Here is a 57671-nt window from a genome sequence, read left to right as displayed (position 1 = left end):
TAATCTTAGTGATATTATTATCATTAAACCTGATGTTTTAAATATTTATAAAGCGATTGTGTTAACGAAGCAAACAAGAAGGGTTATTTGAACTAATTTTATGTGAGCATTTGGTTATAACCTTATTGCCTTACCAGTAGCAATGTTATCTGGTTGATTTTGAATATCAATTCCTAATTTTGAATTTGCAATTTTTGCAGCCGCGGCGATGGCATTTTCTGATATTACTGTTGTTTTAAATTCATTATATTTTCGTTGAAAAAAGATTAAATATTAGATTAATTAAGTATCATTTTTTATATTTCTTAATGTTTGATATAATTATTGAAAATAAGTAGGAGAGAATTAATGAAATCATTAAGTAAAAAATATGAGCATTTTGAAGTAGAAAATGGTAAGTATGATTATTGACTAGAAAAACGATTATTTAGTGCTGATAATATTAATAATAAACCTGTTTTTAGTATGATTTTGCCTCCACCTAATATTACTGGTAAATTACATTTGGGTCATGCTTGGAATAATACTTTACAAGATGTTATGGCGCGTTATAAAATTTTAACTGGTTATGGTGTTACTTGATTTCCAGGAATGGATCATGCGGGAATTGCTACCCAAGTAAAAGTTGCTGAATGAATATGAGATGAAGAGAAAAAACGGATTACTAGTTTTTCTCGTGATCAGTTTATTACTAAAGTTAATTCGTGAAAGGATGAATATGTTCAGATAATTCGTGAGCAATGAGCAAAATTAGGATTAGCATTAGATTATCGTTATGAGAAGTTTACTTTAGATAGTGATGTTAATCAATTAGTTAATGAAACATTTGTTAAATTATATAATGATGGTTTAATTTATCGTGGCAAAAAAATTATTAATTGAGACCCACAATTTAAAACAGCGTTATCAAATATGGAAGTAACTTATAAAGAAGTTCAAGGTAAAATGTATTATCTTAATTATCCCTTAGTAGATAGTGATGAAATGATTACAATTGCCACAACAAGACCAGAAACGATGTTTGCTGATCAAGCCTTAGTTTTTCATCCTAATGATGTTCGTTATCAAAAGTATCTTCATAAAGAAGTTATTAATCCGGTTAATAAACAAAGAATTCCGATAATTGCTGATGAATACATTGTAATGGAACTTGGAACAGGAATAATGAAATGTACGCCTGCTCATGATTTTAATGATTATCAAATTGCTAAAAGACATAATTTGGATTTAATTATTTGTATGGATTCTGGTGGCATAATGAATGCCACAGCTTTACAATATGAGGGATTAGACCGTTTTGTTTGTCGACAACAGTTAATAGGTGATTTAGAAAAACAAAATTTAGTTGTTAAAATTGCTGATTTTGTTCATCAAGTAGGATATTCAGAACGCAGTGATGCTATTATTGAACCATATTTATCAGAACAATGGTTTGTTAAAATGCAGCCATTAGTAAACAGAGCTTTAAAATTACAAAATAGTGCTGATGCGATTTTGTTTTATCCATCAAGATTTGCAAATATTTTAGATCAATGGTTGGAAAATATTCAGGATTGATGTATCTCCCGACAATTGTGATGGGGTCATCAATTGCCAGTATGATATCATCAAGATACTAAGGAAATTATTGTGGCCATAACGCCACCTAATAAAGAAGAATGAGTACAAGATAGTGATGTTTTAGATACTTGATTTTCTAGTGCTTTGTGACCTTTAATATTTGCGCAACAAAATAATGATAAATTATTTTTTGAAAAATATTTGCCAAATTCCTTGTTAGTTACTGGTTATGATATTATTTTCTTTTGAATTAGTCGGATGATTTTTGAATCATTATATTTAGTTAATAAAAAACCTTTCAAAGCGGTATTAATTCATGGTTTAATTCGTGATGAACAAGGAAGAAAAATGTCAAAATCTTTGGGTAATGGGATTGATCCAATGGATATTATTACTGAGTATGGTGCTGATAGTTTACGATTTTTTTTATTAACTAATAGTACTCCGGGGCAAGATTTACGATTTAGTATTACTAAAGTTCGTTCTTCGTGAAATTTTATTAATAAACTTTGAAATGCGAGCCGATATGTGCTTTTAAATTTAGCCGATGATTTTAAGCCAGTGAATAATATTTTGGATTTACAATTAGAAGCTGTTGATTATTGAATTTTAAATAATTTTAATTTTGTTCTTGAAAAAGTGCAAGCAAATATGGAGAAATATGAATTTGTTGTTAGCGGTAAATATCTTTTTAATTTTGTTTGAGATAATTTTTGCTCTTGATATATTGAGTTATCAAAAAGTAATTTACAAAATCCTAAAACTAAAGTGGCATCAATTCAAGTCTTATTTTATCTTTTAAAGCAAATTATTATTTTATTGCATCCTTTAATTCCTTTTGTAACTGAAGAAATTTATCAAAAGATGTTTAATAATGAAAAATCAATTATGGAAGAAAAATATCCGATAGTTTTAGAAAATATTGCTCCCGTAAATTATTTAGTTAATGTTATTAACATTACAACAGTTATTAGAGAATTACGGGCAACAAGAAATATTAAACATCACATTGCTTTGAATTTTAATTTAAATTCTGATAATCTTGATTATCAGAAGTATGCTCAGGAAATTAATGGTTTTTTGGAAAAGTTAACTAATAGTCAAATGACAACTATTAATAAGAAAATATCTCATTTAGGACAAACAATCGCGCTTCCTTTAATTGATGGAACAATTGATGTTTTTTTAGATATGACAATTAATAAAAAAGAACAAGAATTATTTATTCAAAAACAGTTACAAGATATTCATTATGAGTTAGAACGAAGTAAAACAATATTAAATAATGAACAGTTTTTAAATAAGGCACCAATTGCAAAAGTTAATGCTGAAAAGCATAAATATGAACAGTATGAAGAATTATATAAACAATTGCAAAAAAAATTACAAGACATTTTATCTTAGTTATTATTAGAGCGACGCATTATTAATGACATTGTGAATATTTTATTATCTTCTTTACCCATTGAAGTTCGGTGACCAACTTTAGAGAAATATTTACAGGATAGTAAATTAAATAAATATTATGAAATTATTTTGCAGTTAATATGAGTTTAAAAATATTTCCGACAATCATTTTGATTATTTGCTGGTTGTTGTTAATAACAAATATTAGTTATTATTCGTTGTTATTAACAGGCGTAGCATCATTAGGATTTGTGTTTTATAATATGAAATTTTATTGAAAATATTTCTTTTTTATTGTTATTTTCTTATTTATTGTCTTAATTTTTTTACTAGTAATTAAAACTGTTGTTTTTGAAAATAATAGTTCTGAGCAATGATTAACTGTTAAAGTTGTTCAAAAATATCGTAATTATTATGTTGTTGAATATCAAAAAAAATATTTAATGATAAAAAAATATTTTTTTAATATTAGCTGAATTATACTTGTAAGTGCAAGTAAATAAAATTGCAAAAGATTTCATATAAAAATTTCATGATGCTAAGTTTATTTTAGAAAAAGTAAATTTAAGGAGTTTTTATATGGGATACAAACATCTTGGCATAGATGAAAGAATTTATATTGAGAATCAATTGAAATTTAAAGTAAAAATTAGTGAAATAGCTAAAAATCTTAATCGAAGTATTAGTACTATTAATCGAGAAGTTAATAGAAATAAAGATAATAATCATTATTTTTCATTAATTGCACAAAATAAAGCAGAAAATAGAAAACAATTACATGTTTATTTTCATAAATTTAAAAATAGAGAATTAGTAAAATATGTACAACAAAAATTATTATTAGGTTGATCGCCTGAACAAATTTATGGCAGAATTAAAAATTTTCATCAAGAATGAATTATTAGTTTTAAAACAATTTACAATTGAATTTATTCTGGATTACTTGAAAAGGTTACTAGTAAAAATTTAAGAAGAAAAGGTAAGAAACGAAAATCTCAAGAAAATCGGGGTAAATTTAATGGTAAATCCATTAAAGAACGAAATGTTAATAATCGCATAACTCTTGGCCATTGAGAAGGTGATACTGTAGTATCATCACAAGGTAAAAGTAAATCATGTTTAATAACTTTAGTTGAAAGAACATCAAGATTACTGCCAAATTGTAAAGTTAAGTGCAACTAAATTATTTTTCTAACCAAATATTCGATTGGCGAAAGATAATTTAGTATTTTTCTTGGTCTTTGGTTTAAAGACAATATAAATTTATGAACTGCATTTTTAGTAGTGTTTGAAAAATTAAATTTTTTAGGAAATTTTTCTCTAATTAAACCATTAGTATTTTCATTAGTACCTCTTTGTCAAGGTGAATATGCATCAGCAAAATAAATTTTCACATTTAAATTTTTTTCAAGTTGTTGTCAATTAGCAAATTCTTTACCCCTATCAAATGTTATAGTCTTAACAAGATTATTTGGAAGAATTGATAAATAATGACTAATATTTTTGTTAATAACTTTAGTAGTTCTATTTTCAACTAATATTGCTAAAGTAAATCTTGATGTTCTTTCAACTAAAGTTATTAAACATGATTTACTTTTACCTTGTGATGATACTACAGTATCACCTTCTCAATGGCCAAGAGTTATGCGATTATTAATATTTCGTTCTTTAATGGATTTACCATTAAATTTACCCCGATTTTCTTGAGATTTTCGTTTCTTACCTTTTCTTCTTAAATTTTTACTAGTAACCTTTTCAAGTAATCCAGAATAAATTCAATTGTAAATTGTTTTAAAACTAATAATTCATTCTTGATGAAAATTTTTAATTCTGCCATAAATTTGTTCAGGCGATCAACCTAATAATAATTTTTGTTGTACATATTTTACTAATTCTCTATTTTTAAATTTATGAAAATAAACATGTAATTGTTTTCTATTTTCTGCTTTATTTTGTGCAATTAATGAAAAATAATGATTATTATCTTTATTTCTATTAACTTCTCGATTAATAGTACTAATACTTCGATTAAGATTTTTAGTTATTTCACTAATTTTTACTTTAAATTTCAATTGATTCTCAATATAAATTCTTTCATCTATGCCAAGATGTTTGTATCCCATATAAAAACTCCTTAAATTTACTTTTTCTAAAATAAACTTAGCATCATGAAATTTTTATATGAAATCTTTTGCAATTTTATTTACTTGCACTTACAAGTATAATTCAGCACTTTAGCAATATTAGTTGAAAATAGAACTACTAAAGTTATTAACAAAAATATTAGTCATTATTTATCAATTCTTCCAAATAATCTTGTTAAGACAATAACATTTGATAGGGGTAAAGAATTTGCTAATTGACAACAACTTGAAAAAAATTTAAATGTGAAAATTTATTTTGCTGATGCATATTCACCTTGACAAAGAGGTACTAATGAAAATACTAATGGTTTAATTAGAGAAAAATTGCCTAAAAAATTTAATTTTTCAAACACTACTAAAAATGCAGTTCATAAATTTATATTGTCTTTAAACCAAAGACCAAGAAAAATACTAAATTATCTTTCGCCAATCGAATATTTGGTTAGAAAAATAATTTAGTTGCACTTAACTTTACAATTTGGCATTAAAAGAAGCAGAATGTTTTATATAGTAGTATCTATAACCATGCAGCAAATTTATTACGAAAAGGTAGTTATTTGGAATTAATAAACTTTTTAAAAGTTAGTTCAACTTTTATAAGAACACAAGAACAAAAGCAAAAGTTGAAAGCTCTGGTAAAATATTTTAAAATAAAAAAACAAGGTATTATTAATTAAGGAGCAAGTTGAAATGTTGGGGTTAATGCTGAAGGGCAAGTATCGTACATTATTAAATGATTATTAAGTTATGGTGCTAAATCTTTTAATGTTAAAACTTTTTCTAATATGCTTAATTCGCATCTGGCAAAAATAAATAATATTGATATTATGCAAACATTACGAAATAAGAAAGAGTATGAATTAGTTCAAAAATATCAATATTTACGCTATAGTAATTGAATTTCTAATTAATTAATTAATCATTATTTTAGTTATTGTTAGAAAATTAATTTTAATTATGAATTATAAGTTGTGAAAATATTTTCACTTTATCGAAAAATAAAACATTTTAGTTTGAAAAAAATATTTTTATGTTATAATTAAACTAGTTAAGAAATAAGATAGTATATATTGTATTAGTATTTATAACGCCTAAAAATTTTAATCGTATTGAGTTAATCTCATTAATGACCTTGTATTAATTAGGTTATTTTTTTATGGTATAATTACTTTGTACTTGTGTATTAATTATAAGAACGACTTTGGAGGTGTAATAGATGAAAAACACACTTATAAAAGGTCAAAAAGTTTTAATTCATGCTTATAAACATAATGGTGAAATATATCGTTCTTGGGATCATGCTATTGTTTTAGAAGAAACTAAAAATTATTTAATTTTAGTAAATAAAGCCGTTATTGTTACTGAAGTTAATGGGCGTAAGTGGAAAACTCATGAACCAGCTATTTGGTTTTTTTCTAAGAACAGATGATATAATGTTATTTCAATGTTAAAAGATAATGGGATTCATTATTATTGTAATATTGCTAGTCCTTTTACTTATGATGGTAAGGCAATAAAGTTTATTGATTATGATATTGATATTAAAGTATTTCCTGATGGATATACAAAAATATTAGATTTAAAAGAGTTTAGTTGTAACAAGATAAATTGAAATTATCCTGAAAATTTGCAAAATATTATTTGGAATGAAATTGAAAGATTAAAAGTCCAAATTAAAGATAAAGATGATTTATTTCATGAAAAAATAGTATTAAATCATTGAAACAATTATCAAATTAATTTTAAATAATTATTAAACTTAATTTTTTGTAGCAGCTAATAATCTAGCTGTTTTTTTTTGATTTTTTAAAATATGTCAAGGGTATATGCAATAAAAGAATAGATTTTCATATTTAGAAAGTTATGACATTATAATGTTGCTTAAAAGAAGGGAGATAATAATAAATTAATGGAAACTTTAATTAAAAAAATGCGTTTAAGAAATGGTTTAACACAAACCCAATTGGTAAAAATGGTTGGGGTAAAACAGCCAACTATTAGTAGACTAGAGGCTGATGCTAGTCATATATCATGAGGTCTTATTTCTAAAGTTTTAATATATTTTAGTATTAAAAATGATGAAATTACTAGTCATTTAAAAATTAGTGAGGGTGATAATATGGAATCATTTGTTAAATTAATTTATCGCAATCCTAAATTAAGAACAATGATTAATTATGATCCAGTAAAAACTGCTAATGATTTAATTAAAATTGTTAATCGGGTTGATAGTTATGATTTAACTAATTTTATTTGAAATAATTAATAAGTTTTTTATTATTAAGTTGAATTAATTTTCAATAATTTAAATAAATCTTGCTAAATTTTTATAAAGAAAGTAAAATGAAAAAAGGAGTTTAAGATAAGAAATATAGAAATGAGAGGAAAAAACAAGTGATAAATAATTTAGGAAGGATTAAAGGACTGCGTTGATTATTGACAATGGTTTTGCCAGTTGTCTTTATTACTAGTTGTAGTAGTCGTTATAGTATGTCATCCTTTAAAATGATTGCTAATAATCCTTTAAAGGCTCAAGATGGTGGTTTTAATCAAGCGGCTTGAGAAGGAATGTTAAAAGTAGATTCTAATTTAAATGAAGCATTAGATGTCTTATACCCTGATACACAAGATGATCCTAATATGATTACGCCTGCAATTATAAAAACTATTGATGATGGTTATCTAGCTGTCGTGCTTCCGGGGTTTACATATGTTAAAACTGTTCTTCAACCTAATTTTTTTGATGTATACAATAACACATATTTTCTAACGGTTGATCTTACTGTTTATGAAATGATTAAATCATTAAATACTAAAGCGGTTGATAAATATTATGAAATTTCAGTTGATGAATCAAAACCAGGGTTTGCGGCGGCAATTGATGTAGCGGGACAAATTTTACAGCGGTTTAAAGTTGATAAAGATAATATGGGATTACCCGTTATTAAAAATGGTGATAATATTATTGTGAAAATGACTGGTATTGGAGGATTAAATATTCCAGCGATTAAAAACTATATGATTGGTTTTAATAAAGGTTTACGATGGTTTAGTGATAATATTTTGGCTAATGATATTGATGCTAAGGGTGACAAGTTACGATTTGAGTGATTTGCTGGAACTTTTAATGGTGGTTTTGGAACAAATGATGCGATTAAGGCTGCTCAAACTAATACTAATAATGCTATTAACAATAATGTTGGTGTTATTTTTAATATTTCTGTTCCTGAAGGAAATACAATTTTAAAACAAATAGCAGTGGCTAATGCTAATACTTGATTTGTTGGTGTTGATATTGACCAAGCGAATGATAAGAATTTGGCAGGATATAAACATTTAATTAAGTCATCAGCTTTAAAAGATGTGTCTTTTGCTGTTAAAACTGTATTGGATGCGATTAATTATCGTATTAAAAATAATAATGCTATTGATGATAAAAATGAGTATTCCACTCCGGGAACTAAATCATTTATTTGAGAAGAAACTAAGCAGGTTTCTTTAGTACCAATGAATGGTAAAGATTTTGACAATTTTTATGGTGAAAGAGTTGGCAATGATAAATTAGTTGCTTTAAAAAAAGCATTGGCCATTAGTATTGAAGATTTAAGGAAATGTAATGGAACAAATATGCTAGGAGATATTGCTAATGAAAGTGTTTGTGAAGAAACAAAGTGATAAGGTAGGATATATTAAATGATGCATAGTGAAATAAAGAGCAAAAAAGCTGTGGAATTAATTAAAGTTTCAAAGATTTATTCTAATGGTATTGTTGCTAACAAAAATATCAATTTAGATCTTAAGTATGGTGAAATTCATGCGATTTTAGGTGAAAATGGTGCTGGTAAGTCTACTTTGATGAAAACACTTTTTGGGTTGCATCAACCAACTTCTGGAGTTATTAAAATTGATGGTGAAGTAATGCAAATTACTTCCCCTAATATTGCTACTGATTTAGGTATTGGGATGGTACATCAACATTTTCAATTAATTAATAATTTTTCGGTTTTAGATAATATTATTCTTGGTTATGAGTTAAAAGATAAAGCAAAAATTAATCAATTAAATTATTTCTTTTCCATTTATATAAGTTATATTGATAAAATTGAATTAGCAAAAATTGCAAAAATTAAAGGTGATTTTTTTAATTATAAGAAACATAAATGTGAAGCAAAAATTTTCCATAAAGCTAAAAAAATAGATTTTAAAGTTGTAAAAAAAATAAAAAAAATTAATGATTGACATCATAAAGAACAAAATAAGAAACTTAATGCTCAGCAAGTTAAAGATTTAGAACATAAATATCAAGAACTTCTTGAAAAATTTAATTTATTTAATAAAACGATGGCTTATAAATTAGAAAAATTGGAATATAAATTAACTGATATTATTATTGCTTTAAAAAATAAATATAATAATCGTGTTGAAAATAATGCTGATACAGAAACAATTATCTGTAGTAAAATTAATCAACTTAAAAAAAGAATGAATTTTTATCGTAGCTTTTTACATCGGATGAAAAGAAAATGACAAACAAGATTTTGATTAAATTCTCGTGAAGCTAATAAAAGAATTGAACAAATTTGTGAGAAAATGAATTTTAAAATTAATTTAAAAGAAAAAGTTAATAATATTTCTATTTATGACCAACAAAAAGTAGAAATTTTAAAAGTGTTATATCGTGATGCCAAAATATTAATTTTAGATGAACCGACAGCAGTTTTAACACCTCAGGAAATAGATGATTTGATGAAAATGCTTTTAGAATTTAAATCGCAAGGTAAAGCGATTCTTATTATTACTCATAAATTAAATGAAATTAAAGCAATTGCTGATCGTTGTACAATAATTAGACAAGGTGAGTATATTGATACGGTTAATGTTAAAAAAACATCAGTTGATAAATTAGCTGAGAAAATGGTCGGAAGAAAAATAAGTTTTTCTTTAAAGAAAAAACCTCTTAAATTAGGCGAAAAGTTATTAGTTCTTAAAAATATTAATACTTTAAGTAAAGCTAAGGTTAATATATTAAAAAATTTTAGTTTAACAATTAATCGTGGTGAAATTTTGGGTATTGCTGGGATTGAAGGCAATGGTCAAGAAGATATTGTTAATATTATTTGTCGTCATTTAAATCCGGTTAGTGGTGAAGTAATGTTATTTGATGAATTAGATGTTGTTAATAAGGTTACTAATAAGTTAAAACAAATTAAAGAAAAAGAAGCAATATTAAAAGATAGTAATATTAAAGTTGGTCAGAAAATACCATGAGAGTATAATTTATTACGATTAGATACTAAAGATACATATAATTTAGGAATTCATCATATTCCTGCTGATCGTCAAAAGCAAGGTTTAGTTTTAGATATGAGTTTATGAGAAAATATTTCGTTGCGTGATCAATTTAATCGTAAATATACTAATTATGGATTATTAAATCTTCCTAAAATTAAAGAGAAAACGCAAGAAATAATTAATAACTTTGATGTTCGTGGCGCTAAAAGTGTTCAAAATACGGCTAAAGAGTTATCTGGTGGTAATCAACAAAAAGTAATTATTGGGCGAGAACTATCAGAAAGTCCGAAGTTAATTATTGCTGAACAACCAACACGAGGATTAGATGTGGGTGCTATTGAATATATTTATGAATCGTTATTAAAACAAAGAGATCAAGGTAATGCTGTGCTTTTAATTTCATATGAATTAGATGAAGTAATAAATTTATCTGATCGGATTATTACTATTAATAATGGTAAAAATATGGGTGAAGTTAAAGCGAATAATGTTACTAAAGAGAAATTAGGTTTAATGATGGCGGGGGTGAATTTTAAAGATGAGTAAATATAAAAAAATATTTTTTCCCATATTATCAATTGTAGTAGCTTTTATTATTGGATTATTTCTTTTATTAATTAGTAATGATCCATTAGCAAAATATAAAATTGGTGATTTACTATGAGGTAATTTTCGTAGTAAAAATGCATTTTTAGATTTTTTAGGATATTTTTCTGTTTATGGCTTAGTAGGAATTGCTGTTGCAATTGGATTTAGAGGTGGAATATTTAATATTGGTGTTTCAGGACAAATGATGTTTGCTGGGATGATGTCTTATATTGCTTTGAGTTGAGGGAATGCTGATGCTTTAAATCCTTTCTTTGTCTTTATAATTTGTATATTATCAGCAATGGCACTAGGATTACTTACGGCAGTATTAAAAGTTTATGCTAATATTCATGAAGTTGTTGCAACGATAATGCTAAATTGAGCGGCCTTATATTTTTATCAATTTGTTTTAGAAAGTGGGCCTGCTCTTGAAACTAATGGTGCATCAATTGGTTTTCCTAATCATTTATTAATAAATTTAAATTTAAAGGAAATTGTTACTTCGCCTTTTAATATAGGGATTTTTATTACAATAATTTTAATTGCTGGTTTTTGATTTATTTTTAAATTTACTAGTTTAGGATATAAAATTAAAATTAGTGGTAGTAAGCCTTTGGCTACAAAGTATGCTGGCGTTAAATATAATAAAATTGTAATTTATACAATGTTAATTTCTTCGTGTGTTGCTGGAATTGCTGGTTTTGTTTATTATTATGGGATGGTACGGTTTTTACCGGTACAATCTATTCCATTAAATATTGGTTTTGATGGTATTACTGTGGCATTATTAGCAAATAATAGTTTTATTGGTATTATTTTCTCAGCATTATTTGTTAGTGCTGTGTATGCTCAAAAAGTTGTTATGTCAGGTAATAAAGAAATTGTTGAGACGATTATTGCTATTGCCTTATTATCAATTGCTTTAGGAACATATTTTTTAGTTAAACCAAAATCAAAAATAACAAAGTGATATTTACAATTAATGGCTACAAGACAACTGAGATTGCCGTATAGTTATCATGGAATTAATAGGTGGTATTTAAAGTTTTTACGATTTAAAGATTTTATTCAACTTAAAATTTATTATCTTTTAAATAAAATTGATATTTATTATGAATATTTTGAAGCTCATACTAGAAATTGATTAAAACTTATTTTTATGAGAAATCATGCATTATATTTATCGCAAAAGTTATTAATTAATGTTAATAAAGAAATGAATATTATTGAATATTGAAAAGAATATGAAGAAATATCAGAACAAAAAATTAATTTTGCAAAGCAATTTTTTAAAGAAGACAAAATAAAAATTAAAAAGTTGAATAGTAAAGAAAATAAAATTATCGGTTTAACAAAAAAAATTATTTTAATTAAACAAAAACTAATTTTAAAATTGCATAATAATAATATGACATTAGTAATTGATGAATATGAAAACAGTTATGAAGCAAAAGAAAAAAAGATCTTAGACTTAAATAAAATAATTAATGATTCTAATCTTTCATTGTTTCAAAGATGATATTATAAATTACAATTGCAAAAACTGACAAAATCACAATTAAGAAATGCATCGCAATTTATTAGTAAGAAGACTTTAATTGAAGAAATAACGAAAGAGGTAAAGAAAGATGCTTAATTCAGTTTTTGGAACTTCTTTAATAAGTGGACTACCTTTAATTAGTATTTTTATGATTACTGCTATTGCTGCTTTAATTTCTGAGCGAGCAGGTGTAATTAATATTGGTTTGGAAGGACAGATGGTATTTGCTGGTTTTGGTTATTCATTAGTTACTTATCGTCATTATGATGTTAATAATTTAAATAATCATCATTTAGCAGTAATAGCAATTATTGTTGGCATTCTTTTTGGAATGATAATATCGTTGCTTCATTCACTAATGGTATTAAAATTTAAAATTAATCATATTATTTCTGGGACAGTTGTTAATGTTGCTGGCTCTGCCATTGCCGCGATGGGAGCAACATTATTAAATAATCGTGCTAATATTTCAAGTAATATTCAATATATTCCTTGAAAAATAGATAGTTTAATTTTTTATCCGTTTATTATTTTAATTATTGTAATTGCTATTATTTGTTTATTAGTTTTTAGTAAGTTTGGGTTGCGTTTAAAATCAGTTGGCGAAAATCCTTGAGCTAGTGAATCTGTTGGGATTAATGTTATTCGTTATAAATTTGTTGCGATTACAATTTCGGGAGCTTTAGCTGGATTAAGTGGTTTATTATATGTGATAACCCAAAATATTTTTATGCCAACAGCAGGGGGCTATGGTTTTATTGCTATTGCGATTATGATTCTGGCCCGCTGAAATGGATGGTTTATTATATTAAGTTCATTTATTTTAGGATATGTAATTCAGTTAACATATGAGGCTGCTGCTGTTCCTGATATTACTAAACATATTAATCCCCAATTGTTAAAATCATTAATTTACTTGTCACCATTAGTATCATTATTAATTTTTCGGTTTATTTATAATAAAAAAATTACGGGTGCACCAAGTGCTTTGGGAATAAATTATTCAGTGGGTAGTTGTTAGTCTTTGATAAGTTGTTAGTCTTTGATAAGTAATTATTAATATTAAAAAGTGGTATAATAACAATATTAAAATATAAAGAGGAGTAAAAGAATGACACCACATATTAGTGCTAAAAAAGAGGACATTGCCCCAATAGTTTTAATGCCCGGAGATCCAATTAGAGCAAAATATATTGCAACAAATTATTTGCAAGATGTGCAATTAGTAAATAGTGTTCGTAATATGTTAATGTATACAGGAATATATCAAGGGAAAAGAATAACTATTGCTGGTAGTGGTATGGGTTGTCCTTCAATTGGCATTTACTCATATGAATTATTTAAATTTTATGATGTAGATGTAATTATTAGAATTGGAAGTGCAGGTGCATATGACGAAAAGTTAAAACTGTATGATGTTATTAATGTAAGTTCGGTGTATGGTGAAAATAATTATGCTAAAATTGTTGGTGCAACAAATGGTGATATTATTGAAGCCAATCCTAATATTTATGAATTAATTAAAAAAACAGCAAGTGATAAAAATATTAACATCATATCTGGAAGGGTACATTGTTCTGATGTTTTTTATCGTAAAAATTTTGAAGAATATAAAAGATTTTTAAGTGAAAAACAAACTATTGCTGTAGAAATGGAAACTTTTGCGTTATTTGCTAATGCAAAAGTGTTAAATAAGCAAGCAGGATGTATTTTAACTGTATCTGATTCGTTAGTAACAAAAGAGGCTACTACGAGTGAAGAGCGCGAACAATCATTTGATAAGATGATGATGTTAGCTTTAAAAACAGCAGTTAATTTTTATAAACAAGATGTTTAAAGAAAAAGGGAAATTTTTATAAAGAGGGGTTTCTCAAACTAATGGATAAAAATAGTATTGATAGTTTTTTAATTTTAGTTAAAACCAATGTTTCTATTGATCAAGTTGTTAAGCCTTTTGTTAAAACAATAGATAAACAAACTTTGCATAAAATTAAATGACTTTATATTTCAGAACATAAAATTAATGATGAATCTTATTTAACTATTGCTTTAAATGAATTTACTTTTAATTTTATTAAAAAGTTAAAAAAGTGTGATTGAATTTTAGTTCATAAATATATTTTAAAAGATAAATTTCATAATGAAAATTATAAGGTTGTTAGTTGTGAAATGGGATTTTATAAATATAAATTAATTAATACGGTATATCATTGTCATCGTATTGATGAACAAACTTCAATTGATAGTAATTTATGAAAAGTATTAAGTGAAAAAAAGCAACAAATTTTGCTTGAATTTTTAATTGCTTTACGAAAAAAAAGAAAAATAGATTTTTTAATTTTAAATGATATTTTTAGTAGTACAACAGAAAAGGAAATTGCTAATCAAGTTTGTGAACAGGCTAATAGTTATAAGAAGCATTATCAGTTATTACGAATTGGGCAAGATATTATTGCTTGCTTAGGGCGATTAAAAAATATTATTGATTTTTATATTGAGGATGGTAGTATTAATTTTGCTTTGAAAGATAATGAAATTATTAATCAAAAAGTATTAAATGAATTAGAAATTGTTAAAAAAACAAAAACTAGCGCTAAAAATCTTACAAGTCTTTTTATAAATCATGATATGGAAGCGCTTTATCAAATAATGAAAAAGATTATTCGTGATAATCCGTGTTCGTTGTATGTAAGTTCAGGTTAATAGATGCCAAATTGTAAAGTTAAGTGCAACTAAATTATTTTTCTAACCAAATATTCGATTGGCGAAAGATAATTTAGTATTTTTCTTGGTCTTAGGTTTAAAGACAATATAAATTTATGAACTGCATTTTTAGTAGTGTTTGAAAAATTAAATTTTTTAGGAAATTTTTCTCTAATTAAACCATTAGTATTTTTATTAGTACCTCTTTGTCAAGGTGAATATGCATCAGCAAAATAAATTTTCACATTTAAATTTTTTTCAAGTTGTTGTCAATTAGCAAATTCTTTACTCCTATCAAATGTTATAGTCTTAACAAGATTATTTGGAAGAATTGATAAATAATGACTAATATTTTTGTTAATAACTTTAGTAGTTCTATTTTCAACTAATATTGCTAAAGTAAATTTTGATGTTCTTTCAACTAAAGTTATTAAACATGATTTACTTTTACCTCGTGATGATACTACAGTATCACCTTCTCAATGGCCAAGAGTTATGCGATGATTAATATTTCGTTCTTTAATGGATTTACCATTAAATTTACCCCGATTTTCTTGAGATTTTCGTTTCTTACCTTTTCTTCTTAAATTTTTACTAGTAACCTTTTCAAGTAATCCAGAATAAATTCAATTGTAAATTGTTTTAAAACTAATAATTCATTCTTGATGAAAATTTTTAATTCTGCCATAAATTTGTTCAGGCGATCAACCTAATAATAATTTTTGTTGTACATATTTTACTAATTCTCTATTTTTAAATTTATGAAAATAAACATGTAATTGTTTTCTATTTTCTGCTTTATTTTGTGCAATTAATGAAAAATAATGATTATTATCTTTATTTCTATTAACTTCTCGATTAATAGTACTAATACTTCGATTAAGATTTTTAGCTATTTCACTAATTTTTACTTTAAATTTCAATTGATTCTCAATATAAATTCTTTCATCTATGCCAAGATGTTTGTATCCCATATAAAAACTCCTTAAATTTACTTTTTCTAAAATAAACTTAGCATCATGAAATTTTTATTTTTTCTTTTTAGAAGTTTCTTTTAAGCGATTATTAATTATTTGTCAAGTTAATCTTGCAATCATCGCAGCATTATCAGTACAGTATTCATTATTAGGAATAATAACTGTGGTATTTTTTGTTGCTAAGTTTTCAACCTTAGTTCGTAAAACACTGTTAGCAGCAACGCCACCGACTACTGTTATCATTTTTGGATGATATTTTTTCATTGCCATTGTTAATTTTTTAATTAAAATATTAGTTGCTTGTTCTTGAAAAGAACAAGCAATATCTTCTTTTCTAAATTCTAATTGGCGAACATTTAATTTTTTAATTAAATTTGCTACTGCAGATTTTAAACCACTAAATGAAAAGTCAAAACTGTTATCATTTTTTCCTAATGGCAGTTCAAAAATATTTTGTCCTTTTTTTGCTATTTTATCAATTATTGGTCCACCTGGATATTCAAGTTCTAATAATCTTGCTACTTTATCATAAGCTTCACCGACAGCATCATCATAAGTTTCTCCTAAAATATGAAAATCAAGATGTTTTTTCATTAAAACTAATTGCGTGTGGCCACCGGATACTACTAAGGTTATTAAGGGAAACTTAAATTCATTATTAATGGCAGCGCTATAAATATGACCTTCAATATGATTACAAGCAATAAGTGGTTTTTTTAACATTAATGATATTGTTTGAGCGCAAACTTTACCGATATGAAGTGAACCACTTAATCCCGGATGGTCAGTATAACCGATGTAGTCAATATCATGATATTGGATTTGTGCTTGTTTAATGGCTTCTTTTAAAACATAACTAATTTTAGAAATATGAAGTCTTGAAGCAATTTCAGGAACAACCCCACCATATTGTTGATGATTAGCTATTTGTGAAAAAATAATATTGCTTTTAACTTTTTTATCTTTATATATTGCTATTGCTGTTTCATCACAACTTGTTTCAATAGCTAAGATGGTCATATTTTTCTCCTTAATTAATAACAATAATTGAGTTACCTATTTCGTTAATATTGGGTAATGATTTATTGTTTGTAATAAATATATCACATTCCTTTAAATTGGCGTATTTAATAAAACCAATTGTGTTAATACTATCATTTTCAGCAATAATAATTTTAGTATTAGAAGCACTTAATACTTTTTGTTTCAGTTGTGCTTCTTCTTCATTTTTAGCATATAAATCATAAGTATTAGAAATATTCTTAATATTAAGAATGCATTTACTGAATTTGACATTTTCTAAATTTGCTAAGCTATGGCTTCCTACTAAAACTTTACTTTCAGCTAAATAGCGACCACCAATTAAAATAGTATTTAAAATATTTTTATTATTGCTGAATTATACTTGTAAGTGCAAGTAAATAAAATTGCAAAAGATTTCATATAAAAATTTCATGATGCTAAGTTTATTTTAGAAAAAGTAAATTTAAGGAGTTTTTATATGGGATACAAACATCTAGGCATAGATGAAAGAATTTATATTGAGAATCAATTGAAATTTAAAGTAAAAATTAGTGAAATAGCTAAAAATCTTAATCGAAGTATTAGTACTATTAATCGAGAAGTTAATAGAAATAAAGATAATAATCATTATTTTTCATTAATTGCACAAAATAAAGCAGAAAATAGAAAATAATTACATGTTTATTTTCATAAATTTAAAAATAGAGAATTAGTAAAATATGTACAACAAAAATTATTATTAGGTTGATCGCCTGAACAAATTTATGGCAGAATTAAAAATTTTCATCAAGAATGAATTATTAGTTTTAAAACAATTTACAATTGAATTTATTCTGGATTACTTGAAAAGGGTACTAGTAAAAATTTAAGAAGAAAAGGTAAGAAACGAAAATCTCAAGAAAATCGGGGTAAATTTAATGGTAAATCCATTAAAGAACGAAATGTTAATAATCGCATAACTCTTGGCCATTGAGAAGGTGATACTGTAGTATCATCACGAGGTAAAAGTAAATCATGTTTAATAACTTTAGTTGAAAGAACATCAAGATTTACTTTAGCAATATTAGTTGAAAATAGAACTACTAAAGTTATTAACAAAAATATTAGTCATTATTTATCAATTCTTCCAAATAATCTTGTTAAGACTATAACATTTGATAGGGGTAAAGAATTTGCTAATTGACAACAACTTGAAAAAAATTTAAATGTGAAAATTTATTTTGCTGATGCATATTCACCTTGACAAAGAGGTACTAATGAAAATACTAATGGTTTAATTAGAGAAAAATTTCCTAAAAAATTTAATTTTTCAAACACTACTAAAAATGCAGTTCATAAATTTATATTGTCTTTAAACCAAAGACCAAGAAAAATACTAAATTATCTTTCGCCAATCGAATATTTGGTTAGAAAAATAATTTAGTTGCATTTAACTTTACAATTTGGCAATTTTTATTTACTTGCACTTACAAGTATAATTCAGCATTATATAAAATTATATGTGTTATAATTAAAAAAATCTTATTCATTTTGAAAAGAGGGAAAATATTAATGTTAATTAAAAAACTTTATGAAACATATAAAGCCATTGTTGGTCAAGAAATTACTTTAAAAGGTTGAGTACGAACTAATCGTGATTCTGGTAAAGTAGGTTTTATTAGTTTAAATGATGGTAGTTATTTGGATAGTATTCAAGTTATTTATAATCAAGAAATTAAAACTTTTAATGAAATTAAAAGTTTGCGAACAGGTTCTTCAATTGCAGTAACAGGAGTATTAGTTTTGCCAGATAAAGGTAAGGAATTGTTTGAAATTAAAGCAACAAATATAAAAATATATAATAATGCTGTGGAACAATATCCATTACAAAAAAAAGAACATTCTAATGAATATTTACGAGAAATTGCTCATTTACGAGCTCGAACTAATAAGTTTTGAGTTATTTTTAAGATTAGAAGTAGTGTTAGTTATGCGATTCATTGCTTTTTTCAAAGAAATGACTTTTTATATTTGCATTCACCAATTATTACTAGTAATGATGCTGAAGGTGCAGGTGAAGCATTTATTGTGACAACTCGTGAAGATAATAATTATCAACAAGATTTCTTTTCTAAAAAGGCTAAGTTAACTGTTTCTGGACAGTTAAATGCTGAAGCATATACACAAGCATTTAATCGTGTTTATACTTTTGGACCAACTTTTCGAGCCGAGAAGTCTCATACTTCTCGGCATGTAGCTGAATTTTGAATGGTAGAACCAGAGGTGGCATATAGTTCGTTAGAAGAAAATATTAAATTAGGAGAAGAAGTAATTAAATATATTATTAATTATATTTTAGAAAATAATAAAAAAGAATTAAAGTTTCTAAATGATAATGTTGATAATAATTTATTAGATAAACTAAAGACAGTAGTAACTGTTAAATTTGTAGTTATGACTTATGATGATGCGATTATGGAATTAATTAAAGTTAAAGACCGTTTTGAAAATCAAGATATTCATTGAGGAATGGATTTACAAACTGAACATGAAAGATATTTATGTGAACAATTAACTAATAAGCCAACATTTATTATTAATTATCCACAAATTATTAAAGCATTTTATATGAAAACTAATGAGGATAATAAAACTGTTCAAGCAATGGATTTATTAGTCCCTGGAATTGGCGAATTAATTGGTGGTAGTCAAAGGGAAGATAATTATGAAAAATTATTATCAAAAATGCAAATGGCTAATTTAGATATTAAGGATTTTCAATGATATTTAAATTTAAGACAGTATGGGTATGCTCCAAGTGGTGGTTTTGGTTTAGGATTAGAACGATTAATTATGTATTTGACAGGAGTGACAAATATTCGTGATGTTTTACCATTCCCACGAGTACCTAATAGTTTAGAATTTTAAAAAAAGATAAAGTTTTAACAAACTTTATCTTTTTAATTAGTAATTTCTTCATGTGTTTTAGCAAATAATAAAGTTTTACTTGTATAAAGGTCATAATCAGTTGTAATTGATTGTACATGCCCAGCATCTTTTATAATTAATAGTTCACTAATTTGTTTTTCTTCATCACGAATTTTATGATGATAAATATCATAAGCCATATATAATGGAACAAAATTATCTTTTTCACCATGAATAATTAGTAATGGGATAGTAGCACATTTTTTTAAATTATTTTTAGGAACTAATTTTTTAACTTTTAGTTCATTAACTAATCGTAATGATAATCGCATTACTGATATTGTTCAAAATCAATGTTTTTTAAAAATTGTCATACTCATCCATCGTAGTTGTTCAATAAAACTACTATAAGCACAATCACTAATTGCTCAAGATACTTTTAATTCTTTAATTTTTTCACTGTATTCTTTAATGAATTCAATAATAGTACTTCCACCCATTGAATTACCAATTAAACCAATTGATTGGACAATAAAGTTCTTATGTAAATATTTTATTACCATTGCTAGATCATGTTTTTCAAAAAAACCAAATCCAATAGTTTTAGTACTAGATTTACCGTGGTTGCGTGCATCAAATGATACAATATTGTATCCTTCATTATAAAAATGTCTTGTCATTCTTAAAGCTAAAAATTTGTTTTCTGTTCATCCGTGCATGGCAATAATTCATTTGTTATTTTTATTATTAGGATTAATTAAAATTAAACTGCTAAGAATAGTATTACCATTAATAATTTCATGTTCTTGAAATTTGAGATTATTTTTTTCTTTTGTGCTGAAAGCAATTAAAGAATTGTTTTTAATAATACTATCAGTAGTTAAAACAGCTAAACTATATTTTTCAATGCCATGATATAAGGGGTCATATTTACCAAATCGATGAAATGTATTGGTGAAACGAGGCATAACATAAAAATTTTTACAACATATATATAATAGATATCATATTAAAATAGGGAAAGTTAAAATAATGATAATTAAACTAAAAAATGATAGTCGTTTAAACTTTCTTGGTAGGGGATTTTTAATTTGCGTAATTTCCATAATTTTAACCTCATGTTTTAGTAATATATTTATTTTATCATTTTATTAATATTATATGATAATAAATTAATTAGGTAATATATAAAGGCAAATGGTATAATTACTATATTGAGGGAGTGGTAATGGTGACAATCAGTTTTATTTTAACTAGTTCTAATGATAATAATAAGTTAGAAGTAACATTAAATAGTATTTTAAAACAAAAGGGTAAAGATTATGAAATTATTATTGTGGATGATAAAGCAAAAGATGATACTCTAGAATATATTACTAAATTTTTTCAAGAACATAGTGATATTATTAAAGTTATTAGTAGCTGAAAGGAAATTGAAACCGCTAATGCTTGAAATTTAGCATTAAGTAATGCTAAAGGAAGTTATGTTTTATTTTTACAACCAGGATATAAATTAATAAATAATTTTATGGAAAATATTATCCAAGAAATTAATAATAATGATGAACCTGATTTAATTGAATTTATGGTTCAATATTCTAATGTTTATCATCATATTTCTTCACGAAGATTAAAAAATAATAATTTGTATCATCCTCTTTTAAATCGGGAAGTCTTTGCTTTAATTCATCATTCATTATTTAATAAGTTATTTAAAAAAAAGATTATTACTAGTCATAAAATTACTTTTCGGCGTTCTAATCGTTTTGATTTACTATTTATTTATAAAATATTACCGTGAATTGAAACTTTATATACGAGCACTAAAATATTAGTAGATATTGAAATTGAGCCATTCTTGAATTTTAATAGTTTTGATTTTTTAAAGCAATGAGTTCATATTTATAACTATTATAAGCAAATAAACTTAGCAAGAGAGTTAATTGAAGAATTAGAATATGCATTTGTTCGCTTTCATTACTATACATTTTTAAAAGTTATTGCTCCAACAGGAAATAAAGTATTAGTTAAAAAAGCTATTCAAGAAGTTACAAATAAAGTTACGAAAAGATTTCCTCACTGAGAAAAAAATCAATATCTCAATTTAGTACCAAACGATTTGTTCAATAAAGATGTTGCCAAAGATTGAAAAAAATATTTAAAGAATTTTGTTTAATGGATATTATGAAAATTAAAACTATTAGTAGTGATAATGACACTATAAGAAAAAAAACGCCATATTTTTTAGTAAAACTTTGAAAAGTAATTTTTGCTAGAGTGATTGATTATATAATTATCAGTATGATTATTTTTATTATTACTTGGGGAATTTATCAAAATCAATATCTTAATGACTGACAAAAAGCAATTATTAATCATTTTAGTGCATTTTCATTATTAATGTCTTATTTTGTTATGATGCCATATTTTTGTCAAGGTAGAACAATAGCAAAATTTATTTTTTGTTTTAAATTAATCAAAGAAGGTCAAAATAAGATTCGGATTTGAGATTTATTATATCGGGAATTGTTTATTACAATTATTCCGTGAGTAATTTTGATTATTAGTAATTTATTTGTTAGCTTAGTTTTTAAATATCCAATTTTTATTTTTAATTATCAAAACATTTTTGTAATTACTAAACCACAACATTCTTTACCGTTAGCTGTAACAATTACATTAAGATTAATGGGATTATTTTATTTATTATGATATGGTTCATTAATGTTACTTTATAAGTTTGATGTTAAAAATCAATTATTCTTTGATCGCTATTTACACATTTATATTGTTAATGTTCGGTATCATCAAGAGAAAAAGCAAAAAAAAGAAAAATTACAAGATAATAAAATTCATATTCATTTACAAGAGTCTTTACCGGGAACTATTGATAGTAAAGAATTAAAAGCAATTGAAGAGTTATAAAAGGAGTAGAAGATGAATATAAACCATTTAAATGAAGAACAAAAATTAGCAGTTTTAAGTAGTGAAGGTGCTAATAGAATTATAGCTGGTGCGGGAAGTGGCAAAACAAGAGTTATTTTTTATAAAATTGCTCATTTGATTCATAATTTGGCCATTAGTAGTAATCAAATTTTAGCCGTAACTTTTACTAATAAGGCAGCTAATGAAATGAAAAGTCGATTAAATGAATTGGTTGGTGATCAATCTAAATATACATGAGTTCATACATATCATGCCTTTTGTGTTCGAGTTTTAAGAAATGATATTGTGGTTTTGGGATATACAAAAGATTTTATTATTATTGATACTGTTGATAAAATTAATATTTTAAAAGATATTATTAAAAATAAGCAATATAATTTTGATAGTAATGAAATTAAGAAAGTTAGTAGTATGATTTCTTATTGAAAAAATCATCAATTATCATATAGTGATATTATTAATAGTGATTTTTATCATGAACATAAGCAACAATGATTAGAAATTTATAAGATTTATTTACAAAATTTGCCTAAGAATAATATGGTTGATTTTGATGATTTATTAACTTTAACTTTAGAATTATTTTCACATCATGCAGAAGTATTACAAAAGTGACAAAAACGATTTTCGTATGTTTTAGTTGATGAATTTCAAGATACTAATGAATTACAGTTTGAATTAATTAATTATTTAGTAAAAATCCATCAAAATATTACTGTTGTTGGTGATCCAGATCAAACAATTTATTCTTTTCGCGGGGCAAAAGCAAGATTAATTTTAGATTTTGATAATTATTTTCCTAATGGGAAGACTTTTATTCTTAATCAAAATTATCGTTCAACACAAAATATTTTAAATGTGGCAAATATTCTTATTAGTTATAATCATTCACGAATTGCTAAAGATTTATTTACGATGAATGACTATGGTAGTAAGACAAAATTATATCATGGCAATACTAGTATTCGTGAAACTAACTGGGTGGCAAAAGAAATTAAAAAGTTAGTTGAGAAAAAAATTTTATTAAATAATATTTTAATTCTTTATCGTGCTAATTATCTTTCTCGTGATTTAGAAGAAGCATTAATTAATAATCATATTAATTATCGTATTTATGGTGGTTTTAAGTTTTTTGAAAGAAAAGAAATTAAGGATGTTTTAGCTTACTTAAAAACTTTAGTTTATGGTGATCAATTATCAACAGTAAGAGTTTTGAATTTGATTAAAGGTGTGGGGATGACAACAATTAATAATTTAATTGAACAATCACAAAATAATCATCAATCGCTTTTAAAATATTTAATGGTAAATGTTGCTAGTTTAAAACCATTAATAATTGAATTAGTTACATATTTAAAAGTTTGAAAAGAGAAACTAAAATCATATGAAAAGATGACTTTATTCAGTCAAGATTTTTTAAATAACGGTAATTACTTACAGCAATTAGCAGATGGTTTTGAGGAAGAACGCTTAGAAAATGTTAAAGAATTATTTAATCATATGGAAAATTATGATTTGCAAAATGTGGATTCATTACAAGGAATGGAATTATTACAACATTATTTACAAGAAGTTAGTTTATATGTTGATCAAGATGAAAATTCTGCTAATCAAGATAGAGTTAGTTTGATGACGAGTCATAATGCTAAAGGTTTGGAATATGATTTTGTATTTATTATTGGTTTAAATGAAGGCATTTTTCCTAATACTTTAAGTATTGAAGAAGGAATTTCTGCTATTGAAGAAGAACGAAGAGTTTTATATGTTGCGATTACAAGAGCAAGAAAAGGATTATTTTTAAGTTATAGTGAAGGGTTTTCTTATGTAACTAATAATTACCGCTTACCTTCAAGATTTGTTATTGAAATTAATCCTAGTTTATTAGAACTTAAAAGCGATGAACAATTAGAAGATACTAAGCGGTCATTAAGTTGAACAATACCGAAAAATATTTCTTTAACACCAGCAAAAAAATCGCAATGAAAAACTGGTGATGTTATTCAACATTCTACTTTTGGTAAAGGGATTGTAACTAATATTTTAAATTCTAATGTTGAAGTTGCTTTTAATAGTGGGATTAAAGTTTTACGATCTAATCACCCGTTATTAAAGAAGGTTTTGAGTGAAGATTAAATATCTAGTTTTTAATTGCTGTTTATGTTAGTAGTAACTTACATTTATTAATTATTATTTATTGATGTAAAAAATTAAAGGAGAAATAAAAATGTCATCATTTAAAGCTAAAATTACTGATCCAATTGGAATGCATGCGCGACCGGCTGCGATTGTTGTTAAAGAGGCTTCAAAATATAGTTCTACTATTAAAATTAAAGTTAATGGTCGTGAAGGAAATTTAAAGTCAATTATGAATATTATGGCTTTAGGAGTTAAAACCGGAACAGAAGTAGAAATTGAAGCAATTGGTAAAGATGCTGATGTTGCAATTGTGGGCATTAAAAAAGCAATGAAGGATAATAAATTGGTTTAATATAAAATTTAAAAATACGAATAATTTCGTATTTTTATTTTGTTTTTTTTAAGATTGCAAGGGCGCATAAAGTTTTGTTAGGTAGGAAAATATTTGAATAAGTATTAAGACAGTCAGCAGTGATTGTCTTTTTATTTTATGAGGTGTTAAAATTTTGTTCTTTGAAAATTAAATACAAGTGAATTAATAATGTTGGTATGTATTAAAGCACGATAAATTGTGGGTGGTCGCCATAACCGAAAGAAGTTTACCAGTTGATAGATAACACCCTATTAGCTATAGCAATTTGTTTCATTTTGCAATAAAAAAATGAATGGGTGGATTTCCTAAAAATATACACGCTATTAAATTAGTTCCAAGGGTAGGATGCGGATATTAAAGTGTAGAAATTTCTATATAGGGGTATGCTAAGTTTAAAATTATTAAAATCTTTATCTAATTAAAAAACAAAATTTAATAACAAAGCTTGTTAAACACTTAAATCTGCGATATATAAGTGTTTAAAAAACTAAGTTAACTAACTTAGTTAATATAACTTAGTTTATCTATAAGAAAGGTAACTTACTATGAAAAACATTGAAAACATTTTCTTAAATACTAAGAAATATCTTTTAAAAGAAACACAAAACGCAATGCTTATTAAAGCACCAAAAATTCCATGATTTAATGAACAAATCGGCATTTGGTTTCCAAAGCGATTTGTTTATAAAGGAAAATACGAAAATTCAATTTGCATTGGAATAATAAAAGATAGTAAATATCAAGTAATTTCAATTAATCAATCAATTAATCAACAAGAACAAGAAACCAAGTTAATTAAAGGCCAAGAATTATTAAGTTTCTTCATTGCTGAAAAAGAAAATAATAAAAAAGATATGAATTATAACTATTTTAAAGGAGTTTAAAAATGAATATTGCAATTGGACTAATATTTATTATTATCAGCATAATGCTGTCGGCATATTTTGCTTATAAAATTTATGCCAAAATAAAAATTAGAATTAAATATAAAAATGCCATTAAAAATAATACTGGTAATTTCACAAAAGACGAGAAAGTGTTCATTGCTCGCTTTGAAGAATGAGTTAAAGCTCCTAATTCAAAAGAAAATAACGAGCACAAAAAATAATGTTTTGAGAAATTATTATGGAGTTCTTAAAACTGTTTGTTCCGATAGAAAAAATGCCTGCACAAGTTGCATTTATTGCCGGATTAATTATTATCATTACTTTTATTTTCGCCTTAATTTCAATTATGTATTTACCAATAAAAATGATTTTTGGGAAATAAAAAATGACAATAAACTTAAAAGAATTTAATTGAGAACAAATTAAACAAACTTTCTGAGATTTATTTATTCAAATCACAACTATCCCGGCTCATATTAGTGGTGGTAAAGAAATTGATTTAACCAAAGAAACACTTTGACTTTTAATAGCAAACATTGCTTTTTGATTCTTAACAGCAATTATGGTGTGATTTATTCTAATGCTACTTTGGAAAACCATATCAGTATTTAGATAGAAACAAAATTAATGTCAAGAAGTTACATTAAAGAAAGGGGGTGATTATATGTTTGGAACTTTCTTGGCCGATGCACCAGCAAAAATAACAGCTAGCGATGCGATGACTAAATTGTGAAATGCAATTATAACGGCGTTTACTAAAATGTGAGAAATTATTGCCGTTAATATGCCGCAAGTCGGTAACTTCTTTGCTGACTACTGAATCTTCATTTTTCCATTTATTTTGGCAATATTCTTTATTTGCTTTAAAATGTTTGAAAAATTACTTGGCGCAGTACGCTAACAAAAAATAAAGTGAGGTGCAAGATGAAATTTTGCAAATGAATAATAGAAAAAAATAACCATTTTATTGAATTAAATCGCACCTCATTTTTAATTTTATGACATTGAGGAGCAATTTGATACATTTACAACGGTTATTTTAAAAACATTGTGGGCTATTTATTTTTAGCAGGTTGTATTTTGATTTTCGTTTTTAAAATCAGCAATTTAACACAAATTAACAAAGTGATTAACTTCTTAAAAAATTCACCATTAAACATTGTTATTGGTTCGTTAGGGACTGGAAAAACTGCTTTTCTAGTATACGCAGCAAAATTATTAAAAAAGAAGAAATATCACATCGCATCAACATTTCCATTACTAGAAACCCAAAAATTAAGTTTAGGCCATATGGGATTGTTAGACTTTGATTATCCGGTATTACCAGACAAAACCTTACTGTTATGAGATGAAACGAACTTATTTTTAGAAGGAACGGATTGAGAAAAAAATAATACCAAAAACGAAGAAACCGGTATCCAAGAATATTTTGCTCTGGCACGCCATTTCGGTCATATTGTTCTCGCTAGTGGTCAAAGAGATAAACATATTTGAGTTAAAGTTCGTGATATTGCCAATAATGTGATTGTGGGAATTCGCAAAAAACCCGTTAATATTTTTCGCCCTTACTTAAAAGTCATCTATGGTACCTTTACTAGCATTGAAGAATATGAACGCTGACGAAACACCTTAATTGATGCGAAAAATAGCAAAAAAGGTCGCCGTATTAAATACCGTGATATCCCTGAACTTGATATTTATTTTTTTAAACTAAAAATTCCTCTACCCATACTTAACACTTACAATTCTTTTTACCTAGCATTTTTAAGAGATTACTTAAATTCAAAAGTAAATCCTGACTATGAAGACAAATACTATACTGACACAGCAATTGATTTAGAAGACTTAGAATACTTAAAAATGGATAAATTTAGCAAATTTTTAAGAAAAATGAAAGAAAAGGAACAATAAAAAATGGAAAATCTCGCAAAAATGGCCGACTTTCTGGCTCAAATGCTTTATAAGGTTTTTGATTTAATTTGAAGTCTTGAAGTACCAGGAACGAATATTCAATTAATATTTCCTTTATTCTTAACGCTGGCTGTAGAATTTCTTATGGCAATTATTCTTGGATTTGGTAGTCAACAAGTTAATTTAGAAAAACAACGCCAATATGCGGTTAAAAATAAAGGTCGATTAAGTGCGTGAGGAAAAGCTAAAAAACAAATAAAACCAATAAAAATAAAACAAGGTAACTAAAAATGTTTAAACTAATTATTATTTTTATCTTAATAACTGTTCTTGGACTTTTAGCTGGTAGTCATTTTGAAACTTTAACAAACTATATTAGCGAAGGACTTGCCAATTTCCAAAAGTTTATTACTAGCAATTTAACAATTTTAGAACTATTTAAACCAATGGCCCGGACATTTTCTCAACATCCAATCTTTACCATTCTTGGTATCACTTGTGTACTTATTGCTTTATTTATTGTGATTAAAGGACGATAAAAAATATGAAAGGAGAGTTAAAATGAAAAAACTTTTAGTAAAATTATTTAAAAAAGATAATTCAAAAGAAAAAAAGCCATTAAAATTAAGAATTAAAAATTCTTTTAAAAAGCAGTGGTTAAAAATAGTATTAAGTACCATTTTCATCTTTATAAGCTTATTAATTTGTGCATTAACAGTAAGCGATACTAAATGAATAACCGGAACAAGTAACGAATTTAATGATTTTATGAACAAAGAAATGGTTAAATTCTTTGGTAAATTCAATAATGGTATTATGCTAGCAGGAATATTTGTTTTTTGATGAGGCGGAGCAATATATTTTGCACTTAAATTTGAAAAATTAATCCGCTTGATTATTCAAAAAATTAAAGCAAAAAGAGCCTTGAAAAATGAAATCAAACAAACTCATTAATTCTTTAAAAAAATATTGATGAATAATACTTAATTACATTATATTCATATCTTTAAGTATAGTTTTATTATTACATACAGATATTGAAAATTTGCAACAATTTATTAAAAATTTTGGAACAATTGGTAAGTTAATGATTATAGGTTATTCCTTAGTATGAGTAACCATAACAGAAATAGTGAACTGTTTAATTCGTTTTATATTAAAAAAGATTAAAACCAAAAGAACAATGAAAAATAAAATATTTTAAAAAGGAGTGATAAAAATGTTTATGAAAATATTTACCGTGTTAATTATTAGTTTCAATAACATTTTTACCATTCCGCAAAACATTAACAATGACAAAATAACAACACAATCACTAATTAGAAATAAAAGACAAAGTGATAAAATTTATGATTTTGAAATTAGAAATCTAGAAAAAGTGAGGTTTTGAATTTCGAATTCAACAAATAATATTACACAAGTTCAAATAAATAAAATAGATAATAACAATCTAAATGAAAAATTACCAGAATTAAGAAATTTAGAAAACCTTAGTTTCTTATTTACACAAAAATTACAAAATAATCAGAGCAAACAAGATAAGATTAGACAACTAATAAATACAGGCGGCCAAGAAACCGCCATGCGAAATACATGAGTAATTAATAAAAAAATAACAATTAAAGCGCAAGGTACAAATTTAGATGACTGCAAATATGATAGTTTAGGAAATATTAGTCCTGCTTATGATGATAATAAAATAGATTACATATTAAGAAGTACAAATGATTTTGAAATTGAAATTGAAAAAGACAGTACCGACATTAATTTACCGATAACAACTACTAAATTTGATGGTAACCACAAATATAATGATATCATTGATAATCTTGATTATTTAATGATTCATCGTGGCGATTTTGATAAATTTAATTACTCTTATCTCTATTGAACGCCAGTATTCAATTTCATTGACACTTTAGAAAAAGGTTACTATAAAGAATTCACCATTAAAAATCATGGTTTTAAAAACGAAAGCTATTTTTATCACAAAACTTCTAGTAGTGAAGATGAAATTAATACAAATATTTTAAAAATTAAAGCTTTTAATAAAACCTTAATCGCAGGTAATGACTATTTACAATTATTACACGGTGAAAGTGAAATCTGAAAATATAACACCCAAAATACTAACGATTATTATCTAATTAAGTATCTTTTCGGAACATTAAATTATCTTGATGTTAAATTTAGTTTTCTACGCTATGACCCCGATTTACGAAATGATATTTACTTTTATTTTAAAAATAACATTCCTAGTATTAATAACAGCGATTACAAAAATATTTTTGATGAAATCTATGAAATACTTGGCAACTTCTTTGCTAGTTTATTTTATGCTACTTTTGATATGGACGAAAAAACTCATACCGAAATTGATTTTAAGGGTGTAGATAATTACAACAAAGATTACTTTATTCAAATCGGTTTCTTTTATCGTTCGTTAATTACCTTTTATCCCAAAAAATATTTAATCAATGTTACTGGTAATTCAGAATTATTATTAAGAAGTTATTTCTTTACTTTTGACAAAAAAATGCACCAAGAAAATTACAATGCTATTAACAACACCAATAACATTTATCAAATTGATTTTAATGTTCTTAAATCTTACGACAATAAACTGATTAAATTGTCAGCAAGCAACACTGCTAATAGTATTAATTATCTTAACACCGACATTGATATTCGATATGGTATTAATATTTTTACCTTAACTTTTCCACTTTATCATAATGGAAACAACTCTAACTACAATTTTAAAATCTATGACTTTAATGTATTAAATTCCACGGCCTTTATTCCTGACGGTTCAACAAATTCAGAATGAGACGACCTAATTCCACCAGCAAATTGTAAATATTCCGGACGATGAATACCTACTTTTAACGATATTGGCTGTGCCATTCAAAATGCTGGTATTAAAATGCTAAACTGAATGTTGACAGCCTCACAAATTATTACCATTTTACGACCATTAGCAATTATTGCAAAAGCAACAGTTAACTTTTCAACCGCCATTTTTCCGGTTTTTAAAACAGTACCTGCCTTTTACTACACCTTTCAATTTTTAATCGGTTTTGCCATTTTCCTAATGATTTTAAGGATTTTCATGTAAAATGCTATAATATATATATATATATATATATATTGAAAAATAAAGTAATAAAGGAATTAAAATAATGAAAATTTTAAATAAAATAGCTCTTTTGGGATTAACAATATTACCAACGATTGGATGTTCTAAAAAACCAAATGAATTAATAGAACAAAGAAATAAAGTTTATGATTTTGAAATCAAAAATCTAGAAAAAGTGAGGTTTTGAATTTCGAATTCAACAAATAATATTACACAAGTTCAAATAAATAAAATAGATAATAACAATCTAAATGAAAAATTACCAGAATTAAGAAATTTAGAAAACCTTAGTTTCTTATTTACACAAAAATTACAAAATAATCAGAGCAAACAAGATAAGATTAGACAACTAATAAATACAGGCGGCCAAGAAACCGCCATGCGAAATACATGAGTAATTAATAAAAAAATAACAATTAAAGCGCAAGGTACAAATTTAGATGACTGCAAATATGATAGTTTAGGAAATATTAGTCCTGCTTATGATGATAATAAAATAGATTACATATTAAGAAGTACAAATGATTTTGAAATTGAAATTGAAAATCATCCGTAATAACTAAATTTAAAAACCGTTAAAATCATCCGCTTAAAAGGTGGTTTTCTATGATGACAATACTCTTAAACAACTAAGTAAGCAACTTTTCATTTTTTCTATTTTGACAAAATAAAAACCAGTAATTTTTGTTGATTACTGGTTTGAATAGTTTGATTATTTTTCACAAACAATTAAACTATTGAAGTATTTATAATTAATTTTGGTTCTCCTTCTTGTGTCAAAGAAATTTTTGCTTCCCCATTAAAAGTTTAAACAATTATTTTTTACAAAATATTTAATTTATTACTCCCGTTATGGTTATGAAGCGATTGTTCCTAAAAAACTTAATATTTTATGATTTTTATTTTACTTCATGAAACTCAATATTACCATCAAATCCTTGTTTTAATGACCTATGCGCACTCCCATTAAAAGTTATACTATCATCATTATTTATGATAATTTCTTGTGGCAAAAGATTATATTCTTTTAATTTTTGCATAATTTCTTTAATTAAAATTTCAAATGATTTTTCTTCATTGCTTGTATTTGTTATTTGTGAAGTAATGTTACCATAAATATTTTGTGTTAATTTTAATGTTACTTGCGCTAAAACTTCATCTAATGAAGCAGTAACCTTAATCTTTTGATTTGGGTTAACTTCAATTTCTTGTGACGGTAATTCCACTTCTGAAACTTCTTTATATTCATTTGTTTTATTACTTGAAAAATCAAATGTATTACTTAAGGTTTTTGTTTCAGATGATGTTTTGGTTGATGAAGAGCTATAACTACCCCCGGTTCCGGCAGTAGCAGAAGCTTCTGCAAAAGGTCATACTGTTGCACTTGCACTTAATTCAATATTTCAATTATGTTCCATACTTGAAATATAACTTTGTTCTGTGTTTTTCTCTTCACCTTCAGTTCTGCTTAAACCTGTTGTAATTTGAGAATTTATGGTTGTTTCTTTTGTATATTTACAATTTGGCGTTTTCATTTTCTGTTTTTCAGCTAAATTATGAAATAATGTGGTTGTTCCAAAACAAATACTTTTGCTATTTTTATTATATATTGGTTCGATATTTTTTGTTGCTGTTACATTTGAATATATTAGATTATTTGTATTAATATTTTTAATTTCTTTTATAGTAATTCCTTGATTTTTATCTCTAAAACTTAAAAATATACCTTTTTTAATTAATTCATTTAAATTAATAATCTTATTTTGTTGATTATTTATTGTGTAGTAAATTTTCTTTTCACCAATATATTTGTTGCTATCTGTTCTTGCTTTTACTAAAAATGAATTATTTTCTTTTTCAGCTATTTCCAATTGCGAAATATCCAAGTTAGGATTTAAATAATTTAATTCATTTAAAATAGAAATATTATTAACATTATTAAGCTGGTTTATAAAATTTATTTTAATAAAATCATTTAATAAATGTTTTTCTGCTGTTCAGCTACCCATTTTTACTAAATATATTCCGTTGGTTGTTCCAAAATAAACATCCCCAACATTTCTACCATAACCAACTTTTTCAAATCGATAAATTGCTGTCACCGGATATGGTATATTATATTTTCATTTTCCTAAACCATTAACATAGTATACTTCTCCGTTAATAGTTCTAACAAATACTGCACCATTACCATTAATATGGTCAATTTCAGTAATGCCAATATTAATACCATTAATTTTTGACGGATTAATTCAATTGTTTTGTGCTGTTGATAAATATATTCCGTTGGTTGTTCCAAAATAAACATCTCCAGCACTTCTGCCAAAACCACCTTTTTCAAATCGATAAATTGCTGTCACCGGATATGGTATGTTATATCAACCAATTGTTCCATTAGCATCCATAAAACACGCTTTACCACTAATAGTTTTAATATGCACACTATTCTCATGCCCGCGATCTGTTTGAATAGATACTATTTCTTCATCAATACCATTAATTTTTGACGGATTAATTCAATTGTTTTGTGCTGTTGATAAATATATTCCGTTGGTTGTTCCAAAATAAACATCTCCAGCACTTCTGCCAAAACCACCTTTTTCAAATCGATAAATTGCTGTCACCGGATATGGTATGTTATATCAACCAATTGTTCCATTAGCATCCATAAAACACGCTTTACCACTAATAGTTTTAATATGCACACTATTCTCATGCCCGCGATCTGTTTGAATAGATACTATTTCTTCATCAATACCATTAATTTTTGACGGATTAATTCAATTGTTTTGTGCTGTTGATAAATATATTCCGTTGGTTGTTCCAAAATAAACATCCCCAGCACTTCTGCCAAAACCATCTTTTTCAAATCGATAAATTGCTGTCACCGGATATGGTATATTATATTTTCATTTTCTTAAACCATTAAGATAATACACTTCTCCGTTAGTGGTTCTAACAAATATTGCATCATTATTGTTAATGTGTTTTCATTCAGCTATTGAAAATTTTATATCATTAATATTAATTTCATTATTATTTTCTCTTTTATTTCTAATTAAACTTTCTAAATTATTTGTTTGTAAATAATGAATTTCACTACTTACTAATTTTGTTTTTTGTTCTTGTGCCAGATGTGGTTTGTTCGCAACAATGCCTGATATTCCGCTTCCGACTATTGTTACTGTTCCTAAAATTTCTAGTAATTTTTTCATTTATTAAACCCTTTTTATGAATTTTTGCTAATTAATAAAATTTATAGTACTTTTTCCCTTTCTCCAAAAAATTAATCTAGAGTCTCTTTGCCTTGGAATTTAATTATATAACATTAAATAATAATTTCTATAATTTTTTCAGGATATTGAATACTAGTTCTAAAAAACGCTGAATTATACTTGTAAGTGCAAGTAAATAAAATTGCAAAAGATTTCATATAAAAATTTCATGATGCTAAGTTTATTTTAGAAAAAGTAAATTTAAGGAGTTTTTATATGGGATACAAACATCTTGGCATAGATGAAAGAATTTATATTGAGAATCAATTGAAATTTAAAGTAAAAATTAGTGAAATAGCTAAAAATCTTAATCGAAGTATTAGTACTATTAATCGAGAAGTTAATAGAAATAAAGATAATAATCATTATTTTTCATTAATTGCACAAAATAAAGCAGAAAATAGAAAACAATTACATGTTTATTTTCATAAATTTAAAAATAGAGAATTAGTAAAATATGTACAACAAAAATTATTATTAGGTTGATCGCCTGAACAAATTTATGGCAGAATTAAAAATTTTCATCAAGAATGAATTATTAGTTTTAAAACAATTTACAATTGAATTTATTCTGGATTACTTGAAAAGGTTACTAGTAAAAATTTAAGAAGAAAAGGTAAGAAACGAAAATCTCAAGAAAATCGGGGTAAATTTAATGGTAAATCCATTAAAGAACGAAATGTTAATAATCGCATAACTCTTGGCCATTGAGAAGGTGATACTGTAGTATCATCACGAGGTAAAAGTAAATCATGTTTAATAACTTTAGTTGAAAGAACATCAAGATTTACTTTAGCAATATTAGTTGAAAATAGAACTACTAAAGTTATTAACAAAAATATTAGTCAGTATTTATCAATTCTTCCAAATAATCTTGTTAAGACTATAACATTTGATAGGGGTAAAGAATTTGCTAATTGACAACAACTTGAAAAAAATTTAAATGTGAAAATTTATTTTGCTGATGCATATTCACCTTGACAAAGAGGTACTAATGAAAATACTAATGGTTTAATTAGAGAAAAATTTCCTAAAAAATTTAATTTTTCAAACACTACTAAAAATGCAGTTCATAAATTTATATTGTCTTTAAACCAAAGACCAAGAAAAATACTAAATTATCTTTCGCCAATCGAATATTTGGTTAGAAAAATAATTTAGTTGCACTTAACTTTACAATTTGGCAAACATTTATCATTAAAGCAAAAAAATAAGCTAACTAAACTTTATTAAAGTTACTATCAAGAAAGGTAATTTATTATGTTAAAAATTAATAATAATGTAAAAAACCCAGAAAATAAACATTGATTCAGTTTATTTATAACCCATAAAAATATGTACACCAACAAATGCGAACAACTAGCTAATGAATACGAAAAATTAGATGAATACTTATATAAATATCATTATCGGTTAAAACAAGGTTATAAAGTAGTTCATTTTGCCTCAAGAACAATTATTACAATTTTTGGTGAAGTTATTTTTAAACGACGCCGATATAAATATTGAAATCAAAAATCAGGTAAATTTGAATATGTATGTTTACTAGATAAAGAAATTGGTTTATTGCCCAAACAACGCATTTATTTTGATGTCCAATTTAAAGTTTTAAGTCTTTTGGGTGATGGCAAACGCTATCGCGATATTTTAGATGCTCTAAATCATTGTTATATTTCAAAAGGTAGTATTTCAAATATTTTAAATAAATACGATATTGCCGAATATTTTCAACTCGCAGAAAAAGAAACTAAAACTAGAATTGATGTTAAAAATAAGGATTTATATATTCAACTAGATGAGACATTTTTAGCGACATTAGATCAGAAAGTTAAACAAGACCAAAGAATTCGTTTAGTTACTTTTCATACCGGGCATAAAGAAAAAAATTACAAAAATGCTCGTAGAGAATTAGAAAACAAACGAGGTCATTTTCTAATGTTAAAAGGTGGTAAACGAATAAATACTATGGATTATCGTGACTTATTAATTAGAGAATTACAAAAACATTATGTGAATATTAATTATGACAAAATAATTGTTTGTGGTGACGGTGCTACTTGAATTAGAGAAATTGCCAATAGTTTTGGTAATGTTAGATATATTTTAGATGGGTATCACGCTATTAAAAAATTAAAACAAACGGCATTTAATATTATTTTTGAAAATCGCAAAGTAACACTAAATAGTTGAATTGAATTATATAAAAATGGAAATCATCAAGAATTGATAAAAAACATTCGTAATGCCGCTAAAAATGAATTAAATAAAGATATTAAAACAAATTTAAGGAGGGCGAGTAATTATTTCAGTAATAATAAGCACGGCATTCATAATCAAAATTTAGAATGAAATATCGGTTGTAGCATCGAGAGTGATGTATCGCATTTAGTAAAACAACAATTAGGGTATGGGGCAAAAATATATAATCATAAGAATTTAAATAACTTATTACATTTAAGAATGGCAAATTTAAACAAATTAAATGTATTACATTATATTAATGAAAATATTAATTCAGAAATAGAAATCAGAAAAGAAATATATAAAAATTCATTATGAAATAAATATAATAATAAAAATGATGATAGTTGAATTAATTATAAAGGTAATGCTGTAACAAATAAATATAATAAATTTAAGTAAGTAAAAATATAAAATTAATATATATTAGTGAAAATTTAATAATATTAATAATTTTTATTGTGTAAAAATTCAATAATATGATAAAATAGTAATGAATAAAAATGACAATAACAAGAAAGGTATGGTTAGTTTAGTAATTAAATAATATAATTAGCTGATTGTTTTACTTCTTCAAAGCAATACCTAAGAAAACTAAACGCGACCAGATTGCAATTGTTATTGGAAAAACTGAACTTTTTTATATATAATTACTAGTAAACATATATAGAAACGAGGACATATTATGGAGTTGAAAGCTATTGGTGCTTCAAACGGAATTGCCATTGCTAAAGTATATAAGTTAATTGAACAACGAATTGAAGTTGAAAAAGAACAAGTTACTAATATTGAAGAGCAATTACGAAATTTAGAGCAAGCGTTGGATATATCGCTTACTGAAATTCGGAAATTATATACCGAAACTCTTAAAAAGCTTGGTGAAGATAAAGCTAAAATTTTTATGGCTCATGAGCAAATTATTAGTGATCCCACTATTATTGATGAAATAAAACAGATGATTACTAGTGAACAAGTTACTAGTTCGTATGCGAGTTTCGTTATTGCTAATAAATATATTGCGATGTTTAAAGCGATGGATGACGCTTATATGCGTGAAAGAGCAAGCGATATTGAAGATGTTACTAATCGTTTAATTAAGCATTTATTGGGAATAAAAATTCAAGATTTAGCAATTATTGATGAAGAAGTAATTATTGTTAGTTCTGATTTAACACCATCGCAAACAGCACAATTAAATCCGGAATTTGTGAAAGGATTTCTTTGTGATATTGGTGGTAGAACTTCGCATGCGGCGATTATGGCGCGTAGTTTAGAAATTCCAGCGATTGTAGGATTAAAAGATATTACTAGTAAAGTAGAAAATGATGAACTAATTATTATGGATGGAAAAACTGGTGTTGTCATAACTAATCCTAGTAGTGCTCAACAAGTTGAATGAAAAGAATTGCAAACGCAATGAAAAATTAAGCAACAACAATTGCAAAAATATAAGGATGAACCAACGATAACTTTAGATGGGCATAAAGTTACTTTAGAAGGAAATATTGGTTCTTTTCACGATGTTGATAGTGTTATTGATAATGGTGGCAACGGAGTGGGATTATTTCGTTCGGAATTTTTATATATGAATAGTAATCAATGGCCAACAGAGGAAGAACAATTCCAAGCATATAAAGCTGTCTTAGAGAAAATACCTAATGATATGGTTGTTATTCGGACACTTGATATTGGTGGTGATAAGCATTTATCGTATTATCAGTTTGAATCGGAAATGAATCCTTTTTTAGGTTATCGTGCAATTCGTTTGTGTTTAGATCAGATTGATGTTTTTAAAACGCAATTGCGAGCATTACTAAGAGCATCGGTTTATGGTAAATTAGCAATTATGTTTCCTATGATTGCTACTGTGAATGAGTTTAAAGAAGCTAAAGCCATAACTTTGCAATGTAAAGAAGAATTAAAGCAAGAAAATATTGCTGTTAGTGATGACATTCAAATTGGAATGATGGTTGAAATTCCTGTTGCTGCGGTAATGAGTGATATTTTTTCTCAATATGCTGATTTTGTTTCGATTGGAACTAATGATTTAATTCAATATGGAATTGCTGTTGATCGAATGTCACCGAAGGTATCATATTTATATCAACCTTATAATCCAGGAATATTAAGACTAATTAAAATGACAATTGATGGTGCTCATTTAAATAAGAAATGAGTTGGAATGTGTGGCGAAATGGCAGGAGAAATTTTGGCATTACCATTATTATTAGGAATGGGATTAGATTACTTTTCAATGTCATCAACATCAATATTAGAAGCAAGAAAAATTATTAATAGTTTAACTAAAAAAGAGACAGTTATTCTTGTGAATGAGGCTTTAAAATGTCATAATGAAAATGAAGTAATTACTCTTGTTACTAAATTTTTACAAGAAAAGAAATTAATTTAATGTTTTTAAATATGATATTGGCAACGACAACAATAAATAAGAATATGGGTATTGCTTTAACTGTTAGTTGTCTTATTTTGACAATTTTATGTTTTGTTATTCATTGACTGTTAGTAACAAAATATTTTTCAAAAGTTGTTTATAAGGATACATTGTGATTTTTTATTAAGAAAAATATTTTCTTTTTATGTGGATGTATGTTTATTCTTGGGTTTATCGCTTCCTTAATTTCTGTATTGAGAATATTTAGTTAAAATATATATGATAAGAAAGGATACATTATGATTTATTCACATCGTGCTTTAGAAAAAAAGTGACAAGAGTATTGAAAAAATCAGCAAATATTTAAGACGCCTAGTAATATGGCAACTAAAAAAACTTATATTCTTGATATGTTTCCATATCCATCTGGTGCTGGATTACATGTTGGTCATTTAAAAGGTTATATTGCTACTGATGTAATGGCACGATTTCGTAAGATGCAAGGTTATGCTGTTTTGCATCCTATTGGTTGAGATGCGTTTGGTTTACCAGCTGAACAGTATGCTTTAAAAACAAAAAATAATCCTGTAAGTTTTACTTTGGAAAATATTAATAATTTTCGTCATCAATTGCAACGCTTAGGTTTTTCTTATGATTATAATAAAGAAATAAATACTACTGACCCTAATTATTATCAATGAACACAATGAATATTTTCACAAATTTATAAAAAAGGTTTAGTTCAATTAAAATGAAGTGATGTTAATTGATGTGAAAAATTAGGAACAGTTTTAGCTAATGAAGAGGTTTTAGTTATTGAAGGAAAAATGGTTTCTGAAAGAGGTCATTATCCGGTTATTAAAAAACCAATGCAGCAATGAGTTTTAAAAATAACTAATTACGCTTCAAGACTATTAAAAGGATTAGATGATTTAGATTGACCTAATTCCGTTAAAGAATTACAAAGAAATTGAATTGGTGAACGATTAGGGGCATTAGTGGATTTTAAAATTCAAAATTCATTAGAAAAAATTTCAGTTTTTACTACAAGGTTGGATACGATTTTTGGTGTTAGTGCTATTATTTTAGCACCAGAGCATCCATTAGTAGTTTCGCTTACTATTAAGAATAATGAGCAACAAATGAATGAGTATTTATCAGAAGTTAAAATGAAAACTAATTTAGAACGCCAAGAGTTAAATAATGATAAACAAGGGGTATTTACGGGTAGTTATGCGTTGCATCCGTTAACAAATGAATTAGTTCCGATTTGAGTTGCTGATTATGTGTTATATCATTATGGAACAGGAGCAATAATGTGTGTTCCCGCACATAGTGCTGAAGATTATCATTTAGCATTAAAATATAATTTACCAATAAAGATTGTTATTGAAAATGATAATATGAAAATGCCAATAACTGGTGATGGTATTCATATTAATTCTCAGTTTTTGAATGGACTAAATAATGAACAAGCCATTAGTAAAATTATTAATGTTTTGGAAGCAAAAGCAATCGCTAAAAAACATACAACTTATAAATTACGCGATTGATTGTTTTCGCGCCAAAGATATTGAGGTGAACCGTTTCCAATTATTTTTTGAGATGATGGTACCACTGGTTTAGTTGATGAGTTAGATTTACCGGTAATATTACCATTAACAGATAATATTGTTTCAACAGTTAATGGTCAGTCGCCGTTGGCAAATATGGTTGATTTTGTTAATGTTACTAGAAATGATGGTGTTAAAGGCAAAAGAGATACAAATACAATGCCACAATGAGCAGGTAGTTGTTGATATTATTTAGCATATATTTTGAAACAAGATGATGGTAGTTTTATTCCCTTAAATAGTAAAACCGCGTTTAAATTATTGGAACAATGATTACCAGTTGATTTGTATGTTGGTGGTCAAGAACATGCGGTGTTGCATTTACTATATGCTCGATTTTGACATCAAGTATTGTATGATTTAAAAGTTGTTCCGACACCTGAACCTTTTATGAAACTTGTTAATCAAGGAATGATTTTAGGTGTTGATGGTGAAAAGATGTCAAAATCAAAAGATAATGGTGTCAATCCCGATGATATCATTATGACGCATGGTGCTGATGCTTTACGCGTTTATGAGATGTTTATGGGACCATTAACAGCATCAATGCCATGAAATATTCAAGGTATTGATGGTACAAGGAGATGATTAGATCGGATTTATCGTTTAGTAACTGAACATCTTGCTTGAATTATTAAAAATAATGATGGTCAAATGGATAAAATTTATCATCAAACAGTGTTTAAAGTAACTACTGATTTGGAAAATTTAGCTTTTAATACGGCGTTATCATCATTAATGGTTTTTGTTAATGCTTGTTATAAAACAAAGCAAATTTATTTACCTTATTTTTTAGGATTTATCAAAATGTTAAGTTTATTTGCTGTGCATTTAGCAGAAGAATTATGATTAATATTAGCCCAAGAAAGTAGTGTTGCTGTTCAAAAATGACCTGAATATGATGCTAAGTATTTAGTGAAAGATGAAGTTGTTGTTATTATTCAGGTTAATGGTAAATTACGAGGAAAATTAAATGTTGTGCCGAATTTATCACAAGAAGAAATTTTAAAAATTATTCAAAATGATGACTATTTACAAAAAATTTTATATCAATATGAAATTAAACAAACAATATTTGTAATGAATAAAATTATTAACTTTGTTACTAAAGTAGTGGATAAACACGATGATTAAGCGAGCGATTATTTTTGCGGCCGGAGTTGGCAGAAGATTAAAATTAAATCATCAACATAAATCATTATTAAATATTAATGGTGAAATTTTAATTGAAAAAATAATAACTAATTTATTAGTGGCTAAAGTTAATGAAATTATTGTTATTACTGGTTATCGTCATCAAGATTTTTTATATTTAGTTGATAAGTATGTGCAAGTTAAGCTTGTTCATAATGCGCAATATGAAAATGGTTCTAGTGCCTATGCTGGTTATTTAGTTAAAGATTACTTACAAGATAATACAATTATTATTAGTGGTGATATGGTAATGGGGCGAAATTTTTTTATGAATTTAACAGCAAAACCAATTATGTGTGCCGTTAAACGAGTAACTAAAAAGATTGATTGAGTGTATAATATAGGTAATAACAATAATATTATTGGTTATGAAAAAAGTAATAATATGCATAAGCTATTATTAGGTGAATGGTCATTGTTAGATGAACGATGAGCAAAGGCGATTAGAGAACAATTGCAAATTAAGTTTGCTAAAAATGAGATTTCTCAATATCAAATGGTGGATATTCTTATTGCTAGTGCTTTAAAAAATAAAATTGTTATTGCTCCTTATATATTAAGTGAAGATGACCAATGAGATATTGATACACCAGAAGATTTAGAAATTTCAGTTGCTAAAACGATAAAAATTTCATAGTTATTATTGATATATTTAGTTTAAAGAGATTGTAATAATTTCTTAAATTAACTAAATAATATTTAATTTAGTTATTAAAAATAGAGTGGAGGTTATTGCTTGAATTTTAAAATAAAAAAATTTTTAGAATTTATTTTTAAATTTGCTGAATTATACTTGTAAGTGCAAGTAAATAAAATTGCAAAAGATTTCATATAAAAATTTCATGATGCTAAGTTTATTTTAGAAAAAGTAAATTTAAGGAGTTTTTATATGGGATACAAAACTTTACAATTTGGCATTTAAATAGAAAAGGAACGGTTTATATGTCGTCAAAACTTGGATTTAAACAGTCTTTAGGCAGTTTTTGGAGTAACTTTAAAGAAAAAAGTCAAGGTGTTCTTCAAAAATTATCTAAAGCATTTATGTTGCCGATTGCGTTGTTACCAATTGCGGGATTATTTTTAGGAATTGGAGCAACAATTGAAACACTTGCTAAAAATGCTGATGCAGAAGCCTGAGAAACTTTTGGTACATTTTTAAAAATGATGGGTGATGTCCTATTTGCTAATTTACCAGTATTATTTGCAATTTCAGTTGCAATTGCTTTTACTAATGATGCGGGAGTTGCAGGTTTAACCGCATTAATTGGTTTTCTAATTTTTGTTGTTGTAATTGCTGTCTTTATGAATCAAGGGGTAATAAACTATAACTATGTTTTAGCATATGTTGATGATGCGGGTAAAGATCAGAAGATTGTAGTTTCATTAAAGGAATTATATACGGGAAAAGATTTAATACCAAAATTAACTGCTGAATTTAGTAAATTATTAGGAGGAACATTGGGCGGAAAACCAATTGAGGATACTTTTTATCAAGTAATATCATCAAGTGAAACGCCGATTAACTATAATTTATGATTTTGAAAAGGTGATTTAGCAGTTGATAATAAATTAACGACATCAATTTTAGGTATTGGACCAATACTAAATTCAGGAGTATTTGGAGGAATTATTATTGGGGCGTTAGTTGCTTTTCTTTACAATCGCTTTTATCTAACAGAATTACCTTCTTATATTAGTTTTTTTAGTGGCGTAAAATTTGTCCCAATTGTGGTATTCTTTGCTGTTATTCCCTTGGCGTTTATTTTTATTTTAATATGACCGCCAGTTGGGGCAGCATTTAATTGATTTGGGCGTTCATCGGGAACATTACCTGTGGGATTAGATTCATTATTTTTTGGATTAATTGAACGGTCATTAATTCCTTTTGGATTGCATCATGTGTTTTATGCACCATTGTGATGATCTGGTGCTGGTGGAGCGATTAGTGACTTTGCTAGTACTGGGGATGTAGCTAATCCATTAACTTTAACAGCTGTTGGTGACCAAACAGGATTTATGGCAGTTATTGCTGATGGAAAATTAACATTGCAAGATATGTGAGGTCGGGGATTACGACTAGGACGATTCCAAGCAGGTAAGTTTCCCTTTATGATGTTTGGATTGCCAGCAGCAGCAGCAGCAATGGCATTGACGGTACCTAAGGAAAATCGAAATACAGCATTAGGGGTATATGCTTCTGCGGGATTAACCAGTTTCTTAACAGGAATTACTGAACCGTTAGAATTTAGTTTCTTATTTGTGGCCCCGTGGTTATTTTATGGGATTCATGTGCCATTAGCGGGAATATCATTTATGTTAATGAATGTTTTACAAGTAAAAATTGGAATGACTTTCTCTGGTGGAGTATTAGACTGAATTATTTATGGAATTGTTCCAAGTTTTAGTGGTCAAACAACTAATTGATGAGTTGTACCAATTGTTGGTGCAGCCTATGCAGCGATTTATTTCTTCTTATTTTATTTCTTGATTTTACGATTTAATATTAAAATTCCGGGAAGAGAAGCTGTTGATGGGCAGATTCATTTATTTACAAAAAAAGATTATCAAGCAGCAAAAAGTCAATCTAAGAATATGTCGCCAATAGAAGATAATATTATTAATGATGAAAAAGAAAAACTTAAAGATAAGAAATCTGGAAAAGGAATTGTTACAGCAGAAAAAATATTAGCTGCTTTGGGCGGAGCAGAAAATATTGAAAATATTGATGCTTGTGCTTCAAGATTGCGAGTGCAAGTCGTTGATATGAATAAAGTTGATGCTGGCGAATTAGAAATTTTAAGTACTAAGCCTATTAAAAAGAGTGGTAAGAAGCAAGTGGCTGTAGTTTTTGGTGGTCAATCAGATATTTGAAAAAATAAAATTAAGGAAATTTTGTATCGCTCTTCTTCCGCAGAAAATAGTAAAAAGTAATAAATATTTAGTAGTAAATAGTAATTAATTAAGAGTGAATTTAAAAAAAATGCCAAATTGTAAAGTTAAGTGCAACTAAATTATTTTTCTAACCAAATATTCGATTGGCGAAAGATAATTTAGTATTTTTCTTGGTCTTTGGTTTAAAGACAATATAAATTTATGAACTGCATTTTTAGTAGTGTTTGAAAAATTAAATTTTTTAGGAAATTTTTCTCTAATTAAACCATTAGTATTTTCATTAGTACCTCTTTGTCAAGGTGAATATGCATCAGCAAAATAAATTTTCACATTTAAATTTTTTTCAAGTTGTTGTCAATTAGCAAATTCTTTACCCCTATCAAATGTTATAGTCTTAACAAGATTATTTGGAAGAATTGATAAATAATGACTAATATTTTTGTTAATAACTTTAGTAGTTCTATTTTCAACTAATATTGCTAAAGTAAATCTTGATGTTCTTTCAACTAAAGTTATTAAACATGATTTACTTTTACCTCGTGATGATACTACAGTATCATCTTCTCAATGGCCAAGAGTTATGCGATTATTAATATTTCGTTCTTTAATGGATTTACCATTAAATTTACCCCGATTTTCTTGAGATTTTCGTTTCTTACCTTTTCTTCTTAAATTTTTACTAGTAACCTTTTCAAGTAATCCAGAATAAATTCAATTGTAAATTGTTTTAAAACTAATAATTCATTCTTGATGAAAATTTTTAATTCTGCCATAAATTTGTTCAGGCGATCAACCTAATAATAATTTTTGTTGTACATATTTTACTAATTCTCTATTTTTAAATTTATGAAAATAAACATGTAATTGTTTTCTATTTTCTGCTTTATTTTGTGCAATTAATGAAAAATAATGATTATTATCTTTATTTCTATTAACTTCTCGATTAATAGTACTAATACTTCGATTAAGATTTTTAGCTATTTCACTAATTTTTACTTTAAATTTCAATTGATTCTCAATATAAATTCTTTCATCTATGCCAAGATGTTTGTATCCCATATAAAAACTCCTTAAATTTACTTTTTCTAAAATAAACTTAGCATCATGAAATTTTTATATGAAATCTTTTGCAATTTTATTTACTTGCACTTACAAGTATAATTCAGCAAATTAAATTCACTCTTTTTTCAGTTGAATTTAAAAATTAATATGTTTTAATAAGAGAAAGAAGCTGAAAGGATTGATTATTAAATGATGAATGATAAGTTAACTAAGTTATTAATTATTTCGAGTTTATCAATAGGAGCTACAAGCAATTTAGGTACTATTAATAATATTAAAAGTAAAGAAGAAAAATCTGTTGATGCTTTAAATCTTATTATCAATAAAACAGTTGATGAAGAACAATGAGAACAGAATATTAAATTTATCTTAGAAGATTTTATTTTTTCAAAATCGTTGATTTTTAATTGAACTGTTAATACTCTTAAAAAAGATTTTAATATTTCTGAACAACAAAAACAACCATATAATTTTTCTTTAACGGATGCTAAATATTATTACAAAATTCTTAATGATGTTAGAAGATTTATTGATAATCAGTTAGATATTCGGTGAAGGGTTGATCTTGAAGTTAAGAAAATTAAATGAAGAGCTAGTAATGTGGATTTAACAGCAGTTTTAATTAGTTCATTTGATTTATATGTTGATCGGCCCTTAACTAGTTATTTAGATGTGTATTTGTGAAGTAATAAAATGCAGAAGCATTATTTAGCAACAGGTCTTAGTTATAATGTTGGATTTAATATTATAAAATAAATTATTAAGGTAAGATGATGGGATATATCACTTTTGTTTTAATGACAAAAGTGATTTTTTCACATATAATTAAAGATATATATAATATATGAAAGGAAAATAATTAAATGTTTAGTTTTGGTAATTTTTTTAAAAAAAAGCAAATTGAAATTTTATCACCAGTAGATGGTGAAGTAATTAATATTACTGATGTTGATGATGAGGTGTTTAATGAAAAGATGTTAGGTGATGGTGTCGCATTAATTCCTGCTGCTAATGAGTTTTATGCACCGTTTGCAGGTACGATAACTTCAATATTTCCTACGAATCATGCTTATGGAATTCAACATCGAACAAAAGTAGAATGTTTACTACACATTGGTTTAGATACGGTTAATTTAAAAGGTAGGGGGTTTGAACCAAAAGTTAAACAAGGTCAAAAAGTAAAGGCTAATGAATTATTAGCAGTTGTTAATTGAAGTGAAATTGCTGGTGAGATTAAATCAAATCAATCGCCGTTAATTTTTTTACCTGATAGTTTAAAAGGTAAAAAAATTACTAATATTAAATTAGGTGCTGTTAAAGCTGGTGAAGTTATTGCAATAATTCAATAAATTATTTAATAAAAAAGATGAATTCATTGAATTCATCTTTTTTATTAAAATTAGTATTATTTAGAATTATTTTTTAAATAAGTGTCATATAGTTTTTCAACTTCTTCTCAGTTAATAATGTCAAAAAATTTAGTTACATAAGTTTTACGGTCGTTACGATAGTCAATATAATAGGCATGTTCTCAAACATCAATACCGATTAAAGGATAGGATTTTAAAAATCAAGGATTATCTTGGTTAAAGGTGTTAAAAATTTTTAATTTGCCATTACGATCAATTAATAATCATGTTCAACCACTACCAAAGACTTGTAAGGCGGCGTCACGCATTTTTTCTTGTCATTTTTCCATTGACCCGTAGGTTTCTTCAATAAGAGTTTTTAATTTATCATTACTAATTGGTTTGTCTTTGGCTAGGATACTAAAAAAGAAATTGTGGTTAATTAATCCGCCACCAAATTGGCGAATACCAACATGGCATTCATTTGGTAAGGTTAAATAGTCGCGCATTAATTGATTTAGATCGGTAGGTTGATTGTTATTTTCTAATTTTGCAAGAGTATTATTTAAACCATCTTCATATGCTTTGTGATGTTTGTTGTAATGATAATCCATGGTTTCTTTAGATATAATTGGTTCTAGAGCATCTAACGAATAATTTAGTTCTTTTCTTTGAAACATTTATAATTTCCTCCTTTTAATAAATTAATTATATACACATATACTATATAAATGTATAATAATTGTATAAGAAAGTAAAAATGGAGTAAGGTTTAAAGATGAGTTCTGAAAGTTTTTCGCATTCCCAACAATTAAAGTCGTGCAAATGATATCGTCCACAGTATCAAATTCCAAAAACTTTTGTTGATGATTTACAGGTTTATAATTATAAACTGTTTTCTAAAGTTAGTACTTGTTTATTTCTCATAACAGTTTTTGCTCTTCCAATAATTTTTGATTTACTTCGGATTTATGTTTTAAATAATAATAACTATATTTTTTTATTTTTAATTCTTAATTTAGTTTCGTATGGTTTTAGTTTTGGATGATTAATGGTTGAAGATGCAAAAAAATTTATTAATAGTGGTGCTTGAGCAATTTATTTATTTGTAGCTTCCCAAACAGTTAGTACGATTTTATTTGCTATTTTTATTAAAACATCGCCATTATTTTATGAGCAAGTTGGTAATAAAATTGAACTTACGAATGCTGGTTATGCTCTTAGTTCTTTTATACAAAGCATTACTGGATTAGTAACAATTTTTATAATTTTGTTTTTTAGTAAGCAGTTAGCAAGTAAGATTGGTAATACATTACTTTATAATGTGCTATTAGTTGCTATTGTGATTATTATTTCTTTGTTAATTATTTTTCAAGTTACTACTGTTTTTAAGTTTATTAATGATGCTATTGGTACTAAGAAATCTGCTAATCAAACTGAAATTGAAAAATCTTTAAGTACTATTAGTGGCAAGATTGGTTTATTTATTATGGTTGTTATTACAGCACCATTATTGGAAGAATTAGCAACTAGGCATAGTATTTTTATGCTATCAAGATATCGTTGATTGGGATTTTTTATTTCTTCTTTTTACTTTGCTTGAATGCATGTCCGCTTGGCTGGCGATATTCAAAATATTTTTAGTTATTTAGGTTTTTCTTTGTTGTTGTCATTACTATTTATTTTTAGTCGTGAGAATGTAACATATTCATTTGTAATTCATTTAATAAATAACTTGATTAGTTATACAGTTTTGGTTGCGACTTAGGATGGTACAATTTGTTATTGAAGAAAATGATGCTCATCAAACAATTATTAAATTTATGCGTAAAACTTTTAATACTGTTCCTTTACGACTAATTTATAAGTTATTTCGTTTAAAAAAGATAAAATTAAATGGTGAAGTTATTAGTGATTTAAAGTATTATTTAAAACCTAATGATACGATTATTGTTTTAGATAATTTAATTTTTAAAGATGAAGTAGAAAAACAATTTGCTAGTCAAATTGTTTTGACAATTATTTATGAAGACGAATATATTTTAATTATTGATAAACCCCATAATGTTTTAATTCATCATCCCGTGGGTGATTGTTTAGATTTAGCAGTTCGTAAGTATTTGCAAATTAATAACAGTTATTCTTTTACTATTAGTCATGTACATCGTTTAGATAAGTTAACAAGAGGCTTAGTAATTTATGCGAAAAAGAAAATTGCTTTAAATATTTTTCATCAATTTTGAAATCAAAATAATATTACTAAAAAATATTTAGCATTATTAGCTACTAATAAGGAATTACCATTAGTTGTTAAAGGTTATATATTTCAAGATATTATGCAAGGAAAAATGGTATTTAGTCCTAAATTAGAATTGCCAAATTGTAAAGTAGCAGTAACGAAGTTTAAAATGTTTAAAAAAGTATTAAAGTTTAGTTGATACGAGATCCAACTGATTACGGGAAGAAAACATCAAATTAGAGCATCTTGTGAGTATTTAAAAACACCGATTGTGGGTGACATTAAATATGGTTCTAAATATAATTTAAATGATCGCATTATGCTTTTTGCTTATAAGTTAGAGTTTAAAAATTTACCGGTTCCTTTGGATTATTTAAATAATAAACAATTTGTTTTATCAGATATTGATAAGATATTAGAAATAAATAGCAGAAAAATTAATTAAGTTTGTGATAAAATGATTTAAATTGAAGGGGAATGGCCAATGTATTCAACAAGCAAAAGTTTTTTTAATACACTGTTAGGAATTATTGGAACATTTTTAGGTTCAGTTTTTCAGTTTGTTCTTATTTATTTAATAATTAAATATTATGGGGCGAAAATGAATGGATTAGTACGAACTATTATGGCAATTTCATTTACTATTGGTTTGGCTGAGAGTAGTTTAGGAATTATGGGAATTTTTTATTTGTATCATCCCTTAGCAAAGAAAGATTGAATTACTGTTAATGATATTGTGGGTACGATTAAAAATAATTATATTAAAACGGGGATAATTTATTTATCATTAGTTATTTTTTTAGGTTTAGGGTTTTCTTTATATGCTTATTGAAATAATGTTAGTGAAACTATTACTGATGATGTTATTCAAGTGATGCCATTTTGACAATTATGAATTATTATCATATCGTTATCATTAAAAAATTTAATTTCATTTTTCATTGTTGGTGCTTATGAAAATTTAATTCAAGCTGATAATGGTAATTATTTTAATCGGATTGTGCATTTAACTTGTGATTTATTAGTTTTTACAGGTGTTATTTTGTGAATGTGGATTAGTGCTAGAAATGGTAATCCCAATGCTTATTTACCATTTTTAGTTTATATTTTTCATGGAATTATTAAGTCAATTTTAATTTATATTTATGTGAAATTAAAATATCCATGATTGCAAACTAAAGAGTGAACTAAAAATGATAAATTATTGCAAGAGAGTAACTATGTTGCGGTTAAAAGTTATGCGGTAGCAATTTTTAATAATATTGATTTTGTTTTAATTGCTTTATTTATTGGTTTTCGTACAGCGTCGGCGTATTCCATATATATGACGGTGGCGATAAATATGAGAGTAATTATGTTATTATTTATTACTTCGTTTAAAGACTTTTTTGGTACATGAATTTCTTATCAAGGAAGAATTCGTTGGAATACATTTGTTAAATTTGAATTGTTTGCTTATATGGTGGCTGCTTTTATGTTTGTTGTGCAATTTATTATGTCACCATATTTTGTTAATGGCTTATATGGTGAATTGAAGGTTCAAATGCTAGCAACTGTTAGAAGTTCTAGTAATCCAGAGTTTGAGAATATTGCGATTAAGACGATTTTTGATACCCCACATTTATCGTTAATTTTTGCTATTAATTCAGCATTATTAATGATAAGTGAACCGGCGAGTATTTTAATTTATGGTGCGGGAAGACATCGTGAAACTACGAAGCATGCTTATATACAAGTGGTTATTAGTTTGATTATTAGTTTAATTTTAGGGTCAGTTTTTACATATTATTTAAAAGATGCACAGTTAACAATTTATGCTTTAGTATTATCAACAACTTTTGGGTTATTTTATCGTTGAATTTATAGTAGTAGTTATACTTGGAAGTATTTAACATATAATAGTAATGCTCGGTTTTGATGAAAGAATTTGGCAATTATTGTTATTCCAATGATTTTTTCAATTGTCATTGCTTATAAATTAATTTTTTCTAATCCTTATTATCAATTTGCTAACTATGAACAATTATCGTCACAATTGGGAATTAAAGGAATCATAAAATTATTTATGTTAATTCTTGTTATTTCTGTTCCGGGGATTATGTTATTAGCAGCGATTACTGAACCTTTGCAGTTAATGGCGATATTATCACGAAGTTCATTAACTAATTGGATTATTGTTCGTTTAAAAAAACAATTGAAAAATAAAGATGATTTTTATACAAAAGATGAATTGATCGCTTTTAATGATCCCAATAAAATTAAAGTTCATAGTATTGAAGCCGAAGATAAATGAAAAGATAATCAGCGAACAAATAGTAAAAATGAGCAACAAGCAGTTTATACATTAACAGGTAAAAATTAATTTAAGGAGAAAAAAATGAGTTTACAAAAACTTAATGTTCATTTTACGAAGCAAGAGTTACTCACGGGTACAGGAATTGGTGTTATTTCAGCTTTTATGTATTCATTAGCACCATTATTAATTATTTTTTTAGATACGCGAGCATTAAATAGTTTTATTTTAGCAACAGTGCAAGAATTTGTTTCTTGAATTTTAGTTGTTTGTCTTACTAATAAACCATTAAAGTTTTTAAAACAAATTTGGAAAAATACTAAAAGTATGTTAGGAATGATTGTAATTATTGCTGGTATTTTTGGTGGTCCGATTGCGCAAGTATTGTATATTTTATCAATTCAATTGGCAGCGCAAATGAGTGCTACGGCAACAGTGTTAGTAAATATTGCTCCAATTTTTACGGCTTTATTATCAAGGTTATTATTAGAAGAAAGATTATCTTTTATTGCTTGGGCTGGGTTACTTTTAACATCTTTAGCGGTTATTGGTTTGGTTATTTGACAAATTATTACTGAGTTTAATAAAACAATATTAAGTCCTGACCCTAGTGATATTCAACCGTGAGTAAAAGCTACTTGGGCAATAATTTTGTCATTGTTAACGGCGATTTTATATGCTATTGAATCAACGATTCTTCATTTTGCAATGAGTAAGTCTAAAAATAAAATTAATGAGAAGGATGCATTAATTTTAAAAGCGTTTAGTTCATCGTGGATAATGTTAATTTTTGTTTTACCAATAGTTTCGGTAATAGGTGGCGGTTATGGTTATGAAGGCTGAGTTCAATTTAGAATTTTTGGTGAAATGAAGGGGTTAACATTTTTATTTATTATCATTTCTAGTTTTGCGATTGCAATTGGGCGAATTTTATTTTTTCGCAGTATTAAAATTTTAAATGGTTCTTATGGAATTGCTGCTCAATTGGCGATGTTGTTATGAACGCCATTGCTTTCTTTAGCAATTTTTGGTTTATATAAAGTTACTAATTGTGATTTTGGTATTATTCAATCTAATATTTTAGATATGCAAATTAAAGATTTGTATTTGGGTGCGACGCAATGAGAATATTATCTCTTTTTAGTTCCAGTGCTTATTGGGTTAATATTGTTGCTGTTAAATGCCAAATTGTAAAGTTAAGTGCAACTAAATTATTTTTCTAACCAAATATTCGATTGGCGAAAGATAATTTAGTATTTTTCTTGGTCTTTGGTTTAAAGACAATATAAATTTATGAACTGCATTTTTAGTAGTGTTTGAAAAATTAAATTTTTTAGGAAATTTTTCTCTAATTAAACCATTAGTATTTTCATTAGTACCTCTTTGTCAAGGTGAATATGCATCAGCAAAATAAATTTTCACATTTAAATTTTTTTCAAGTTGTTGTCAATTAGCAAATTCTTTACCCCTATCAAATGTTATAGTCTTAACAAGATTATTTGGAAGAATTGATAAATAATGACTAATATTTTTGTTAATAACTTTAGTAGTTCTATTTTCAACTAATATTGCTAAAGTAAATCTTGATGTTCTTTCAACTAAAGTTATTAAACATGATTTACTTTTACCTTGTGATGATACTACAGTATTACCTTCTCAATGGCCAAGAGTTATGCGATTATTAACATTTCGTTCTTTAATGGATTTACCATTAAATTTACCCCGATTTTCTTGAGATTTTCGTTTCTTACCTTTTTTTCTTAAATTTTTACTAGTAACCTTTTCAAGTAATCCAGAATAAATTCAATTGTAAATTGTTTTAAAACTAATAATTCATTCTTGATGAAAATTTTTAATTCTGCCATAAATTTGTTCAGGCGATCAACCTAATAATAATTTTTGTTGTACATATTTTACTAATTCTCTATTTTTAAATTTATGAAAATAAACATGTAATTGTTTTCTATTTTCTGCTTTATTTTGTGCAATTAATGAAAAATAATGATTATTATCTTTATTTCTATTAACTTCTCGATTAATAGTACTAATACTTCGATTAAGATTTTTAGCTATTTCACTAATTTTTACTTTAAATTTCAATTGATTCTCAATATAAATTCTTTCATCTATGCCAAGATGTTTGTATCCCATATAAAAATTCCTTAAATTTACTTTTTCTAAAATAAACTTAGCATCATGAAATTTTTATATGAAATCTTTTGCAATTTTATTTACTTGCACTTACAAGTATAATTCAGCAATGAAAAATTTTTAAAAAAAGATAAGGATGTTTGAACACCTCCTATGGAGTTGAAATAATATATAATTAGTTCAAAGTTTTACTTTTTTATATGTTTTTGTTGTTATTAAATATTGTTGCGTATTTACTTATATAAAAAGGGAGATATATAATATAGATTTATTAGGTGCTTGAGGTATTATCGGTTTTATTGCGATGATTTTCTTAGGAATAGAATTAGTGTTTGTGGTGATATGAAGTCTTGATCGTTTACTTGTAAAGCGTAAAAAAGCAGTTAAAGCAACTAGCATAGAAGAACAAGATAATACTATTGAAGAAGTTAAGGTTGAAGAAGTTGAGTTAGATGAAATTGTAGTTCCAACTACTACTACTGTAGAAATTCATCAAAATAACCAAGAAGTGCTATTAGATGAATAACAAGAAACGGTTCAAGAAACAAAGTTATAATATGTTAAAAAGTCAATCAATAAATAATTGATTGACTTTTTATTTATTACTAGTTAGAGTTTAATTTATTAAATTATGAAGTAATTAGTCATAATTAATATATGTTATAATTTAATGGTGAAATATTATGGGGTGGCTCGAATGAATGAAAAATTAGCAAAAAAGGAAATTTTGCGGTTAAGAAAATTAATTGAGCAGTGAAATAATGAGTATTATTTAGAAAATAAACCATCAGTTAGTGATGAATACTATGATGCGAAGATGAGGAGTTTACAACAATTAGAAAATGATTTTCCGCAGTTTTTAAGCAAAAATTCACCAACACAATCTGTTAGTGGCAAAGTAGCTTATGGTTTTAATAAAGTTCAGCATAATTATCCAATGTTAAGTTTAAATAATGCTTTTACCGAAAAAGATTTAATTAGTTTTGATAATCAGATAAAATCTTTAACTGGTCAAGAAAGTATTGAATATCTTTGTGAATTAAAAATTGATGGTTTGTCGGTTTCGTTGCAGTATGATAATGGTTTTTTAATATCAGCAGCCACTAGAGGTGATGGTATTACTGGTGAAAATGTTACTGATAATGTTAAAACAATTGCTAATATCCCACAAAAAATTAAATTAGTAAATAAGTTGTTAGTGCGGGGGGAAGTATTTTTAGCTAAAAGTGATTTTAATGATTTAAATGAATTGCGTTATAAAGAAAAAATGCCAGTATTTGCTAATCCGCGTAATGCTGCTGCAGGTAGTTTACGCCAATTAGATGCAAACATTACGGCAAGTCGTAATTTAAAAGTTTTTTTATATTATTATGTTAATGGTCAAGAAAATGGGATGAAAACCCAAGAGGAAGTTTTAGTGACATTAAAAAAATTAGGTTTTCCAATTAATAATGAATATCGTTTATGCAATAGTATTAATGAAATATGAGAATATATAAAAGAATATGACCTTAAAAGAAAACAATTAGATTATGATACTGATGGTATTGTAATTAAAATTAATGATTTATCATTATATAATATTATTGGACAAACAAGTAAAAGTCCTAAATGAGCAATAGCATACAAATATGCTGGTATTGTGGTAACGACTAAATTACTAGATATCTTTGCATCAATTGGAAGAACGGGTAAAGTAACATATAATGCTAAACTTGAACCAGTAAATTTACAAGGAACAGTTGTTAAGGCAGCAACATTGCATAATGCTGATTATATTATTAATCGTGATATTCGGATTGGTGATGTTGTATTAATTAAAAAAGCTGGTGATATTATTCCTGAAGTTATTAATCCCGTTTTAAAGTTAAGAAAAGAAGGAAATGAACCTTGAAAATTAATTGAATATTGTCCAAATTGTAATAGTAAATTAGAAAATGCTGTTTTAGAAGTTGATCAGTATTGTATTAATATTAATTGTTCGCAAAGAATTGTTCGGTCATTAATACATTATTGTTCAAGAAGAGCAATGGATATTAGTGGTGTTAGTGAGAAAATAATTATTCGGTTGTATCAATTAGGTTGATTAAAAAAAGTTAGTGATTTATATTTATTGGAAAATCGAAAACAAGATATTATTGCTTTAGATAATTTTGGTGAAAAATCATTTAATAATATGATTAAGGTAATTAATCGTTCAAAAATGAAGTCGTTGCAACATTTGTTATTTGGTTTAGGGATTCGTCATATTGGTGAGAAAACTGCTTTACAGTTAGCAAAACATTATGAAGATATTGATAATTTACTTAAAGCTAAAAGTGAGCAGTTAGAAATGATTTATGATATTGGTGCGGTCATTATTGAAAGCTTGATTGATTGATTTTCACATCAAGAAAATTTACAATTAATTAATGATTTAAAAATTTATGGTGTTAATATGAAATATTTTCCCATAGCAAATGATAATGAAAATAATCCCTTTTTTCATAAAACGGTTGTGATTACGGGCACATTCGCAAAACCAAGAAGTTATTATGTTGAAGAATTACAAGGATTAAATGCTAATATTACTAATACAGTTAGTAAAAATACTGACTATTTATTAGTTGGTAGTAATGTTGGCAGTAAATTAGAAAGTGCTAAAAAATTTAATGTTAAAATTTTAACAATAGCAGAGTATGAGCAATTAAAAGAAGGAGTGTAAGTAGTAGTGGAAAATATTACTTTGGAATTATTACGAGAAATTACTAATAATTTAATGCTAGAGTTGGAAGAAGAAGAGTATAAGTTATTAGCAGAAGAGTTTTATATTGTTTTAGAACAAATGAAGTTAGTACAGACAATTGATGTGGAAGGGTATGAACCAATGCATTATCCATTTTTAAATTCGCAACATTTATTACGCGAAGATGATAATGTAATGATTAATGAACAATCCCTTGTTTTGCAAAATGCGTGAGAAGTAAAAGATGATTATATTGTTATTAATAGGGTGGTTGAATAATGATGAAAATGACAATTGAATTATTGCATCAACAATTATTACAGAAGAAAACATCACCAATTAAAATTGTTCGTGATGCGATTGCTAAGGCAAAAAAATATGAACATTATAATGGTGTTGTTAAATTATTAGAAGAAGAAGCGATGGTCATTGCTAAGCATTTGGAATCAATGCCAATTCCTGAAGATAATTATTTATTTGCTATACCTTATGCGGTTAAAGATAATTTAGCAACTAAGAACATTGTAACTAGTGGGGGAACAAAAATTTTGGAAAATTTTGTGCCGACATTTGATAGTAAAGTAGTTAAAGATATTAATGATTATCAAGCTGTTAATATTGCTAAAGCAACACTTGATGAATTAGGAATGGGTGGTATTGGTTTGGATAGTTTTACGGGTTTTGTTTATAATCCGTGAAATAAAAATCATAT

At 26.2% G+C, this 57671-nt stretch carries 57 protein-coding genes and 1 pseudogene (2 of these 58 only partly in view); 49 read left to right on the top strand and 9 right to left on the bottom strand.

All coding sequences use genetic code 4. The annotated features are described in order from the left end of the window. From AAHN02_RS06330 to AAHN02_RS06315, 4 genes are all read left to right on the top strand, one after another. Nucleotides 1–277, top strand: partial view of an HAD-IC family P-type ATPase gene (locus AAHN02_RS06330; protein WP_342277724.1) — the 3' portion only. The gene continues 344 nt to the left of window position 1, outside the view; only the last 277 of its 621 coding nucleotides appear in the window; the start codon falls outside the window, past its left edge; its stop codon occupies nucleotides 275–277. 68 nt (nucleotides 278–345) lie between these two features. Continuing rightward, nucleotides 346–2964 carry a valine--tRNA ligase gene (locus AAHN02_RS06325; protein WP_425289518.1) on the top strand — a complete coding sequence of 873 codons (2619 nt, stop codon included), beginning with the start codon at nucleotides 346–348 and terminating at the stop codon, nucleotides 2962–2964. 143 nt (nucleotides 2965–3107) lie between these two features. Next, on the top strand, nucleotides 3108–3470 hold the full coding sequence (locus tag AAHN02_RS06320) for a hypothetical protein (protein WP_342277722.1): 363 nt from the start codon (nucleotides 3108–3110) through the stop codon (nucleotides 3468–3470). A gap of 76 nt (nucleotides 3471–3546) precedes the next feature. Then, nucleotides 3547–4149, top strand: coding sequence for an IS30 family transposase (locus AAHN02_RS06315; RefSeq protein ID WP_342277721.1), 603 nt, complete (start codon nucleotides 3547–3549; stop codon nucleotides 4147–4149). Here the strand turns inward: AAHN02_RS06315 and AAHN02_RS06310 are convergent. Continuing rightward, the gene (locus AAHN02_RS06310) at nucleotides 4146–5090 is read right to left on the bottom strand and encodes an IS30 family transposase (RefSeq protein ID WP_342277720.1); all 945 of its coding nucleotides are present in this window, start codon (nucleotides 5088–5090) and stop codon (nucleotides 4146–4148) included. The two genes, AAHN02_RS06315 and AAHN02_RS06310, sit on opposite strands and share 4 nt — an antisense overlap. 111 nt (nucleotides 5091–5201) lie before the next feature. Between AAHN02_RS06310 and AAHN02_RS06305 the strand changes: the two genes are divergently transcribed. From AAHN02_RS06305 to AAHN02_RS06260, 11 genes and pseudogenes are all read left to right on the top strand, one after another. Next, entirely contained in the window at nucleotides 5202–5570 is a 369-nt protein-coding gene (locus AAHN02_RS06305) for an IS30 family transposase (protein ID WP_342278193.1), read from the top strand. A 326-nt stretch (nucleotides 5571–5896) separates the two neighbouring features. Then, nucleotides 5897–6022, top strand: a complete 126-nt coding sequence (locus AAHN02_RS06300; RefSeq protein WP_342277719.1) for a hypothetical protein — start codon at nucleotides 5897–5899, stop codon at nucleotides 6020–6022. 305 nt (nucleotides 6023–6327) lie between these two features. Then, nucleotides 6328–6861 (top strand): DUF402 domain-containing protein, encoded by a 534-nt coding sequence (locus tag AAHN02_RS06295; RefSeq protein WP_342277718.1) that lies wholly within the window; start codon nucleotides 6328–6330, stop codon nucleotides 6859–6861. A 159-nt stretch (nucleotides 6862–7020) separates the two neighbouring features. Beyond that, nucleotides 7021–7377 (top strand): helix-turn-helix transcriptional regulator, encoded by a 357-nt coding sequence (locus AAHN02_RS06290; RefSeq protein WP_342277717.1) that lies wholly within the window; start codon nucleotides 7021–7023, stop codon nucleotides 7375–7377. A gap of 128 nt (nucleotides 7378–7505) precedes the next feature. Next, nucleotides 7506–8789, top strand: coding sequence for a hypothetical protein (locus AAHN02_RS06285; RefSeq protein ID WP_342277716.1), 1284 nt, complete (start codon nucleotides 7506–7508; stop codon nucleotides 8787–8789). 18 nt (nucleotides 8790–8807) lie between these two features. Beyond that, nucleotides 8808–9143 (top strand): annotated as a pseudogene (locus tag AAHN02_RS06460) (ATP-binding cassette domain-containing protein); the annotation flags it as partial. Between the two features lie 309 nt (nucleotides 9144–9452). Continuing rightward, nucleotides 9453–10949 carry an ABC transporter ATP-binding protein gene (locus AAHN02_RS06280; RefSeq protein WP_425289517.1) on the top strand — a complete coding sequence of 499 codons (1497 nt, stop codon included), beginning with the start codon at nucleotides 9453–9455 and terminating at the stop codon, nucleotides 10947–10949. Next, nucleotides 10942–12627, top strand: a complete 1686-nt coding sequence (locus AAHN02_RS06275; RefSeq protein WP_342277714.1) for an ABC transporter permease — start codon at nucleotides 10942–10944, stop codon at nucleotides 12625–12627. Before AAHN02_RS06280 ends, AAHN02_RS06275 begins: the two co-directional genes overlap by 8 nt. After that, a complete protein-coding gene (locus tag AAHN02_RS06270; protein WP_342277713.1) occupies nucleotides 12620–13552 on the top strand; it encodes an ABC transporter permease in 933 nt (310 codons plus the stop codon). Before AAHN02_RS06275 ends, AAHN02_RS06270 begins: the two co-directional genes overlap by 8 nt. Before the next feature lie 90 nt (nucleotides 13553–13642). Next, complete coding sequence (gene deoD / locus AAHN02_RS06265; protein WP_342263304.1) at nucleotides 13643–14368, top strand: purine-nucleoside phosphorylase; 726 nt, start codon at nucleotides 13643–13645, stop codon at nucleotides 14366–14368. 41 nt (nucleotides 14369–14409) lie between these two features. After that, nucleotides 14410–15234, top strand: coding sequence for a hypothetical protein (locus AAHN02_RS06260; protein WP_342277712.1), 825 nt, complete (start codon nucleotides 14410–14412; stop codon nucleotides 15232–15234). 29 nt (nucleotides 15235–15263) lie between these two features. Here AAHN02_RS06260 and AAHN02_RS06255 read toward each other — a convergent pair whose 3' ends face one another. Genes AAHN02_RS06255 through AAHN02_RS06455 form a run of 3 tightly spaced genes read right to left on the bottom strand, consistent with a single transcriptional unit; the run spans nucleotide 15264 to nucleotide 17541 of the window. Beyond that, nucleotides 15264–16208 carry an IS30 family transposase gene (locus AAHN02_RS06255; protein ID WP_342277711.1) on the bottom strand — a complete coding sequence of 315 codons (945 nt, stop codon included), beginning with the start codon at nucleotides 16206–16208 and terminating at the stop codon, nucleotides 15264–15266. A gap of 54 nt (nucleotides 16209–16262) precedes the next feature. Next, nucleotides 16263–17231 (bottom strand): tRNA (adenosine(37)-N6)-threonylcarbamoyltransferase complex transferase subunit TsaD, encoded by a 969-nt coding sequence (gene tsaD, locus AAHN02_RS06250; RefSeq protein WP_342189956.1) that lies wholly within the window; start codon nucleotides 17229–17231, stop codon nucleotides 16263–16265. Nucleotides 17232–17241: 10 nt separating this feature from the next. Continuing rightward, on the bottom strand, nucleotides 17242–17541 hold the full coding sequence (locus AAHN02_RS06455; protein WP_425289516.1) for a hypothetical protein: 300 nt from the start codon (nucleotides 17539–17541) through the stop codon (nucleotides 17242–17244). A gap of 171 nt (nucleotides 17542–17712) precedes the next feature. Between AAHN02_RS06455 and AAHN02_RS06245 the strand changes: the two genes are divergently transcribed. The 3 genes from AAHN02_RS06245 to asnS all read left to right on the top strand — a co-directional run bounded on the left by AAHN02_RS06245 (nucleotide 17713) and on the right by asnS (nucleotide 20141). Further along, a complete protein-coding gene (locus tag AAHN02_RS06245; RefSeq protein ID WP_342277710.1) occupies nucleotides 17713–17907 on the top strand; it encodes a helix-turn-helix domain-containing protein in 195 nt (64 codons plus the stop codon). Next, nucleotides 17908–18657 carry an IS30 family transposase gene (locus tag AAHN02_RS06240; RefSeq protein ID WP_342278192.1) on the top strand — a complete coding sequence of 250 codons (750 nt, stop codon included), beginning with the start codon at nucleotides 17908–17910 and terminating at the stop codon, nucleotides 18655–18657. It begins immediately after the preceding gene. Nucleotides 18658–18785: 128 nt separating this feature from the next. Further along, nucleotides 18786–20141 (top strand): asparagine--tRNA ligase, encoded by a 1356-nt coding sequence (gene asnS / locus AAHN02_RS06235; protein ID WP_342277709.1) that lies wholly within the window; start codon nucleotides 18786–18788, stop codon nucleotides 20139–20141. A 32-nt stretch (nucleotides 20142–20173) separates the two neighbouring features. On the opposite strand, the gene AAHN02_RS06230 is transcribed toward asnS, so the two are convergent. Then, complete coding sequence (locus AAHN02_RS06230) at nucleotides 20174–21109, bottom strand: alpha/beta hydrolase (protein ID WP_342277708.1); 936 nt, start codon at nucleotides 21107–21109, stop codon at nucleotides 20174–20176. Between the two features lie 260 nt (nucleotides 21110–21369). Here AAHN02_RS06230 and AAHN02_RS06225 point away from each other — a divergent pair, with 260 nt between their 5' ends. The 15 genes from AAHN02_RS06225 (at nucleotide 21370) to AAHN02_RS06155 (ending at nucleotide 32089) form a co-directional block, all read left to right on the top strand. Further along, nucleotides 21370–22317: a glycosyltransferase family 2 protein gene (locus tag AAHN02_RS06225; RefSeq protein ID WP_342277707.1), complete on the top strand. Its 948-nt coding sequence runs from the start codon at nucleotides 21370–21372 to the stop codon at nucleotides 22315–22317. Next, on the top strand, nucleotides 22287–23066 hold the full coding sequence (locus AAHN02_RS06220; RefSeq protein WP_342277706.1) for an RDD family protein: 780 nt from the start codon (nucleotides 22287–22289) through the stop codon (nucleotides 23064–23066). Before AAHN02_RS06225 ends, AAHN02_RS06220 begins: the two co-directional genes overlap by 31 nt. A gap of 12 nt (nucleotides 23067–23078) precedes the next feature. Then, a complete protein-coding gene (locus AAHN02_RS06215; RefSeq protein WP_342277705.1) occupies nucleotides 23079–25220 on the top strand; it encodes an ATP-dependent helicase in 2142 nt (713 codons plus the stop codon). 91 nt (nucleotides 25221–25311) lie between these two features. Beyond that, nucleotides 25312–25575, top strand: coding sequence for an HPr family phosphocarrier protein (locus AAHN02_RS06210; RefSeq protein WP_342277704.1), 264 nt, complete (start codon nucleotides 25312–25314; stop codon nucleotides 25573–25575). A gap of 566 nt (nucleotides 25576–26141) precedes the next feature. Further along, on the top strand, nucleotides 26142–26480 hold the full coding sequence (locus AAHN02_RS06205) for a hypothetical protein (RefSeq protein WP_342277703.1): 339 nt from the start codon (nucleotides 26142–26144) through the stop codon (nucleotides 26478–26480). A gap of 2 nt (nucleotides 26481–26482) precedes the next feature. Next, the gene (locus AAHN02_RS06200) at nucleotides 26483–26704 is read left to right on the top strand and encodes a hypothetical protein (protein WP_342277702.1); all 222 of its coding nucleotides are present in this window, start codon (nucleotides 26483–26485) and stop codon (nucleotides 26702–26704) included. Further along, a complete protein-coding gene (locus AAHN02_RS06195; RefSeq protein ID WP_342277701.1) occupies nucleotides 26704–26865 on the top strand; it encodes a hypothetical protein in 162 nt (53 codons plus the stop codon). The genes AAHN02_RS06200 and AAHN02_RS06195 overlap by 1 nt, the downstream gene beginning before the upstream one ends. Before the next feature lie 3 nt (nucleotides 26866–26868). Then, nucleotides 26869–27099 carry a hypothetical protein gene (locus AAHN02_RS06190; protein ID WP_338968159.1) on the top strand — a complete coding sequence of 77 codons (231 nt, stop codon included), beginning with the start codon at nucleotides 26869–26871 and terminating at the stop codon, nucleotides 27097–27099. Between the two features lie 48 nt (nucleotides 27100–27147). After that, nucleotides 27148–27384 carry a hypothetical protein gene (locus AAHN02_RS06185; RefSeq protein WP_342277700.1) on the top strand — a complete coding sequence of 79 codons (237 nt, stop codon included), beginning with the start codon at nucleotides 27148–27150 and terminating at the stop codon, nucleotides 27382–27384. 23 nt (nucleotides 27385–27407) lie between these two features. Next, nucleotides 27408–28394, top strand: coding sequence for a hypothetical protein (locus AAHN02_RS06180; RefSeq protein WP_342277699.1), 987 nt, complete (start codon nucleotides 27408–27410; stop codon nucleotides 28392–28394). 3 nt (nucleotides 28395–28397) lie between these two features. Next, the gene (locus AAHN02_RS06175) at nucleotides 28398–28682 is read left to right on the top strand and encodes a hypothetical protein (RefSeq protein ID WP_342277698.1); all 285 of its coding nucleotides are present in this window, start codon (nucleotides 28398–28400) and stop codon (nucleotides 28680–28682) included. A gap of 2 nt (nucleotides 28683–28684) precedes the next feature. Continuing rightward, complete coding sequence (locus AAHN02_RS06170) at nucleotides 28685–28933, top strand: hypothetical protein (RefSeq protein WP_342277697.1); 249 nt, start codon at nucleotides 28685–28687, stop codon at nucleotides 28931–28933. Nucleotides 28934–28955: 22 nt separating this feature from the next. After that, nucleotides 28956–29348 (top strand): hypothetical protein, encoded by a 393-nt coding sequence (locus AAHN02_RS06165; RefSeq protein WP_342277696.1) that lies wholly within the window; start codon nucleotides 28956–28958, stop codon nucleotides 29346–29348. Between the two features lie 271 nt (nucleotides 29349–29619). Next, a complete protein-coding gene (locus tag AAHN02_RS06160) occupies nucleotides 29620–31512 on the top strand; it encodes a hypothetical protein (protein ID WP_342277695.1) in 1893 nt (630 codons plus the stop codon). 64 nt (nucleotides 31513–31576) lie between these two features. Beyond that, nucleotides 31577–32089 (top strand): hypothetical protein, encoded by a 513-nt coding sequence (locus AAHN02_RS06155; protein ID WP_342277694.1) that lies wholly within the window; start codon nucleotides 31577–31579, stop codon nucleotides 32087–32089. A gap of 343 nt (nucleotides 32090–32432) precedes the next feature. On the opposite strand, the gene AAHN02_RS06150 is transcribed toward AAHN02_RS06155, so the two are convergent. Then, nucleotides 32433–34748, bottom strand: a complete 2316-nt coding sequence (locus AAHN02_RS06150; RefSeq protein WP_342277693.1) for an ETX/MTX2 family pore-forming toxin — start codon at nucleotides 34746–34748, stop codon at nucleotides 32433–32435. A 276-nt stretch (nucleotides 34749–35024) separates the two neighbouring features. Here AAHN02_RS06150 and AAHN02_RS06145 point away from each other — a divergent pair, with 276 nt between their 5' ends. From AAHN02_RS06145 to AAHN02_RS06120, 6 genes are all read left to right on the top strand, one after another. Continuing rightward, entirely contained in the window at nucleotides 35025–35969 is a 945-nt protein-coding gene (locus AAHN02_RS06145) for an IS30 family transposase (protein WP_342277692.1), read from the top strand. Nucleotides 35970–36068: 99 nt separating this feature from the next. After that, nucleotides 36069–37451, top strand: a complete 1383-nt coding sequence (locus AAHN02_RS06140; protein WP_342277691.1) for an Mbov_0401 family ICE element transposase-like protein — start codon at nucleotides 36069–36071, stop codon at nucleotides 37449–37451. A gap of 283 nt (nucleotides 37452–37734) precedes the next feature. Then, on the top strand, nucleotides 37735–39459 hold the full coding sequence (gene ptsP, locus AAHN02_RS06135; RefSeq protein ID WP_338966736.1) for a phosphoenolpyruvate--protein phosphotransferase: 1725 nt from the start codon (nucleotides 37735–37737) through the stop codon (nucleotides 39457–39459). A gap of 281 nt (nucleotides 39460–39740) precedes the next feature. Continuing rightward, on the top strand, nucleotides 39741–42188 hold the full coding sequence (gene leuS, locus AAHN02_RS06130; protein ID WP_342277690.1) for a leucine--tRNA ligase: 2448 nt from the start codon (nucleotides 39741–39743) through the stop codon (nucleotides 42186–42188). Then, nucleotides 42181–42885: an NTP transferase domain-containing protein gene (locus AAHN02_RS06125; protein WP_342277689.1), complete on the top strand. Its 705-nt coding sequence runs from the start codon at nucleotides 42181–42183 to the stop codon at nucleotides 42883–42885. Before leuS ends, AAHN02_RS06125 begins: the two co-directional genes overlap by 8 nt. Before the next feature lie 305 nt (nucleotides 42886–43190). After that, complete coding sequence (locus AAHN02_RS06120) at nucleotides 43191–45179, top strand: PTS transporter subunit EIIC (RefSeq protein WP_342277688.1); 1989 nt, start codon at nucleotides 43191–43193, stop codon at nucleotides 45177–45179. A 75-nt stretch (nucleotides 45180–45254) separates the two neighbouring features. On the opposite strand, the gene AAHN02_RS06115 is transcribed toward AAHN02_RS06120, so the two are convergent. Next, complete coding sequence (locus tag AAHN02_RS06115) at nucleotides 45255–46199, bottom strand: IS30 family transposase (protein ID WP_342277687.1); 945 nt, start codon at nucleotides 46197–46199, stop codon at nucleotides 45255–45257. A 195-nt stretch (nucleotides 46200–46394) separates the two neighbouring features. On the opposite strand from AAHN02_RS06115, the gene AAHN02_RS06110 reads away from it, so the two are divergent. Both AAHN02_RS06110 and AAHN02_RS06105 read left to right on the top strand, forming a co-directional pair. Beyond that, a complete protein-coding gene (locus AAHN02_RS06110) occupies nucleotides 46395–46958 on the top strand; it encodes a hypothetical protein (protein WP_342277686.1) in 564 nt (187 codons plus the stop codon). 107 nt (nucleotides 46959–47065) lie between these two features. Beyond that, the gene (locus AAHN02_RS06105) at nucleotides 47066–47551 is read left to right on the top strand and encodes a PTS glucose transporter subunit IIA (protein WP_338967416.1); all 486 of its coding nucleotides are present in this window, start codon (nucleotides 47066–47068) and stop codon (nucleotides 47549–47551) included. 56 nt (nucleotides 47552–47607) lie between these two features. Here AAHN02_RS06105 and AAHN02_RS06100 read toward each other — a convergent pair whose 3' ends face one another. Next, nucleotides 47608–48231, bottom strand: coding sequence for a superoxide dismutase (locus AAHN02_RS06100; protein WP_342277685.1), 624 nt, complete (start codon nucleotides 48229–48231; stop codon nucleotides 47608–47610). 98 nt (nucleotides 48232–48329) lie between these two features. Here AAHN02_RS06100 and AAHN02_RS06095 point away from each other — a divergent pair, with 98 nt between their 5' ends. From AAHN02_RS06095 to AAHN02_RS06080, 4 genes are read left to right on the top strand one after another with little or no spacing between them, the layout of a single operon-like run. Beyond that, nucleotides 48330–49319 (top strand): CPBP family glutamic-type intramembrane protease, encoded by a 990-nt coding sequence (locus AAHN02_RS06095; RefSeq protein WP_342189978.1) that lies wholly within the window; start codon nucleotides 48330–48332, stop codon nucleotides 49317–49319. 1 nt (nucleotide 49320) lies between these two features. Beyond that, nucleotides 49321–50235, top strand: coding sequence for an RluA family pseudouridine synthase (locus tag AAHN02_RS06090; RefSeq protein WP_342277684.1), 915 nt, complete (start codon nucleotides 49321–49323; stop codon nucleotides 50233–50235). A 39-nt stretch (nucleotides 50236–50274) separates the two neighbouring features. Then, nucleotides 50275–52152, top strand: a complete 1878-nt coding sequence (locus AAHN02_RS06085; RefSeq protein WP_338967424.1) for a hypothetical protein — start codon at nucleotides 50275–50277, stop codon at nucleotides 52150–52152. Nucleotides 52153–52167: 15 nt separating this feature from the next. Further along, entirely contained in the window at nucleotides 52168–53277 is a 1110-nt protein-coding gene (locus tag AAHN02_RS06080) for an EamA family transporter (protein WP_342277683.1), read from the top strand. 12 nt (nucleotides 53278–53289) lie between these two features. Here the strand turns inward: AAHN02_RS06080 and AAHN02_RS06075 are convergent, their stop codons facing one another. Beyond that, nucleotides 53290–54234 carry an IS30 family transposase gene (locus tag AAHN02_RS06075; protein WP_342277682.1) on the bottom strand — a complete coding sequence of 315 codons (945 nt, stop codon included), beginning with the start codon at nucleotides 54232–54234 and terminating at the stop codon, nucleotides 53290–53292. A 334-nt stretch (nucleotides 54235–54568) separates the two neighbouring features. Here AAHN02_RS06075 and AAHN02_RS06070 point away from each other — a divergent pair, with 334 nt between their 5' ends. The 4 genes from AAHN02_RS06070 to AAHN02_RS06055 form a co-directional block, all read left to right on the top strand. After that, nucleotides 54569–54760, top strand: a complete 192-nt coding sequence (locus AAHN02_RS06070; RefSeq protein WP_342277681.1) for a hypothetical protein — start codon at nucleotides 54569–54571, stop codon at nucleotides 54758–54760. A gap of 144 nt (nucleotides 54761–54904) precedes the next feature. Then, a complete protein-coding gene (gene ligA, locus AAHN02_RS06065) occupies nucleotides 54905–56938 on the top strand; it encodes an NAD-dependent DNA ligase LigA (RefSeq protein ID WP_342277680.1) in 2034 nt (677 codons plus the stop codon). Nucleotides 56939–56944: 6 nt separating this feature from the next. Beyond that, nucleotides 56945–57238, top strand: a complete 294-nt coding sequence (locus AAHN02_RS06060) for an Asp-tRNA(Asn)/Glu-tRNA(Gln) amidotransferase subunit GatC (RefSeq protein ID WP_342277679.1) — start codon at nucleotides 56945–56947, stop codon at nucleotides 57236–57238. Nucleotides 57239–57240: 2 nt separating this feature from the next. Continuing rightward, on the top strand, nucleotides 57241–57671 hold the beginning of the coding sequence (locus tag AAHN02_RS06055) for an amidase family protein (RefSeq protein ID WP_342277678.1). It continues 1033 nt past the right edge of the window; 431 of the gene's 1464 nt are visible here — the first part of the coding sequence; it begins with the start codon at nucleotides 57241–57243; its stop codon lies beyond the right edge, outside the window.

It is taken from the genome of Spiroplasma endosymbiont of Nephrotoma flavescens (assembly GCF_964030835.1).
GTDB lineage: Bacteria > Bacillota_I > Bacilli_A > Mycoplasmatales > Nriv7 > Nriv7.
This window is presented reverse-complemented; position numbering and strand designations above follow the sequence as displayed.